General features: G+C 60.3%; 61 protein-coding genes and 6 pseudogenes (1 of these 67 only partly in view). 28 read left to right on the top strand and 39 right to left on the bottom strand.

The features are described from left to right. Positions 1-75: the beginning of a chromate resistance protein ChrB domain-containing protein gene (locus NKI24_RS22665; RefSeq protein ID WP_352748396.1), read on the bottom strand. It extends 825 nt beyond the left edge of the window; only the first 75 of its 900 coding nucleotides appear in the window; it begins with the start codon at positions 73-75; its stop codon lies off the left edge, out of view. A 203-nt stretch (positions 76-278) separates the two neighbouring features. On the opposite strand from NKI24_RS22665, the gene NKI24_RS22660 reads away from it, so the two are divergent. From NKI24_RS22660 to NKI24_RS22635, 6 genes are all read left to right on the top strand, one after another. Then, entirely contained in the window at positions 279-749 is a 471-nt protein-coding gene (locus tag NKI24_RS22660; protein ID WP_352452041.1) for a chromate resistance protein ChrB domain-containing protein, read from the top strand. Between the two features lie 39 nt (positions 750-788). After that, positions 789-1,685, top strand: a complete 897-nt coding sequence (locus tag NKI24_RS22655) for a DUF1259 domain-containing protein (RefSeq protein WP_352452040.1) — start codon at positions 789-791, stop codon at positions 1,683-1,685. Between the two features lie 62 nt (positions 1,686-1,747). Further along, positions 1,748-2,491 (top strand): ABC transporter ATP-binding protein, encoded by a 744-nt coding sequence (locus NKI24_RS22650; protein ID WP_352748392.1) that lies wholly within the window; start codon positions 1,748-1,750, stop codon positions 2,489-2,491. Next, positions 2,478-3,875 (top strand): ABC transporter permease subunit, encoded by a 1,398-nt coding sequence (locus NKI24_RS22645; protein WP_352452038.1) that lies wholly within the window; start codon positions 2,478-2,480, stop codon positions 3,873-3,875. The genes NKI24_RS22650 and NKI24_RS22645 overlap by 14 nt, the downstream gene beginning before the upstream one ends. Further along, positions 3,859-4,581: a LamG domain-containing protein gene (locus tag NKI24_RS22640; protein ID WP_352452037.1), complete on the top strand. Its 723-nt coding sequence runs from the start codon at positions 3,859-3,861 to the stop codon at positions 4,579-4,581. The genes NKI24_RS22645 and NKI24_RS22640 overlap by 17 nt, the downstream gene beginning before the upstream one ends. A gap of 188 nt (positions 4,582-4,769) precedes the next feature. Continuing rightward, on the top strand, positions 4,770-5,543 hold the full coding sequence (locus NKI24_RS22635; RefSeq protein ID WP_352452036.1) for a sulfite exporter TauE/SafE family protein: 774 nt from the start codon (positions 4,770-4,772) through the stop codon (positions 5,541-5,543). Positions 5,544-5,742: 199 nt separating this feature from the next. Here NKI24_RS22635 and NKI24_RS22630 read toward each other — a convergent pair. From NKI24_RS22630 to NKI24_RS22585, 10 genes and pseudogenes are all read right to left on the bottom strand, one after another. Further along, positions 5,743-5,859: pseudogene (locus NKI24_RS22630) on the bottom strand (YqaA family protein); the annotation flags it as partial. 35 nt (positions 5,860-5,894) lie between these two features. Beyond that, positions 5,895-6,878: an oligopeptide/dipeptide ABC transporter ATP-binding protein gene (locus NKI24_RS22625; protein ID WP_352452035.1), complete on the bottom strand. Its 984-nt coding sequence runs from the start codon at positions 6,876-6,878 to the stop codon at positions 5,895-5,897. After that, positions 6,871-7,884, bottom strand: coding sequence for an ABC transporter ATP-binding protein (locus NKI24_RS22620; RefSeq protein ID WP_352452034.1), 1,014 nt, complete (start codon positions 7,882-7,884; stop codon positions 6,871-6,873). Before NKI24_RS22620 ends, NKI24_RS22625 begins: the two co-directional genes overlap by 8 nt. Further along, complete coding sequence (locus tag NKI24_RS22615) at positions 7,881-8,792, bottom strand: ABC transporter permease (RefSeq protein WP_352452033.1); 912 nt, start codon at positions 8,790-8,792, stop codon at positions 7,881-7,883. Before NKI24_RS22615 ends, NKI24_RS22620 begins: the two co-directional genes overlap by 4 nt. A 4-nt stretch (positions 8,793-8,796) precedes the next feature. Continuing rightward, positions 8,797-9,738: an ABC transporter permease gene (locus tag NKI24_RS22610; protein WP_352452032.1), complete on the bottom strand. Its 942-nt coding sequence runs from the start codon at positions 9,736-9,738 to the stop codon at positions 8,797-8,799. A gap of 28 nt (positions 9,739-9,766) precedes the next feature. Next, the gene (locus tag NKI24_RS22605) at positions 9,767-11,329 is read right to left on the bottom strand and encodes an ABC transporter substrate-binding protein (protein WP_352748383.1); all 1,563 of its coding nucleotides are present in this window, start codon (positions 11,327-11,329) and stop codon (positions 9,767-9,769) included. Positions 11,330-11,491: 162 nt separating this feature from the next. Further along, entirely contained in the window at positions 11,492-11,932 is a 441-nt protein-coding gene (locus NKI24_RS22600) for a YqaA family protein (protein WP_352452030.1), read from the bottom strand. Between the two features lie 9 nt (positions 11,933-11,941). Then, positions 11,942-13,264: an MFS transporter gene (locus NKI24_RS22595; RefSeq protein WP_352452029.1), complete on the bottom strand. Its 1,323-nt coding sequence runs from the start codon at positions 13,262-13,264 to the stop codon at positions 11,942-11,944. Positions 13,265-13,324: 60 nt separating this feature from the next. Further along, complete coding sequence (locus NKI24_RS22590; RefSeq protein WP_352748378.1) at positions 13,325-14,662, bottom strand: cation diffusion facilitator family transporter; 1,338 nt, start codon at positions 14,660-14,662, stop codon at positions 13,325-13,327. An 8-nt stretch (positions 14,663-14,670) separates the two neighbouring features. Continuing rightward, entirely contained in the window at positions 14,671-14,952 is a 282-nt protein-coding gene (locus NKI24_RS22585; RefSeq protein ID WP_352748375.1) for a metal-sensing transcriptional repressor, read from the bottom strand. 111 nt (positions 14,953-15,063) lie between these two features. Between NKI24_RS22585 and NKI24_RS22580 the strand changes: the two genes are divergently transcribed. Genes NKI24_RS22580 through NKI24_RS22570 form a run of 3 tightly spaced genes read left to right on the top strand, consistent with a single transcriptional unit; the run spans position 15,064 to position 17,034 of the window. After that, on the top strand, positions 15,064-15,447 hold the full coding sequence (locus tag NKI24_RS22580) for a hypothetical protein (RefSeq protein ID WP_352748372.1): 384 nt from the start codon (positions 15,064-15,066) through the stop codon (positions 15,445-15,447). 48 nt (positions 15,448-15,495) lie between these two features. After that, positions 15,496-16,233 (top strand): HupE/UreJ family protein, encoded by a 738-nt coding sequence (locus NKI24_RS22575; RefSeq protein WP_352748369.1) that lies wholly within the window; start codon positions 15,496-15,498, stop codon positions 16,231-16,233. A gap of 12 nt (positions 16,234-16,245) precedes the next feature. After that, on the top strand, positions 16,246-17,034 hold the full coding sequence (locus tag NKI24_RS22570; protein ID WP_352748366.1) for a hypothetical protein: 789 nt from the start codon (positions 16,246-16,248) through the stop codon (positions 17,032-17,034). A gap of 164 nt (positions 17,035-17,198) precedes the next feature. On the opposite strand, the gene NKI24_RS22565 is transcribed toward NKI24_RS22570, so the two are convergent. Together NKI24_RS22565 and NKI24_RS22560 are read right to left on the bottom strand one after the other, a co-directional pair. Then, on the bottom strand, positions 17,199-17,912 hold the full coding sequence (locus NKI24_RS22565) for a HoxN/HupN/NixA family nickel/cobalt transporter (protein WP_352452073.1): 714 nt from the start codon (positions 17,910-17,912) through the stop codon (positions 17,199-17,201). A 21-nt stretch (positions 17,913-17,933) separates the two neighbouring features. After that, on the bottom strand, positions 17,934-18,578 hold the full coding sequence (locus tag NKI24_RS22560; RefSeq protein WP_502898301.1) for a DUF1007 family protein: 645 nt from the start codon (positions 18,576-18,578) through the stop codon (positions 17,934-17,936). Between the two features lie 399 nt (positions 18,579-18,977). On the opposite strand from NKI24_RS22560, the gene NKI24_RS22555 reads away from it, so the two are divergent. Continuing rightward, entirely contained in the window at positions 18,978-19,118 is a 141-nt protein-coding gene (locus tag NKI24_RS22555; RefSeq protein WP_352452023.1) for a hypothetical protein, read from the top strand. A gap of 781 nt (positions 19,119-19,899) precedes the next feature. Here the strand turns inward: NKI24_RS22555 and copD are convergent. The 11 genes from copD to NKI24_RS22500 form a co-directional block, all read right to left on the bottom strand. Then, entirely contained in the window at positions 19,900-20,757 is an 858-nt protein-coding gene (gene copD, locus NKI24_RS22550) for a copper homeostasis membrane protein CopD (protein ID WP_352452022.1), read from the bottom strand. Positions 20,758-20,759: 2 nt separating this feature from the next. Further along, complete coding sequence (gene copC / locus NKI24_RS22545) at positions 20,760-21,101, bottom strand: copper homeostasis periplasmic binding protein CopC (RefSeq protein WP_352590747.1); 342 nt, start codon at positions 21,099-21,101, stop codon at positions 20,760-20,762. 277 nt (positions 21,102-21,378) lie between these two features. Beyond that, positions 21,379-21,954: a hypothetical protein gene (locus NKI24_RS22540; protein WP_352508359.1), complete on the bottom strand. Its 576-nt coding sequence runs from the start codon at positions 21,952-21,954 to the stop codon at positions 21,379-21,381. A 244-nt stretch (positions 21,955-22,198) separates the two neighbouring features. Continuing rightward, entirely contained in the window at positions 22,199-23,206 is a 1,008-nt protein-coding gene (locus NKI24_RS22535; RefSeq protein ID WP_352515811.1) for an AI-2E family transporter, read from the bottom strand. Positions 23,207-23,539: 333 nt separating this feature from the next. Next, positions 23,540-24,604, bottom strand: a complete 1,065-nt coding sequence (locus NKI24_RS22530; protein WP_352466307.1) for an ABC transporter ATP-binding protein — start codon at positions 24,602-24,604, stop codon at positions 23,540-23,542. Then, positions 24,597-26,267 (bottom strand): ABC transporter permease, encoded by a 1,671-nt coding sequence (locus NKI24_RS22525; protein ID WP_352452017.1) that lies wholly within the window; start codon positions 26,265-26,267, stop codon positions 24,597-24,599. Before NKI24_RS22525 ends, NKI24_RS22530 begins: the two co-directional genes overlap by 8 nt. A 120-nt stretch (positions 26,268-26,387) precedes the next feature. Further along, positions 26,388-27,491, bottom strand: a complete 1,104-nt coding sequence (locus tag NKI24_RS22520) for an ABC transporter substrate-binding protein (RefSeq protein ID WP_352452016.1) — start codon at positions 27,489-27,491, stop codon at positions 26,388-26,390. Positions 27,492-27,699: 208 nt separating this feature from the next. Continuing rightward, positions 27,700-28,803: an ABC transporter substrate-binding protein gene (locus tag NKI24_RS22515; protein WP_352452015.1), complete on the bottom strand. Its 1,104-nt coding sequence runs from the start codon at positions 28,801-28,803 to the stop codon at positions 27,700-27,702. Further along, positions 28,800-30,206, bottom strand: coding sequence for a sensor histidine kinase (locus tag NKI24_RS22510; protein WP_352466306.1), 1,407 nt, complete (start codon positions 30,204-30,206; stop codon positions 28,800-28,802). The genes NKI24_RS22515 and NKI24_RS22510 overlap by 4 nt, the downstream gene beginning before the upstream one ends. After that, complete coding sequence (locus NKI24_RS22505) at positions 30,193-30,867, bottom strand: response regulator transcription factor (RefSeq protein ID WP_023722098.1); 675 nt, start codon at positions 30,865-30,867, stop codon at positions 30,193-30,195. Before NKI24_RS22505 ends, NKI24_RS22510 begins: the two co-directional genes overlap by 14 nt. Positions 30,868-31,035: 168 nt before the next feature. After that, a complete protein-coding gene (locus NKI24_RS22500) occupies positions 31,036-31,239 on the bottom strand; it encodes a hypothetical protein (protein ID WP_352452013.1) in 204 nt (67 codons plus the stop codon). A gap of 44 nt (positions 31,240-31,283) precedes the next feature. Here NKI24_RS22500 and NKI24_RS22495 point away from each other — a divergent pair, with 44 nt between their 5' ends. The 3 genes from NKI24_RS22495 to NKI24_RS22485 all read left to right on the top strand — a co-directional run bounded on the left by NKI24_RS22495 (position 31,284) and on the right by NKI24_RS22485 (position 33,666). After that, positions 31,284-32,630, top strand: a complete 1,347-nt coding sequence (locus NKI24_RS22495) for a hemolysin family protein (RefSeq protein ID WP_352452012.1) — start codon at positions 31,284-31,286, stop codon at positions 32,628-32,630. Between the two features lie 319 nt (positions 32,631-32,949). Then, positions 32,950-33,186 carry a hypothetical protein gene (locus NKI24_RS22490; RefSeq protein ID WP_352748355.1) on the top strand — a complete coding sequence of 79 codons (237 nt, stop codon included), beginning with the start codon at positions 32,950-32,952 and terminating at the stop codon, positions 33,184-33,186. A 48-nt stretch (positions 33,187-33,234) separates the two neighbouring features. After that, the gene (locus NKI24_RS22485; protein ID WP_352452010.1) at positions 33,235-33,666 is read left to right on the top strand and encodes a hypothetical protein; all 432 of its coding nucleotides are present in this window, start codon (positions 33,235-33,237) and stop codon (positions 33,664-33,666) included. On the opposite strand, the gene NKI24_RS22480 is transcribed toward NKI24_RS22485, so the two are convergent. After that, on the bottom strand, positions 33,604-33,906 hold the full coding sequence (locus tag NKI24_RS22480; RefSeq protein ID WP_352452009.1) for a tetratricopeptide repeat protein: 303 nt from the start codon (positions 33,904-33,906) through the stop codon (positions 33,604-33,606). The genes NKI24_RS22485 and NKI24_RS22480 overlap by 63 nt on opposite strands. Here NKI24_RS22480 and NKI24_RS22475 point away from each other — a divergent pair. Then, the gene (locus NKI24_RS22475) at positions 33,880-34,155 is read left to right on the top strand and encodes a hypothetical protein (RefSeq protein WP_352452076.1); all 276 of its coding nucleotides are present in this window, start codon (positions 33,880-33,882) and stop codon (positions 34,153-34,155) included. The genes NKI24_RS22480 and NKI24_RS22475 overlap by 27 nt on opposite strands. 77 nt (positions 34,156-34,232) lie before the next feature. Here the strand turns inward: NKI24_RS22475 and NKI24_RS22470 are convergent, their stop codons facing one another. The 3 genes and pseudogenes from NKI24_RS22470 to NKI24_RS22460 all read right to left on the bottom strand — a co-directional run. Further along, positions 34,233-34,499 (bottom strand): hypothetical protein, encoded by a 267-nt coding sequence (locus NKI24_RS22470; RefSeq protein ID WP_352452008.1) that lies wholly within the window; start codon positions 34,497-34,499, stop codon positions 34,233-34,235. A 187-nt stretch (positions 34,500-34,686) separates the two neighbouring features. Further along, on the bottom strand, positions 34,687-35,220 hold the full coding sequence (locus NKI24_RS22465) for an IclR family transcriptional regulator (RefSeq protein WP_352452075.1): 534 nt from the start codon (positions 35,218-35,220) through the stop codon (positions 34,687-34,689). A 12-nt stretch (positions 35,221-35,232) separates the two neighbouring features. Then, a pseudogene (locus tag NKI24_RS22460) lies at positions 35,233-35,415 on the bottom strand (helix-turn-helix domain-containing protein); the annotation flags it as partial. Between the two features lie 468 nt (positions 35,416-35,883). Here NKI24_RS22460 and NKI24_RS22455 point away from each other — a divergent pair. After that, positions 35,884-36,714, top strand: a complete 831-nt coding sequence (locus tag NKI24_RS22455) for a universal stress protein (RefSeq protein ID WP_352452007.1) — start codon at positions 35,884-35,886, stop codon at positions 36,712-36,714. 241 nt (positions 36,715-36,955) lie between these two features. On the opposite strand, the gene NKI24_RS22450 is transcribed toward NKI24_RS22455, so the two are convergent. Continuing rightward, the gene (locus tag NKI24_RS22450; protein WP_352452006.1) at positions 36,956-37,483 is read right to left on the bottom strand and encodes a DedA family protein; all 528 of its coding nucleotides are present in this window, start codon (positions 37,481-37,483) and stop codon (positions 36,956-36,958) included. Positions 37,484-37,713: 230 nt separating this feature from the next. Between NKI24_RS22450 and NKI24_RS22445 the strand changes: the two genes are divergently transcribed. Continuing rightward, positions 37,714-38,334: a transglutaminase-like cysteine peptidase gene (locus NKI24_RS22445; RefSeq protein WP_352452005.1), complete on the top strand. Its 621-nt coding sequence runs from the start codon at positions 37,714-37,716 to the stop codon at positions 38,332-38,334. 80 nt (positions 38,335-38,414) lie between these two features. On the opposite strand, the gene NKI24_RS22440 is transcribed toward NKI24_RS22445, so the two are convergent. Both NKI24_RS22440 and NKI24_RS22435 read right to left on the bottom strand, forming a co-directional pair. Next, entirely contained in the window at positions 38,415-38,708 is a 294-nt protein-coding gene (locus tag NKI24_RS22440; RefSeq protein WP_352748348.1) for a hypothetical protein, read from the bottom strand. Between the two features lie 307 nt (positions 38,709-39,015). After that, positions 39,016-40,371 (bottom strand): multicopper oxidase family protein, encoded by a 1,356-nt coding sequence (locus tag NKI24_RS22435; RefSeq protein WP_352536450.1) that lies wholly within the window; start codon positions 40,369-40,371, stop codon positions 39,016-39,018. Between the two features lie 498 nt (positions 40,372-40,869). Here NKI24_RS22435 and NKI24_RS22430 point away from each other — a divergent pair, with 498 nt between their 5' ends. Next, on the top strand, positions 40,870-41,511 hold the full coding sequence (locus tag NKI24_RS22430) for an inorganic diphosphatase (protein WP_352452002.1): 642 nt from the start codon (positions 40,870-40,872) through the stop codon (positions 41,509-41,511). A 124-nt stretch (positions 41,512-41,635) separates the two neighbouring features. Here the strand turns inward: NKI24_RS22430 and NKI24_RS22425 are convergent, their stop codons facing one another. Together NKI24_RS22425 and NKI24_RS22420 are read right to left on the bottom strand one after the other, a co-directional pair. Continuing rightward, positions 41,636-41,953: a hypothetical protein gene (locus NKI24_RS22425; RefSeq protein WP_352709626.1), complete on the bottom strand. Its 318-nt coding sequence runs from the start codon at positions 41,951-41,953 to the stop codon at positions 41,636-41,638. A 282-nt stretch (positions 41,954-42,235) separates the two neighbouring features. After that, positions 42,236-42,802 carry a hypothetical protein gene (locus NKI24_RS22420; RefSeq protein ID WP_352452000.1) on the bottom strand — a complete coding sequence of 189 codons (567 nt, stop codon included), beginning with the start codon at positions 42,800-42,802 and terminating at the stop codon, positions 42,236-42,238. 226 nt (positions 42,803-43,028) lie between these two features. Here NKI24_RS22420 and tatB point away from each other — a divergent pair, with 226 nt between their 5' ends. From tatB to NKI24_RS22405, 3 genes and pseudogenes are all read left to right on the top strand, one after another. Then, the gene (tatB, locus tag NKI24_RS22415) at positions 43,029-43,397 is read left to right on the top strand and encodes a Sec-independent protein translocase protein TatB (protein WP_023680209.1); all 369 of its coding nucleotides are present in this window, start codon (positions 43,029-43,031) and stop codon (positions 43,395-43,397) included. Then, complete coding sequence (locus NKI24_RS22410; protein WP_352451999.1) at positions 43,372-44,304, top strand: CDP-diacylglycerol diphosphatase; 933 nt, start codon at positions 43,372-43,374, stop codon at positions 44,302-44,304. Before tatB ends, NKI24_RS22410 begins: the two co-directional genes overlap by 26 nt. A gap of 265 nt (positions 44,305-44,569) precedes the next feature. Further along, positions 44,570-45,396 (top strand): annotated as a pseudogene (locus NKI24_RS22405) (undecaprenyl-diphosphate phosphatase). 2 nt (positions 45,397-45,398) lie between these two features. On the opposite strand, the gene NKI24_RS22400 reads toward NKI24_RS22405, so the two are convergent. The 3 genes from NKI24_RS22400 to NKI24_RS22390 are packed head-to-tail and all read right to left on the bottom strand — an operon-like array spanning position 45,399 to position 46,027. Continuing rightward, complete coding sequence (locus tag NKI24_RS22400) at positions 45,399-45,572, bottom strand: transglutaminase-like cysteine peptidase (RefSeq protein WP_352748341.1); 174 nt, start codon at positions 45,570-45,572, stop codon at positions 45,399-45,401. Then, complete coding sequence (locus NKI24_RS22395) at positions 45,544-45,732, bottom strand: transglutaminase-like cysteine peptidase (protein ID WP_352452070.1); 189 nt, start codon at positions 45,730-45,732, stop codon at positions 45,544-45,546. The genes NKI24_RS22400 and NKI24_RS22395 overlap by 29 nt, the downstream gene beginning before the upstream one ends. Beyond that, on the bottom strand, positions 45,716-46,027 hold the full coding sequence (locus NKI24_RS22390; protein ID WP_352451997.1) for a transglutaminase-like cysteine peptidase: 312 nt from the start codon (positions 46,025-46,027) through the stop codon (positions 45,716-45,718). The genes NKI24_RS22395 and NKI24_RS22390 overlap by 17 nt, the downstream gene beginning before the upstream one ends. On the opposite strand from NKI24_RS22390, the pseudogene NKI24_RS22385 reads away from it, so the two are divergent. From NKI24_RS22385 to NKI24_RS22350, 8 genes and pseudogenes are all read left to right on the top strand, one after another. Then, a pseudogene (locus NKI24_RS22385) lies at positions 46,019-46,356 on the top strand (transglutaminase-like cysteine peptidase). The gene NKI24_RS22390 and the pseudogene NKI24_RS22385 sit on opposite strands and share 9 nt — an antisense overlap. Positions 46,357-46,546: 190 nt before the next feature. Further along, a complete protein-coding gene (locus tag NKI24_RS22380; RefSeq protein ID WP_502896191.1) occupies positions 46,547-47,497 on the top strand; it encodes a DUF1402 family protein in 951 nt (316 codons plus the stop codon). Between the two features lie 340 nt (positions 47,498-47,837). Next, positions 47,838-48,962 (top strand): DUF2333 family protein, encoded by a 1,125-nt coding sequence (locus NKI24_RS22375; RefSeq protein WP_352451995.1) that lies wholly within the window; start codon positions 47,838-47,840, stop codon positions 48,960-48,962. A gap of 135 nt (positions 48,963-49,097) precedes the next feature. Continuing rightward, the gene (locus NKI24_RS22370) at positions 49,098-49,256 is read left to right on the top strand and encodes a hypothetical protein (protein ID WP_352451994.1); all 159 of its coding nucleotides are present in this window, start codon (positions 49,098-49,100) and stop codon (positions 49,254-49,256) included. Positions 49,257-49,412: 156 nt separating this feature from the next. Next, a pseudogene (locus tag NKI24_RS22365) lies at positions 49,413-50,561 on the top strand (Tn3 family transposase). Beyond that, the gene (locus tag NKI24_RS22360) at positions 50,483-50,671 is read left to right on the top strand and encodes a Tn3 family transposase (RefSeq protein ID WP_352452069.1); all 189 of its coding nucleotides are present in this window, start codon (positions 50,483-50,485) and stop codon (positions 50,669-50,671) included. Before NKI24_RS22365 ends, NKI24_RS22360 begins: the two are co-directional and overlap by 79 nt. 58 nt (positions 50,672-50,729) lie before the next feature. Then, positions 50,730-51,020 (top strand): annotated as a pseudogene (locus tag NKI24_RS22355) (ABC transporter permease subunit); the annotation flags it as partial. A gap of 281 nt (positions 51,021-51,301) precedes the next feature. Then, a complete protein-coding gene (locus NKI24_RS22350; RefSeq protein ID WP_352493448.1) occupies positions 51,302-53,128 on the top strand; it encodes a heavy metal translocating P-type ATPase in 1,827 nt (608 codons plus the stop codon). A gap of 166 nt (positions 53,129-53,294) precedes the next feature. Here the strand turns inward: NKI24_RS22350 and NKI24_RS22345 are convergent, their stop codons facing one another. The 3 genes from NKI24_RS22345 to NKI24_RS22330 form a co-directional block, all read right to left on the bottom strand. After that, complete coding sequence (locus NKI24_RS22345; RefSeq protein WP_352466294.1) at positions 53,295-53,897, bottom strand: sulfotransferase family protein; 603 nt, start codon at positions 53,895-53,897, stop codon at positions 53,295-53,297. 177 nt (positions 53,898-54,074) lie between these two features. Next, a complete protein-coding gene (locus tag NKI24_RS22340) occupies positions 54,075-54,221 on the bottom strand; it encodes a hypothetical protein (protein ID WP_352453916.1) in 147 nt (48 codons plus the stop codon). A gap of 296 nt (positions 54,222-54,517) precedes the next feature. Then, positions 54,518-55,284: sulfate/molybdate ABC transporter ATP-binding protein (locus NKI24_RS22330; protein ID WP_352748333.1), on the bottom strand; the 767-nt coding region annotated here is incomplete at its 5' end.

Raw genomic sequence — 55,284 nt, 5'->3', positions numbered from 1 at the left:
ATTGGCCGGCAGTGCATAGACGGTGCTTTTTACCGCGACCGCGCCGATGCCTTGCAGCCGCCGCCAGATCTTCACCCGGAAATAGGCCGGCTTGCTCGGCAGCCGATGGATAAGGAGCAGCCAGCGCTGTTCCGTCGTTTCCCCCTCACTCATAAGTGAACCGTATCACGTGCACAAATAAATGCAACACTTGTATCATTTCACATTCGGGCGTAGCGTTGACCTCCTTATGGCAGTGGGCCTTGTGGGCTTGTTGCCGAATCAAGGGAGACAAGGTCATGAAATGGGTTACCCGCGAACGTCCGGTCATCGACCGTATTGCTTGTCCCTGGCTGATCGCCCGCTTCATCGACAAGGAGCCAGAATTCCTGTTCGTGCCGCCGGATCGGGTGATCCCGGTTGCCCAGGAGACGGGCGCTACACCGTATGACGTGCCCGGTGTCGAGTTCACGCATGTGGGTGACGGCTGCAGTTTCGATACCTTCGTCTCGAAATACGGCCTCGAGCGCGATCCGGCGATCGTGACGATCGCCTCGATCGTGCGCGGCGCCGACACCGATCGGCACGATTTGACGCCACAGTCTGCGGGGCTGCTTGCGATCTCGATGGGGCTCAGGGACGTGACGCCCGACGACCAGGAAGTGCTGAAGCACGGCTTCGTCATCTACGACGCGCTCTATGCCTGGGCTTCGCGCCGCAAGGCGGAGACGCACAGCTGGCCACCTGCCATGAAACCAGCTGTGGCTTGACCGGTGGGCGATTGGGGGCAGATCACAAGGAGAACTCCCATGCAAGCAAAACTCATGAGCGGCGCAATGCTGATTGCGGTCTCGGCGCTGCTCGAACCGGCATCGGCTGCACCCAATTGGCAAATAGTCGCGCAGACACTCGGCAAATCCGGAACGGAAATGCCTGGCGGCGTTTACAGGGTGGGCTTGCCACGAACCGACCTGAAAGTATCCCTCGATGGGATATCCCTGAAGCCAGGATTTGCGCTCGGAGGCTGGATCGCGTTCGAGCCAATGGTGAACCAGGCGATGGTCATGGGCGACATCGTTCTGACGCAGGACGAGGTGAACCCGGTCATGAAGAAGCTACAAGAAGGTGGGATCGAGATCACTGCAGTGCACAACCACCTGCTGCGCGCGGAGCCGATGACGCTCTACATGCACGTGTTCGGCCAGGGTGATCCCGTCACGCTCGCCACTGCGCTTCATGCCGGATTGGCGTTGACAAAGACCCCGATGGAGAATGCCGCGTCCGGTGCCTCGCAATCGGAAGCATCCACCCAGCCGATCGACACGGCGGCCGTCGACAAGGCCATTGGCTACAAAGGTAAGGTCAATGGCGGCGTCTACCAGTTCAGTATCCCGCGCGCCGAACCGGTCAAGGAAAATGGTATGGACGTGCCGGCCGCCCTGGGCTCGGCCTTAGCGATCAACTTCCAGTCGACGGGCGGTGGCAAAGCAGCGATCACGGGTGATTTTGTGCTGACCGCCAAGGAGGTCAATCCGGTTCTCAAGGCAATGCAGGATAACGGCATCGAGATTACCGCGCTGCATAGCCACATGCTCGATGAAGAGCCGCGGCTCTTCTTCATGCATTTCTGGGCGAATGACGACGCGCAGAAGCTGGCAAAAGGCCTGCGCGCGGCCCTCGATAAAGTCGCCGTCAAGAAGAGCTAGATATTGGGCCTCCGCGCGATCGCACGCCGGGAGGGAATCAGCCGATGTTGATGCGAAGCCGGATGTCTGACAAGGCGCAAATCGCTACACGGCAAGAGGGAGGATATGCCCTTCAGGTCGGTGCGTTGACCAAGCGCTATGGCGAGCAAACCGCGTTGGCGGATGTTGCCTTCAACGTGGAGGCCGGCGAAGTTCTCGGTCTTATCGGGCCGAACGGCGCCGGCAAGACTACGCTGTTGGAAGCGATCGCCGGCCTTCTTCCGGCCGACTCGGGAACGATTCTCCGGCACGGCGCCTCTCTGCCGCCTGCATCGCGCCGCAGGTCGATCTTCTTCCTTCCCGACGGCCTGCGGCCCTGGCGCGACCAGTACGTCGAACATGTTCTTGCGTTCTTCGCTGATGTCTACCGGACATCGCACCTCGACGTCGCGGAGACAGTCGGGGCCGTCGGACTTGCACCGGTGTTAATCAAGCGCGTGTCTGAATTGTCCAAGGGGTATGCCCGTCGACTGATGCTGGCGCTTGCCCTGATCACGCCGCATCCCTTGCTGCTGATGGACGAGCCCTTTGACGGCTTCGACTTACGACAGACCCGCGAGATCATGAGCGTGCTTCGCAAGGTCGCGGCGCAGGGGCGCAGCCTCGTCCTCGCGATACACCAACTGCTCGATGCCGAGCGCCTATGCGACCGTTTCGTCTTGCTCGCGGACGGCCGCGTACGCGGCATCGGATCCCTGAGCGACCTGCGGGCGCGTGCGGGAATTTCGTCCGGTGGGTTGGAGGAGGTTTTCCTTGCGCTCACCTGAGGCAGCCGTACCGCTCGGCGCTCCCTTCGGCCCCTTGCTGGCCAAGGAGCTGCGGGAAATGGCGAGCGGCCGGCCGCTCTGGATAATGCTGCTGATACTCTGCCCTCTCATCGGCTTCAGCTTCTTTCAGGCCGTATCGCTCTACAGCAACGCGAGCGCCACGGCGCTCGACGCGTCGGGGCTCGCGAGCGCGCTATCACCGCTTGACGGCGTGTTGGTCCCGACGTTCGGCGGCTTCTACGTCGCCGTCACACTGCTGTTTCCCTTTGTTGCCATACGCGTGCTCGGCAACGAAAAGGAGTCCGGCGCCTTGCGGCTCCTGATCCAACTGCCCTATCGAACGCCGACCTTGATTGGCGCGAAGCTGGTTGCCGTCTTCGCGGCCTGGCTCATTGCCGCGGTGCCTGCGATCTCTGCGCTCGCGATTTGGGCATTCATGGGCGGACATCTGTTCGTCGCCGAGACCTTGAATCTTGTTCTCGGACATCTGCTCTACGGGGTGCTGGTCGGCGCCATCGCTTTGTTCGCCGCTGCGCTTGCCGAGAGCGCGGCAACCGCCGCGATCGTCACGCTCGGTTTCACGATTGGATCGTGGGTCATCGACTTCGCGGCGGCCAGCCAACCCGACCTCCTTGGCTGGTCGTCGCGGCTGTCGCTCACGCAAACGCTGCACACGTTTGAGCTCGGATTGCTCTCGATCAGTCTTGTCGTCGGGGTGCCCGCTGCGATTCTTGGTTTTGCTGCGCTCGCTACCATTTGGCTCCCGACGGGCGTTGCCCTGCGCACCAAGGTTGCACGTTCGGTCGTCTGCATCGCCGCGACCTGCATTGTGCTGGCCGCTGCAGCCCAGATCAGATGGTCGGTGGATTCGACCGAGGACCGGCGGAACTCTTTCTCGCTAGCCGACGAGCAGGCGCTGGCGCAGCTCAGCAAGCAGCTGACCATCACCGTTCACTTGGTACCTGAAGACCCCCGGTATGCGGATTTGCAGACCAGCATCCTGTCGAAGCTCGAGCGGATCATTCCCCGGATTGTCATCCGTCCTGCAGGCGACCAGCAGAGCGCTGTCGGCAGCGCAAGCGACGAGTCGTATGGTGAAGTGGAGTACAGCTACGGCGGCCGGTCGGCTGTCAGCCGATCGACGGGCACCGAGGAAATTCTGCCGCTCCTCTACGGGCTCGCAAACGTACCCCTGCTCGCACCGGTCACAGGAACCGACGACTATCCAGGTTATCCGCTCGTCGCCGCGCCCTGGATCGCGCTTCCCTGGTTCCTTGGCGGCCTGCCGCTGCTCATCGGGGTCGCCTGGTGGCGGTGCCGCCGGGTACCGACCATCGAATACGCTTCAAGCCAGAAGGAGATCAGCCGTGAAAATCTCACATAGCCTCGTGACAGTCGCCGTAGCTGCCGGCCTGGTGGCCTTGCTGCTGCCAGCTTCTGCCGGCCAGCGCAGCATCGTGAACTTTTCGGACGAGGAAGTTGGCGCAGATTCGAAGGCTATGCCCGGCGTGGTGGGCATTTGGCGGATTGAAACTGAAGGCGACAACAAGGTGTTGGCCGTCGATGGCCGCCAATGGAAGGAGGGGCAGACCTCCGCCGGCCTCGCCGACAAGGCACGGGCGCTCTATGGCGAGCGGTATGCCGAGTTTCTCGACCGCGTCCAGGCTTATGCATACTTCCCCTACGCAGTCTTTGAACGCACGCCAGATTTCCGCGATGGAGAGATCAGCGTCCGCTTCGAAGGCATCAGCGGCCGCATCGACCAGGGTGCAGGGATATTGTTCAACCTTAAGCCCAATGGCGACTATCTCACGATTCGCGCCAACCCTCTGGAGAACAATCTTGTCTTGTGGAGGTTCGAAAAGGGGAAACGCTCGTCGGTGACCTGGGTCAAGAACACCCCAACCTCAACCCATGAATGGCACGACCTGAAGGTGCGCATCGCCGGCACCAAGGTCGAAGGCTATGTCGACGGCAAGCTCTACCTGCAGGACACGCTGCCTGAGCCCGTGACCGGGCGTGTTGGCTTGTGGTCGAAGGCCGACAGTCACGTGTATTTTGATGACTTCACCGTAACTCCGGCTGGTTAGGCGGTACGCTTTCAACCAGCTTTCAAAGCTATCGGCGGTGCGGTGCGCCGGAGTCCGGTCTTCCGGGCGCCCGCGTTTGGCCCGGTAACGGGTGATTATTTCCATCGCAGACGAGACTCAAAAGGCGGGCCGGGCTTTTGCGAACCGACGCGTTCGGAACGATCAAAGGTCCGCTTCGTTCTGATCGGATGGACTGGATTAGACTAGGCCTCCTGGCGTTGGCGGGGTTCCTCACCTGGACACTGAACACCCTCTCGGCCGGAGGCGGAGGTCTATTGCTGATCCCCGCCGTGACTTTCATCACAGGGAGCGCGGCGGTTGCGCCGGTCATCACCTTGACCGAGCTCATCGGCAATCCCATCCGCGCCCTGGCCTTCCGGCGCGACATCGATTGGAGCCTGGTCCGTTGGTACCTGCCCGGCGCCATCGCCGGTGCCGCTGCGGGCTCCTGGCTCTTCGCCAACAGTCGGGCGGAATGGCTCCAGATACTCATAGGGATCTATCTGATCAGTGCAGTCTGGGAATTTCGCGGCGGCGCGCGCGAGCGGAGCTACCGAGCCCGCCGCTGGTGGTTCCTCCCGGCCGGCCTGATCGTCGCGCTGTTGTCGGCGCTGATGGGCACGGTGGGACCCGTCTTGAATTCGCTCTATCTGAACTACGGTTCGGAGAAGGAGACGTTGGTCGCCACGAAATCGGTGAACTCGTTTGTGACCGATGTCGTCAAGATCGCGGTATTCACCGGACTCGGCGCGCTCGGTGGTCAGGCGGCCATGTACGGCGCAGCCGCGGGTTTGGGCGCTGCGCTTGCCAATCTGCTGGCCAAGCGCTGGCTCGAACGCCTGAGTGGACGACAATTCCGCGGCCTTGTGGTCGCGCTCATGGCTGTGAGTGGAGCGCTGATGATCTGGAACCAGCACAGCTTCGTTATGCAGGCCTGGCGCGCGGCCACGGGAATGTCTTAACAATGTCGCTGTTGGCTGGAGCGCTGCGCCGTAGCTTGGTTGGCCGGTCGCGCGATGCGCAGAAGCTGGCGAAAGGCCTGCGCGCAGCCCTCGACAAGGTCGCCGTCAAAAAGAGCTAGCGCTTCCCGTCCGCGCGCATCATACAGGGCTCTTCGAACCAGCCGACCTAACCAGCTCAGCTTCGAGAAGCTTCGTGAGATTAGATCACGCTCAGGGTCACGGCGGCAAGAACCAGATAGCGGCCGACCTTGGCGGCAGTGACCAGCAAAAGGAAAACCCGAAAAGGCTCGCGCAGGACGCCCGCGACGACGGTTAGCTTCGCGAATCGTTCAGGCGCAGAAACGACATCTTTCAGATAATCGGGCGGCGGCCGCTATCGGCCAGATGACAGGCTGCAACGCCGCCATGCGGCACCGATCGCAGCATCGGTTCCTCGACCCGGCAGACATCGATCGCCACCGGACAGCGCGTGTTGAACCGGCACCCCGGAGGCGGCGCGCTGGGACTTGGCGGATCGCCGGCGAGAATGATCCGGCGGCGCCCGGCTTCGATGCGAGGATCGGGAGAAGGAACAGCCGACAGCAGCGCCTGGCTGTAGGGATGGGCCGGCTCGCGAAACAGCGGGCGGGTCAGGCCGGCTTCCGAGATGCGGCCGAGATACATCACCGTCACGTTCGAGCAGACCTCGCGCACGATCGCCAGATCATGCGCGACAATGACAATGGTCAGGCCAAGCTGTTTCTGCAGCGACGTGAACAGGTTGACGATCTGCGCCCGGATCGAAACGTCGAGCGCGCTAAGTGGCTCATCGCAGACCAGTATGGACGGCTTCAGCGCGAGCGCGCGCGCAATCGAAACGCGCTGCCGCTGGCCACCGGAGAGCGACCTTGGCAAACGGTCGAGCACCGTCTCAGGCAGCGCAACCAGATCCAGAAGCTCGGCGATGCGGCGCCGGCGCTCGACTGATGAACCGAAGCGATGGATCTGCAGCGGCTCCTCCAGTGTCTGGTAGACGGACTGGCGGCGGCTCATCGACCCCAACGGATCCTGGAAGACGAACTGGACTTCGCGGCTGAACGACTTCCTGTCCGATTTCAGCCATTCGGTGCGATCCCTTCCCCCAATCAGGACAGTGCCTTCGCTCTCCTTCTGCAAACCGACGATGGTGCGCGCCAGCGTGGTCTTGCCGCAGCCGGACTCGCCGACGATGCCGTGGAACGCGCCGCGCGCGACCGTCAGGTCTATGCCATCGACCGCCCGCACCGCGCCGGTGCCCGAACGGTTGGCAAAATGCACCTTCAATCCCTTGACCTCGATCGCCGCGGCATCAGACATGGAGGGCGATCCCCTCTCGTTTCAGCACGACCGGGCAAGCCACACGGTGCGGGCTTGTCGACGCGGATATCGTCTGCAACGGCGGCCGGTGCTGCCGGCAACCGGCTTCGACCAATTCGCAGCGCTCGGCAAACCGGCAACCCGGTTCCAGCCGGATCTGGTTTGGCGGCAGGCCCGGTATCTCGCGGGTCGCCGCGCGTTCGTCGGCGCGAAAATCCGGCACCGATGCGAGCAGTCCGCGCGTATAGGGATGGACCGGCCGGGTCAGCACATCCATCGCCGTCCCCTCCTCCGCCACCTGGCCGGCGTAAAGCACGATGACGCGGTCGGCGACGGAAGCGACCACGCCGATATCGTGCGTGATCAGCACGACCGCGATGCCATCCTCCCGCTGGATCTGACGGATGAGCTCCAGGATTTGCGCCTGGACCGTGGCGTCCAGCGCCGTGGTCGGCTCGTCTGCGATCAGCACGCGCGGCCGGGCCGCCAGCGCCAGCGCGATCATCGCGCGTTGCAGCATGCCGCCCGACATTTCGTGCGGATAGCGGTTGTAGCGATCCTCGGGGTCCGGAATGCCGGAGCGTGCCAGAAGCGAGACCGCTTCCTTGCGCGCGGCCTCATGCGATAGGCCGGCGAAGCGGCGCGCCTGGCGGGCCAGCTGCGGGCCGATTTTCAGCATCGGGTTCAACGCGCTCATCGGGTCCTGGAAAATCACGCCGAAATAGCGCCCGCGCAGGTCCGACAATTGCCGTGAACCGATGCTGAGCAGTTCGCTTCCGTCGGCTCGCGCCGATCCCTTCATGTCCACGGTCACGCCCTCGGGCAGCAGGCCGAGCGGACCGAGCGTCATTACGGTCTTTCCCGAACCGCTTTCGCCGACGACCGCGACCGTTTCTCCGGGATGGACGTTGAACGACACCCCGTCCACCGCCCGCACCGAAACGGTGGTGGCGTAGAGGTCGATGACCAAATCTTCGATCGAATAGATCGGCTGAGCGTCGCTCATGCTGAAGTCGTTCCCGTTTCGACGGCGTTACGCTCGGCTTCTTCGCGAGCGCGCGCCTTTCGGCGTCTGCGCAAGGTCGCGCCGCGAACCGGCCGCGGCACCTTTTGCAATGCGAAGGCTTCGCCCAGAAGGTTAAAGCTGACCACGACCAGCGTCAGCGCCAGACCGGGCAGCACGACGAGGCGCGGCACCTCCTCGATGTAGCTCATCCCGTCGACCAGCATCTGACCCCATTCCGGTGTCGGCGGTGCGACGCCAAGTCCGAGAAAGCTGAGCGTGGCGATGGCCAGCACAAGCGCGCCGGCGTCGGCGCTTGCATAGACGACGACGAGGGCAAGCACATGCGGCAGGATATGGCGGCCAAATATCCACAGATGGCCGGCGCCCATCACGCGGGCCGCCTCGATATAGGGCTGCTGCAGCTCGGCGGTGACGACGGCGCGGCTCATGCGGGCATAGTTCGCCCACCACGCCAGGGTGAGCGCCGTTATCATCGACCAGTAGCCGGTGCCCAGAATGCCGATCAACGCCAGCGCGATCACCAGGCTGGGAAGTGCCAGCGCAATATCGATGATGCTGATAAGGACGAGCTCGACACGGCCGCCGACATAGCCGGCGAAGGAGCCGATCGTGACCCCGATCGCCAGCGCGGCGACAAGCACGATCACCATCGCCACCAGGGAAATGCGGGCGCCACCGACGATGCGGCTGAAGACGTCTCGGCCGAGATAGTCGGTGCCGAGCCAGTGGTTCCAGCTCATGCCCTCCAGTGTCGCCGAATAGTCCTGCCCACTTGGATTGTAAGGCATGATAGCAGGAGCGAAGATGCCGATCAGCACAAAGCCGATTACGGGGAGCAGCACCGGCCACGGCCAGTCCTTGATGTCCCTGATAGCGGAAATGTTCATCGCCTCATGCTCCCCGCGCCCGGCGCATTCGCGGATCCGCGACGATGCAAATCATGTCGACGATGAAATTGACCATGACGAAGAAGACGACAAACAGCAGCAGCACCGACTGCATGCCGATGAAGTCGCGGAAGCGGATCGCCTCGATGAAAAAGGCACCGACGCCGCGCAATGCAAATACCGTCTCGACGACGATCGACCCGATGATCATCAGCGTGAATTGCGCGCCGAATGTCGTCAGGAACGGAATGGCGATGTTGGGCAGCGCCTCGCGCAGCAGCACCTGCGTTCTGGTATAGCCCTTGGCGAAGCCGGTTGTCGCAAACGGCCGCGACATCGCTTCCTGGAGGTTGACCCGAACGACGCGGCTGAGAACGGAGGCCGGGAACAGCGCGATCGTCACCCACGGCAGAAGCCATGAGGTGAAGCCGCTGGTCCCGAAGGTGGGTACCCAGCCGAGCATCACCGAAAACACGATGACCAGCAGCGCCGCCACGAAGAAGTTCGGGGTCGACGCGCCGATCAGCGAAAATGCATGGAGGAACCTGTCCATGAAGCCGCCATTGCTGACGGCGCCGGCAATGCCGAGCGTGATCGAGAGAATGAAGGCGAGAATGCCGCCGCCGGCAAGCAGAGCCGCCGTCATCGGGATGCGGGCGGCAAACTCCGACGAGATCGGCTTTCCCGTTCGCAGTGAGATGCCGAAATCGCCGGCCAACGCGCCGGAAAGCCAGCGTCCGTAGCGGATCGGCAACGGGTCGTAGAGACCGAGCTCGTTGCCGATCTTGGCGATCATTTGCGCGTCAGCGCCGGGACCTGCCGCACGCTCGGCAATGAGCGCCGCAACATTGCCCGGAGCCGCCGCAACCAGGGCGAATGTCAGCGCGGATGCCGCCAGGATCAAAAGGCAGGCAAGCAGCATCCGTCGCAGGATCGTGCTTTTCATCGTCAGGCCTCGCTTGGGCTCGAAGTCTTCAGGCCTTCAGCGTTATCGCCTTGAACGGCAGGTCATAGTCGGTCGCCGGAAGCGAGAAATTCTCCGCGCGCGGATTGTGGGCCCACAGCCGCTGGCTGACGACGAGCGGACAGATGGCGGTGTTGTCGTAGAGCCAGTCGTAGAGGGCCTGCATCTTCAGGTCGCGTTCGGCGCCGCTCGCCTCGAGCGCAGCCTTGACCACGCCGTCGAGCGCGTCCGAGACATAGATCTTGCCGTCAGGCCCGCTGTCCGCCGTCGAGACGAAAGCATTGCCAAGGGTCCCGTGAGGGTCATAGGGAGCGCCATAGGTGGTGAAGAAAGCGAGATCATAGTCGAAGGCGGGGCGTCGTTCATGCATGGTGGCGTTGTCGACAGAAGACACCTGGACCTGGAAACCGACCTCGGACAACTGGCCTTGAATCATTTCGGCGATGCGCCGCGATCCCGGTAGGGACTCTTCGGAAACCAGAAAGTCGATGGTCAGAGGAGAGCCAGCCTTGGTCCAGGCACCGCCGCTGTCGACCCAGCCGCCATCGGCGAGGATCTTCTTGGCCGCCGCCACATCACGCACCGGCACGTCATGCCGCTTGCCCGACGAGGGCACATTCGCTGGGAACAGATCGGCGGCCGGGTCGGCAAAGCCCTCGAACAGGACCTTGGCGATCGCCGCCCGGTCGACCGATGCGTAGACGGCATCGCGAACGGCCTTGTCGGCGATGATCTTCGACTTCGGCGAATAGCCGAGCAGCATCGTCGCGGTGCCCGGCTCGGCAACAACCTTCATGCCGTCGCTTTCCAGCGCGCGAGCGCGGCGCGGCGACAGCGTCGCCACCCAGTCGCCGCCGATGACATCGAGGTCGCCTGAACGAAGGCCATTGGCGCGGGCGAGTTCATCTGGAACCACCTTCAATTCCATGCGGCTGAAGAGCGGCTTTTCGCCCCAGTATTTGTCGTTGCGAACGAGGCTGGTGCCGCTCGAATCATATTTTTCGACGATCCACGGACCGGTTCCGATCGGCGCCGTCTGCTTGCCATCCTTGTCGACTGCCTTGGGCGACAGGAAACGAACTGGGCGGACGATGGTGAGTTCAAGCAATGCGGCCGGCACCGGCCGCTTCAGCTTGACCGTCAGTTTGTTCGGCCCATCGGTGACGATGCTGTCGTACGCATCGGAGACGCCAATCCAGGAGAAGTCGCTCACCCCCATCCATCGCTTGAGGTTCCATTCGGCTGCGGTGGAATCGAACGGCGTGCCGTCGCTGAAGGTCACGCCTTCACGCAGATCGAAGGCGATCGAAAGCTGATCGTCGGCAATGGTCCATTTGGTAGCAAGTCCCGGCTCAAGCGCGCCGTTCTGGCCGTAGTGGATCAGCGCATCGAAGACGATGGTGTAGGTGCTCAGCGTTGAAACATTCTGCAGCAGCTCGAGATCACCGGTCTCCGCGGCGATGGCAATCTTCAGCGTGTCGTTGGTTTCGGAAAAGGCGCTGCGCGGAAAGGCGGCAACGAAGGCAAGGCCAGCGGTGGAGGCCAGAAAATTGCGGCGGTCGAGAGTGATCATTTCAGTTCCCCTTTTTTGATTGTTGGTAGCGATTGTACACATGCATTCCCATTTGTATAGACATATGCGACGCAAATCCAAGTTGGCGCGCAGCGTTGCGGCCGGCAAAGGAAAGCGCCGTCTCGCGTAATGTCGCCGTGCCGGCGCGGGTCTCGACAAGCGCTAAATCCAGCTCAGCGTCATCGCCGCCAGCGCGAGGTAGCGGCCGACCTTCGCGATCGTGACGATCGCAAGGAAGCTCCAGAATGGCTCCCGCAGCGCTCCCGCCACAACCGTCAGCGGATCGCCGACGAGAGGCAACCAGCTCAACAGCAGCGACCATCGTCCATAGCGCTGATACCATCGCATCGCGCGCGTCAACGCGGAGGGCTTTACCGGGAACCATTTGCGGTCGCGAAAGCGATCGATCCCCCGGCCGAGCCACCAGTTGACGATCGAGCCGAGCACATTGCCTGCGCTTGCGGAGGCGATGAGCAGAGCCGGAGCATAGCTTTCCGTCAGAAGCAGTCCCGCAAGGGCTGCTTCCGATTGCATCGGCAGAATGGTCGCCGCGGCAAACGCGGTCAGGAAAAGACCGCCATAGATGGCGAGCTCGCCAGGCATTTCGAGCTCTCAGCTTGCCCTGGGCCATTTCGGGTGGCGATCATCGACGACATAGCCATGCGAATGCTCATAGCCCGCTTCCGACCATACTGCGTCGCCGATATGCCGGTCGTCCTCAGGCAGATCGACATGCGTATGTACAAGCACGTCGGGATCGTGTTTCGGCCAGAGCCAGATCGCGGCAAGCAGGGCTGCGGCGCCAATGATGCCGAGCAGAATGAAGGTGAAGGGCAATCCCATCGCCGCACCGACGCGGCCGGCAATGGGATAGGTGATCAACCAGCAGGCATGCGAAAGCGCGAATTGGGCAGCAAACAGAGCGGGCCGGTCGACGGCATCGGCGGAACGCCTGATCAATCGGCCCGAAGGCGTCTGCGCTAGCGAATAGCCGAGCCCCAGCACGAACCAGAGCGGCAGCAGCAGATAGTAGCTGCCGGCGAGCGGTCCCACCAGCACGCCCGCGACCAGGATCGCGGCGCCCGAGAGCATCGCAACCCGGTCCGGGACGTTCTCCAGCAGCCGCGGCAGGGCAAGGGCTGCAATCATCGATCCGCCGCCGAAGGCTGCGAGCGCCAGCGCCGTGTCGCTTTGCGAGAGGCCGAACTGCGCCTGCACCAGGACGACCGTGTTGACGATCACCATCGCGCTTGCCGCCGCGACGGCAACGTTAAGGGCCAGCAGCCCGCGCAATCGCGGCGTCGCCAGATAGATGCGGATTCCGCGCGTCGTGCGCTCATAAATGCCGCGCGGCTCCGAGGCTTGCGGGCTGGGCAGCACCACGGAGACGACCAGCGCCGCGGACGCCAGGAAGCCGACAACCGTACCGGCGAACAGGCCGTGGAAGCTGATGACGGAAAGCAGCGCCGCCGCCAGCATGGGACTGACGACGCTTTCCAGGTCGTAGGCCAGTCGCGACAGCGACAGGGCCCGCGTGTAGTCCTTCTCCTCGGGCAGCACGTCAGGGATCGAGGCCTGGAAGGCCGGAGTGAAGCCTGCCGACGCCGACTGCAGGACGAAGATGAGAAGATATACCTGCCAGACTTCGGTAACGAAGGGCAGGAACACCGCGACCGCAGCCCGGATGAGGTCGAGCGAAACCAGCATGGTGCGGCGTGGCAGCCGCTCGGCGAACGCAGCGGCGACAGGCGCCACGCCGACATAGGCGATCATCTTGATGGCGAGCGCCGTGCCGAGCACCGCGCCGGCATCGGCGCCGGCAAGATCATAGGCCAGCAGCCCGAGCGCCACGGTGGCAAGGCCGGTGCCGATCAGGGCGATGACCTGGGCCAGGAAGAGATGACGGTATGTGCGATTGGCCAGGACCTGAAGCATATTTGTCTTCTTGCAGCGGATGACGGTTCGTCGAGAACTGGCGCGAACGGCCTGCCTGTCTCAGTGATGGTGACCTTCCGGCTCGACCATCTTGAACGGCAGCACCTGCTCGCGACCTTTCGCGGCCAGGACCAACCTCGCCTGGAACTCATGCGGCTCGGCAGGGGCGACGGTGCTCTCAAGCCGATGATGGTTGTCGGCGGCGGGCTCGAGGCGAAGCGTCTCTGGCCCTTCGGGTCGATCGATGATCACCGTCGCCGTCAGATCGTCAGCGTGCCGATCGATAGTCAGCCGCATCCGCTCGCCGGCCGGCGTGTCGACGATTTCCAATGTCCCTTCAGCCAGATCGCAGGCGACCTTGAAGGGCTCCGGCGCATGATGGTGAGCATGAAATGTTTCTGCGCCAGTGACGGCCGGCCCGGCCGGGCTCACCAGGCGGACATTGGCTTCCGCCAACGCCGGCAAGTGGGCGAACAGCTCCTGCTTGAGGGCTTCGGTTACGCCCAGTACGTCCTTGGCCGTCGCCGTCTCCGGTACACTGACGGCGACATCGGCATGCAGACGATGTCCGATCCAGCGCGCCTGCACGCTTTCAACGCGCCCAATGCCGGACACGTGTTCGGCGGCATGATGGATTTCATCGATGATGCCGGGCTCGACACCATCGAGCATGCGGGTCAACACGGCTTTCGACGACTGCCAGACGATGGCGAAGATCGCCACGGTGATCAGCAGCCCGACGATCGGATCGGCAAGCGGAAAGCCCAGCCAGACGCCGATAGCGCCCAGGACAACCGCCAGGCTGGTAAAGCCATCGGTGCGTGCATGGTAGCCGTCCGCGATCAGCGCCGCGCTGTTGATCTCGCGGCCGACGCGGATACGAAATACGGCGACCGCTTCATTGCCGATGAAGCCTATGAGGCCGGCGATGGCGACCCAGCCAAGAAACGTGATGGGACGCGGATTGATCAGCCTGTCGATCGCCTCATAGCCAGCGACGATGGCACTGAACAGGATGATGAGAACGATGACGATCCCAGCCAGATCCTCGACCCGGCCCAAGCCGTAGGTGAACGTCTTGCTCGGTTTGCGGCGGACCAGCATGAAGGCGATCCACAGCGGGATGGCAGTGACCGCGTCGCCGACATTGTGGATCGTGTCGGCCAGCAGCGCCACGCTGCCGGAGAGGAACACGACCACGAGCTGAAGCGCTGCCGTGATGGCCAGAACGACGAACGACCATTTGATCGCCCAGATGCCGCGCGTCGTCGTGGCGATCGTCGGATCGATGACGCCGTGTGTGTGGCCATGGCCACTATCACCGTGATCATGTCCGTGGCCCCCCATGCCATGCGTCATCGGGCCAAACCCGAACCAATCGCGAACTTTGTCCATCATGGCGCTGCTCACAGGTACTTGGTGATGTCCTTGAACTCGTCGATCGAGCGGCGCTGCTCGCGCGCCAGCGGCCCGACAACGTCTTCAAGGCAATGGTTGAGATGATCCTGGATCAGGGTCTTCTTGGCTTGCGAAATGGCCTTCTCGACAGCATGAAGCTGCTGGGCGAGGTCGAGGCAGGGCCGGCCCGCTTCGATCATTTCGATGACGCCCTTGAGATGTCCATCGGCCCTTTTCAGGCGCTTGACGATATCGGGATGGGTTTCGTGGATGTGGGGCTGACCGCTCATATCCAGATACTATCCTCCTGGAGGGGATATGCAAGCCTCAAAGAGGCCTCGATTCTGATGTAGCAAAAACCATTTGTTAGGATTTTAGAGAATAATCGCTAATCGCCGTTCATGCCGAATCGGATCCACCGCACAGTTTTTTGTCTGGTCATCGCTTTAGCGGTGATGTTCGGTGTGCTGCGTCCTTTCGGCTATTCGACCTCACACGATCCGATCGCGATTGCCACCGCGGTTGAACGTCACGGCGGAGCCGCCGCGCAGATCGAAGATCATGGCCACGCACACGATGATGGCGTTTCGGGCGAGCAGAGCTCTGACCATTTTCACGGGCACAATGCGGCAGACCACTCGCACGAGACGGCGAGTACGCCCTCCGACTTCGCACCGACGGTTCCACAGGTCGAGCGCGGCTGGCTGAATTATCCGCCGATTTTCGTCGATCCGGGCACGACATTTCCGCTGGAGCGACCGCCCAGACCATTCCTCGCCGCATGATCGCGGCCGCTCGCGCGGCCACCCTCAACGATGAAGATTGGAAATTCTATGCAAGGACCCTTCGACCGGGGTCGGTCACGTTCGCGCCACGCGCGTCGGCGGCCCGCCCTGCCCCTGCTTATCGCTCTGCTGACCCTGCCGCTGCTGACCGGAGCAGCGTTTGCCCATGCCGTCGCTGCCGGCGACAAGGGCTACATCCAGGAAATCTCGGGCATCAACGTGCTGCCCTTCATCTATCTCGGCGCCAAGCACATGGTGACCGGATACGACCACATCCTGTTCCTGTTCGGCGTGATCTTCTTCCTCTACCGGATGAAGCATATCGGCATCTATGTCAGCCTGTTTGCGCTCGGCCACTCCACGACCATGCTGCTTGGCGTCTACTTCAACGTCGGCATCAACAGCTACATCATCGACGCCATCATCGGCCTGTCCGTGGTTTACAAGGCGCTCGACAATATGGGCGCTTTCCAAAGATGGCTCGGCTTCCAGCCGAACACCAAGGTCGCGACGCTGGTCTTCGGCTTCTTCCACGGTTTTGGCCTGTCGACGAAGATCATCGAATACAACATCTCGCCTGACGGCCTTGTGCCGAACCTGCTGGCCTTCAATGTCGGTGTCGAGATCGGCCAACTCATGGCCCTCGGCGCCATCCTGATCGTGATGGGCTACTGGCGCCGGACACGAAGCTTCTGGCGCAATGCCTATACCGCAAACGTCATCATGATGACGGCTGGTTTCCTGCTGATCGGATATCAGCTCACCGGCCTGTTTGTCGCAGGATAAGGAATCGAAATTATGTACAACACCGACCTTCCCAGCCGCGCCGATTTGCCGACGTCAGCGCAGCTGAAGCGCTCCACCATGATTGCCGCGCTGACGGCGCTCGCCTTGCTCGTCACGGTCGTCATGCCGTCCGAGTATGCGATCGATCCGACTGGAGCAGGCAGATTGCTCGGCCTCACCAGAATGGGTGAAATCAAGACACAGCTGGCAGCTGAGGCGGCAGCGGACGAAATGGCCAGCGCGAAGGCTTCGGCCGAGCGGATGACGCAAATGGTCCCTCCAGCCGAGTTGATGGCGCGCATGGAGCGAATTGAAAACCTCCTCGTCGCCCTTACCGCCGAACAACCCGCGTCGCAGCCATCCCCAACTGGGGAGGCCGTTGCCCAAGACAATGTGACAGTTGGAGAGATCGCTCCTGCCGAGGCTCCGGCCATTGCTACAGCGCCTGCCACCGAAGCAACCTCGGAAGGCCCGATCCAGCCAGATGGAAGGCAAGACGAGCTATCCTTCACGTTGGCGCCAGGCCAGGGTGCCGAAGTCAAGCTCGTGATGCGGCAGGGCGCCAAGGCAAACTTTTCCTGGACAGCTGACGGTGGCGTGGTGAATTTCGAGACGCACGGCGATGGCGGCGGTCAGTCCATAAGCTACGAAAAGGGTCGCAGCGTTCCAGCTGACGAAGGTGCCATTGAAGCCGCCTTCGATGGAAATCACGGTTGGTTCTGGCGCAACCGCGGTGGCAGCGACGTGACCCTGACGATCCAGACTGAAGGCGACTACATCGACATCAAGCGTATGATCTAGCGCATACAGGGTCGCCCGGCGCCACTTCGAGCGTCGGGCGTCACCTATCCGTCTGTTCCACCGACGAGCGCAGATGCACGTCGAAGGTTTGCGCCGCGACGAAGACACGGCTGACCTTCAGGTAAACGGGTCTTGATCCACCGCTCGATCTGGTTCACGGCATTTCAGCCCGACGTGATCTGCCAAACGGCTACGCCGGCAAGAGCCAAGCCGGCAGCGCCCTCAATGGCTCGGGAAATGGCATCGAACAGGCGTGGCCGGCTATCGAAAAAATGCACCAGACGTTCACGAAACAGGATCGACAGCACCGCAACGCAAGACAGCGTCAGCGCCACGCCAGCCATCATGGTGATTGCGAAAAGAATGCCGGCGACCGGAACGCCTCTGGATATCGCAAAGGTCATCACGAAAAGCGTCAGCGGGCATGGGATCAGGCCGGCCATGACGCCGACGGCCTCGCCCTCATGCTTGTGGTGATGGCCGTGGCTCAATGCGCGCCAGAGCATCCAAATGCCGATCAGGCCAAGCAGGCCCCGACTGACGTCTTCCAGCAGCGGGGCGCGGCCAACACTGCCCAGGGCAATCGATACCAACGGCAACGAGAGCGCCGCGATCAGCACGGCAATCGTTACATGCGTGAAGGAAAGTGTCAGCGACACCAGAAGCCCACGCCGGACGCTGGCATCCGATCCGGCGAGATAAGTGGCCAGCACGGCTTTGCTATGGCCCGGCGTCAGCGCATGCGCCGCGCCAAACAGAATGCCCATGGGCAGAAAGGCCGTGAAGGCCAGCCAACCGCCGCCGGCCGCAAGCAGTTTGATCTGCTCGGCCAGTGCCAAGTAGATCGTGCGTTGGAACTCGACCAGCGTCTGGAACATGGCCATCGAACCGGCTCCGGGTCAGCCGCACGTCAATTCGAGGCGCGTCGCGAAAATCTTGCCGAGATCGGTCCCCGTCGGATCACTGAAGAACGCGTCTGTCAGGCTCTTCTGGTTCTGCGCGATGGCCGTGTCCGGATCTGGACGGACGACGGAACGTGAGCAGCCTTGCGGCAGACCGGCCACCGCAAGCTTGTCGTCGTCGGTAAAATCGATTGCCGTGTAGAAGGTCGGATCGTAGACACCGATACTGACTTTTCCAGCAAGGGCCAACGGGTCCTTCGGCTGCGTTTCGAACTGGACGACGAGTTGATCGTTTTCATAGCTGACGCTGAACTTCGGCGGTGGCGCCATCGTCACGTCCTTGCCGTTCAAGGTCACCATCTGAAAGTAGTTGTACTCGGCCAACGACGCATGGACGGTGAGAGCGACTTCATCGAGTTCCTTCGCATCAAGGACAAGGTCGGAATTCTTGTCGAATTCCATCAGCACAGTGCTGGAAAAGAGGTCGTCGAAACGCCAGAGATGCCGAAGCGACTTGACCGTCCTGTCTGGACCGACGGTGAGGTCCAGCTTCGCTTCGGCAAAGACATGCGGATGGGCGTTCGCTGCCGCGGTGGAAGCGAGCAACAGCGCCGCGCCGGATACCATGCCTGTCAGTTGCATTTTTCGCTCACATTTCCCTCGTCGATTCCGAATCAGGCAGGACACCTGCCATTGCAAGCAGGCCGAAATGGGACGGGCCAAAGCCCATACCACCTTGATCGATCAGGGCTGTGTTGTTTCACTTAAGGAGGCAGCTACCCAAGGTCGCCCTTCAGCCAATGTTTGAGCATGATCACCGCGATACCAGCAAGGATTGCCAGCACTATCATCCAGATGATCTTTTGCCGATCGCTCAATTTCCCGCTCCTGATCGATTCAGAGCATTCCTATCGCGAGTTCCTTGCAAACGCAAAAAGCCCCGCGTCCCGTGCAGATAACACCAGCTGATCCGCCCTAGTCGTCGGCGATCGAGCTTGCAATGACCGTGTTCGATGTGATCCGGGACCTCGGGAACGTCAAATGGACAAGCTGCTTGCGATTGCCGGCTGTCAATATGTAGAGTTTGGAAACTTGCATTCCGTTTCTGTCCTCGCCGATTGTTTCGGCATCCGTCCGGGCGAAGAAACGCTCCTCGAATGGCGCGCGCTCGACATCGAATAGCTTTATGGAGCAAGTTTGCACGGACTTGCCATTCAAGTGGCTTTTGTCACCGCGATCATGGTTTTGGCCGGGAGGTCGTCACCGGTCGCCTCCCAGCCCTGGAAGGCGTCTACGTCACCGACGGGGGCAAGTGCTGCGTCGCCGGACAACGGAGTTCATCCGCGTCTCCTGGCCGCAGCGACGGTTCGTTCGAAGTCAGGTCCATGGGCAAGACAAATACCGTGAAAAGCTTCCAACGCCAGATCGACACTATCGGCACGCACCAGCGGCGATCTCAGGCATATAGCAGCGAACGCCGGGATAAAGAGGGGCTTCGACATCAGCACACCGCAGGGTCAAAAAATGGACCCTCTGGCACGTTAGTCAAGAGTGCCATTTAGCGGGCCCAGCGGCTGCGACGAGATCGACCTGCATCCGACTGTCGGCGGCTGCGCCGTCGCCCCGTAGTATCATTCGCCAGTTATTCTCCGACGCGGTCCGCATTGAAGACCCGCGATAGCCGTCGAACTTGTATGTCCATTCCCTCGGCCCTCGGGAGGCTTCTCCACCAGGGTGGGGATCAAAGGAGCGATGAACGCTAGCCGGCTGGGGCTGGCAGTTACTCGTTTACGCATGGAATCGTGTCTAGGTCGCAGGCATATATCCGCGCTCCACACGTCCTAACGTTGGTTGAGATCGGCAGCCAGACCGGCCAGCCACTCTGTGCGCCAAGCGGATAGAGGTGAGTGTCGATCGCGAATTGCAGAAACGGTTGCCAGCCGATAATTGCAAAGTCAGCGCGTCACGCGTACGGATCCATAAGCCCCAGCGCGCTTACATCCATAAGCACCCCAAACCCAATGATCTGCTCCAGCGCAACGTTGCGAGACAATGTTCCCAAACTTTTGGCCGGTTCGGACTTCATGCGGCTGACCAGGGCGTATCGATTGTAGACCGCCAAACCGACCATCGCGACGAATAGGCTGATCTTGAACAGGAGAATTCGACCGTAGCTGTTGCGCGGATCGGGGAACGAGCCAAGCATTAGCCAAGTGGTCATAGCGCCCGTAAAAAAAATGAGCGCAACCGCCACCATACCAAAGCGGGAGAAGCGCCACAGGACGGTTTCCACGCCTGCGACTTCGGATGGATGCCGCTGCGCTGCCGCGATTAGCAGGCCGAGGGGCAGGAGGCCACCTATCCACGCCCCGGCACTTGCAACATGGAGAGCTTGAGTCAGTGAGGCTAGAAGGCCCAACGCCGCCGCGTGGCCCTGCCAACCCTCACAGGTCAGTAGCAAGAAAGCCGGCCCGACGACCAATTCGGGCCGCCCCGAGAAGCTGATCACCAGGAGCAGGAGAACGAGCGAAAGGCGAACAAACCAAACAGTTCCGAAGTCGCTTTCCATGAGAACGCCGTGCAAGGTGTCAACCATACCCTCGCGTCCGGAGAGCCCGGCCGTAAAGCACAGCAGCCAAATTGCCGCGAAGATTGCGGCCGCAAGTGCGAGGGCAGGATTGATGTTACGGGGTAGAGGCGCAAGCGCGGGAGCCGCGGTTCTGTCTAGCGCATAGAAAGGGAAGAGTGCCGACCCGAATAGAATCATCACTGAGAGGAAGTAGACCCACCGGGCGAAGGCCAGAGTGCCATCAACGTCCATTTCTACGGTCTGACTTCAAATTTGAAATTGCCCTTCACCTTGTGCCCGTCTGCTGACAGCACGTGCCAATCAACTTGATAAACACCCGGCGCAAGGGACCTTGATACAGGTGCCACCATGTCCTTATCCTGCACCGCGATCTCCGTGGTGATCTTCGCACCATCCGGCCCCGACAGATCGATGCCCGAGAATCGAGCCTCAATGGGTTCGCTAAAGCGCAGTCGAATCTCAGTGGGCGGAGCGGCAATGGTGCTATTGATCTCTGGAGTAGCCTCGACCAATCGAGCATGCGCAAGCGCCTGGCCGGATAATGGCACGCTCCACAGCGCAACTGTGGCGATCATTCGGATAGTTCGGTTCAAGGCGAACTCCTCCCGCGACGACGGTCATCAAAGACTATGCACTTTCTGACGAGTATACGAATTTGTTCGTGTTGCAGGGCCGCCACCGTTCGAGCTGTCACGAAATTTTCCGTTTGCCGGAAAAGTGATGGGAGATCAGGCCAACACGTTACCGACCGCCGAGACTCTCGATTGAAGGTCACGGACGCCGCAAGCGTTTGTAATTATCAGGACAAGCGCGGGCCAAACAAGCGTTTGCGCCCGCGTGACTCCGTTTCAGCTACTTAACCGGGATCATGAGATGTGCGTATGGAGTGCCCGGCCACATCACATAGGGCTTGGATGTGTCAGGCTTGGGGTCCGTCGGATAGCCCTGCATCATGTCCATTGCGTTGACGATCATCACATGCGGGCCGGTCTCTATCCAATTGTTGCCTTCCTCGGGCTTCGTCGCATAGGGATCGGTGTTGCTGCCATCGGTACCGCCGGACAGCATGTACATGAAGCCGACCTTGCCCTTGGGCGGTTCCTTCTTTTCCATCCATGCCATCGCCCATTCCATCGCGTTGGCATCGCCGCACATTGGGTCCGGGCCGGGCGTGGACGGGCTGTCTGGCATGCACCAGAAGCCGTTCTTGCCCTCGCGCAGGGTGCGCATGGCGCCCTTTTCATCCGCGGCGTAGACCGCAGCGCCGCTTGCCACGGCAGGGGGTGCAGCAGATTCAGCGCTCTTGATCATCGCAGCGTCGTCGGCGGCTGCGCCTTGCATCGTAACCAAACTGCCTGCCGCCAAAAGGGCAGCGACCGTCAGAAGCCGTTTCATGGCCGTTCTCCGGTTTGAGTTGATCTTGTGCATGACGTCCGACGCACGGCTTTCCAGAGCCGTTTGTCGGTGATCAAACAGTAGCAGATTACATGCCTCCGGACAATTTACGTTTTAGCGCTGTCTAATGTCTTTGCAGGGGGCGTGCTATTAAACCTTCAAATCGGTCACGAAACTCCTGAGGGTTCACTAACCAAGATGGTGCTGTTCAGCGGCCAAATTTGCGCGGTTTCCCAGCAACCTTGCTTGCGTCGTCAAATCGCCACCTGCCCTAACCCTAGATTAGCCCGCGCATCGTCAGTTCAGCCTTCAGATAGGCATAATAGATCGGCGCGGCGACAAGACCCGGCATACCGAACCAGGCTTCCATGAAAACCATCGCCAGAAGAAGCTCCCAGGCACGCGCATTGATCCGCGAACCGATGATCTTGGCGTTTACGAAGTATTCGAGCTTGTGAATGATGATGAGAAAAGCAAGCGAGCCGAGCGCTGCAAGGAAGGAGATGCTGAGGCTGACAACCACGATCACCGTGTTGGAGATCAGATTGCCGATGACCGGCAGAAGGCCGGCGACGAAAGTCAGCGCTATCATTGTCCTGATGAATGGCAGATCGATGCCGAAGGACGGCAGAACAGCGACGAGATAGACCGCCGTCAGAAACGTATTCAACGCCGAAATCCGGATTTGCGAGAACACGATGTTGCGAAAGGCCTTGCTCAGAATGTTGACACGATCCGCCAGCGCGACCGCCAGTGGGCCGGGCTCGCGCGATGGCGCCGCCGAGCTCACCGCGATCAAGCCGCCGATCACCATGCCGACGACAATGTGGACCACCAGGACGCCAACATCCCGCCCAACGAGTTGAAGCTGGCCGGCATGTTCGCGGAGCCACCGGGCCGCGAAGACTTCCAGTTCCTCGATGTTTGATGGAAAATAGGCCATCGCCCAGGTCGGGAGATGGACGCGCGCGGTATCGATGATCTCGGCCATCTTCTTGAGGAGCGTCACGACGTTCTCCGAACCGCCAGTCAATTGCGACATGCCGCTAAAGATAGCGGCGGCTATCAGGAGCGTGAAGATCAATGCCACCAAGGTCAGCGCAAGGCTTTTCGTCAGGCTGTTGGAGACGCCGATTCGATGGAGCATCGGTGCGGCGAAATGAACGATGTTGAACACGAGAAGGCCCGAAAGCAGTGCCGGAAGCAGTCCGAGTTCGAGAACGGCGACGAGCGCTATAAGCGCAAGCAGGCACGACGCGAGATAGAACCATGAGAAAGTCAGCACTTTTCACCTGCAGAAGCAGCCAAGTCCTCTCCGGGTTTCATTAGCTTTGATACCCGGTGATGCGCAAGCGAACACGCGTTCAACACGTGTGTAAGGCTAACCGCCTCGCAGATCCCATGCTTGCGCGCCAGGTCGCCCGTTTTTGCCCCGCCTCATGCTCACGCAGGACCGCGATGATCAGCTCTTCCGTAAACCGCATTCTCTTCATCAGTCCGCCCTTCAATCGAGGCCGGACTTTAATCTCAGATGGAGGAAATTGCCCGTGGCAGGTCAGCCGCTCGAGGATGTTTATGCCGTTGGCAAGAATGATCCTCTTCGTGGTGAAGCCGAAGTTCATTCCGCCGCGAAGACCATCAGATCCTCGAAGGGGAACTCGACATAGTATTGGCCGGACGGAAGGGCGTCCCGGGAATAGGTCCGGATGGTCAGGTCATTGCTTTCGAAAATGACTTCATGCCGATCGCCAAGGAAAAGGCTCTCGACGCAGGTCATGGCGATACGTCCAGGGCCGTCCTCCCCGGACCACGTCACCCGCTCAAGCCGGACGAGTGCGGTGACTTTGGCGCCGACGGTCAGCTCCTGCTGGGCGCTGCCCACAAGATGGATGCCGTTGGCGACAATTTCCGCACGGTTGCCGTTGATGGCGGTGACCACGCCGTCAAGGCGATTGCTGGCACCCATGAACTCTGCTGCAAACAGGCTCTCCGGCTTGTTGTAGATTTGCTTGGGTGTTCCGTCCTGTTCGATCTGGCCGCCGTTGAGCAGCAGGATGCGGTCGGCGAGCGCCATCGCTTCCACCTGATCATGGGTGACGCACAGCGCCGATAGCCCGAGATTGGTGATGAGGCGGCGCAGCCAGATCCGCGCTTCTTCGCGTAGCTTGGCGTCCAGATTTGAGAGCGGCTCATCGAGCAGAATCACGTTCGGCTCGTAGACCAGCGCACGGGCCAACGCCACGCGCTGCTGCTGTCCGCCGGAGAGCTGATGCGGATAGCGCTCGCCCAGTTTGCCGAGGCCGATGCTGTCCAAAGCCTTCTGGACGCGGCTCGCAACATCTGCCTGGGATACTTTGCGCAGCTTCAGGGGATAACCCACATTCTCGGACACCGTCCGATGCGGCCACAGCGCATAGGACTGGAATACCAGCCCGAGACCGCGCGTTTCCGGCGCCAGATTGATGTTCTGCCCGGCATCGAAAAGCGGCTTGTCACCGAGCAGTATCTTGCCGCTGTTGGGTGTCTCCAGACCGGCGACCGCTCGCAAGAGCGTCGTCTTGCCGGACCCGGACGCGCCGAGCAAGGCGACGATCTGACCCGGTTCGACCGAGAAGGACACACCTTTCAGGATTTCAAGGTTGCCGTAACTGAGGCGCAGGCCGTCTATGACGATGTCAGTCATTGAGGCGGACTCCAAAGCGCATCGCGAGGGCAAGACCGGTCACGATGATGACGGTGTTGATGACGGCGAGAGCCGAGACCAGATCGATCGCGCCGGTGCCCCAAAGGGAAACCATGAGCGAGCCGATCACTTCGGTTCCCGGTCCGAGCAGATAGACGCCCGTCGAATATTCACGGGCGAAGATCAGGAAGATCAACAGCCAGGCCGAGAACATGCCGCCGCGGATGAGCGGCAGGGTGATGTCCCTGGCAACCTGGCCCTCGCTGGCACCAACTGACCGGCCGGCTTCCTCGAGCTCCTTGCCGATCTGCAGGAGCGTTCCGGAAATCAGCCGCATGCCATAGGCGAACCAGACAATGGTATAGGCGAGCCATACCGAGATCATCGTGGCGCGCAGGGGTGCGATCGGCTTGAAGAACAGAAATATCCACAGCATGGCGAGGCCAGCCACAATGCCCGGCATCGCCCGCGGTATCATGGCCACGTAGTCGACGACTTTGGTCAGGGGTGCGCTCGAGCGATGACCGGCGAGTGCCACGGCAGTATAGGCCGCGATCGAAGCCGCGCCGCCGACCACCGCGACGCCGACCGTGTTGACAATGGCGCTGACGACATTCGGATAGTCAGCGAGATCGCGATAGTGATCCAACGTCAGCACCTGGAAGATATTCACCCCGACGCCCCAGCTTGTCACCAGTGAACGAATTGCGACGCCGCCCACCGGTATGATCACGGTGGCCGCGAACCAGGCCACCACAAGCGCGAAGGCCGGCCAGCGAAGAGCGCCCAGCCGGATGGGGTTGTGCCGACTGCCCTTGCCTTTGACGGACACATAGCGGCTGGCGTTGCGCAGCATGTAGCGCTGCAGCACCACCAGCGGCAGCGCGATCATGATGATCGCCACCACCACTACGGCCATCAACTGATAGGAAGGAACACCGAGCTTGTTGGTGAGCTTGTAGAGATAGGTGGCGAGAACCAGCACGCCTTCCGGATCGCCAAGCACCAGCGGCAGGCCGAAAAGTTCGAAACCGAGGAAGAACACCAGAACCGCCGCATAGAGCACCACCGGCATCACCATGGGCAGCGACACACTGGCGGCGACGCGCCAAGGGCCAGCGCCGGCGGTGCGTGCCGCCTCTTCGAGGTCGGCGCCAACGTTGCGGAGCGCCGCCGATGCATAGAGATAGACATGTGGGACATGGGTGAGCCCGGCAATGATCGCGATCGATGTCACCGAATAGACATTCCAGGGCACGTAGCCGATCATCGACTTGACCGCCAGCGAGACGAAGCCGACTGGTCCCAGTGTCATCACATAGCCGAAGGCCAGCACCACCGCCGACATGAAAACCGGGATCAGGATGATCGGCTCCAGCCAGCGCTTGCCCGGCACGTCGGTGCGCACGATGATGAACGCCAGCAGGATTCCCACCGGAACTGCGATCACCGTCATGCCCACCGCGAGCTTGAGCGAAGTCGTCAGCGCTAGCCAGAAATCCGCGTCCGCGAGGATGAAGCTGTAGGCGTTCAGCGACAGATGCGCGGTTTTCTGGAAGAAAGGCGCGGACAGAAAACTCTGATAAATGATCAGGGTGACCGGTGCCAGCACCACCAGGATGGCGAGGAGGTTGGTGCTGACACGAAAGACACGGAAGGGCATGATCGCCTCGAACAAAGCCGGGGGCCGTCCGCTAGCAAGAGCGCAAGCGCGCCGTTCCGATGGTTCTCAATAGCAAGAAGGGTGAGAGAGCCGACTGTGGAGGCACTCCCGATCAAGCGATTACTCGCCCTTCATGGCTTTCTGCCACTCGTTGAGGAACGCCAGCCGTGTCGTCTCGTCGAGACCTTCGAGCAGCTCGTCGTCGAGCGCGATCGGGTGAACGTTTTCACCGGCGGCGGCCTTTATGGACGCCAGCGTGGTTGCCCCTTCAACGTCATCACGAACGGCATAGAGCTTGATGTCGTCGGCGATCAGCTTCTGCGCGCGCGCCGACAGCAGATAGTCTACGAATAGCTTCGCAGCATTGGGATCCTGGGCTTCCGCCGGAATGACGGTGGCGCGGGTGGTCACCAGGACATAGTCCTTCGGGATTATCACACCGAGGTTCTCGTCCTTGGCCTGCTTGGCGAGGCCATATGAGCCGAAGATGCCATAGGCGATGGAATGTTCGCCAGACGTGACCTTCTCGATCATCGAGCCGGCGGAGCTGTAGAGCTTGATATGGGCCTTGCCAAAAGCCTTGTTAAGCGCCCAGGAATCGGTCCAGTTCTTGGCGTCCTGGTTGTAGAAATAGAAGCCGACACCGGATTTTTCCGGATCGTAGGACGCGATCTTGCCATCATATTCTGCGGTTTTCCCGGTCATCAGCTTGAGAAGATCGGCGTGGGTTGCGGGAACATCGCCTTCAGGCACGAGACGCTTGTTGTAGACGAAAGTCACCGGGTCGGCGGTGGTACCATAGACCATGTCCTTGTAGGACGCCCAGGCCGGAAGGTGGGCCGCCTCCACGGATTTGTATTCCTGCGCATAGCCGTCTGAGGCAAGTTTGATCTGCAGATCCGGAGCCGAAGACCATGCGACATCTGCCGTGCCTTGGCCCGAAGCGGTTTCGGCAATGACGCGATTGTAGAGTTCGGTGGAATTGAGGTCGGAATATTCGACGGCGATGCCGGGGAACGCTGCTTCGAAGTCCTTGAGCAAGGGCTGGACCAGCGCCGCATCGGTCGTTGAATAGATGCTTAGGTGTCCTTCCGCGGTGGCGGCGGCCACCAGATCCTTGTAGTCGTCCGGATACCCGGCGGGGATCTCGGCAGCGGCGGCAAGCGTCGCGAAAGCGGCTGACAGCGAAAACGCGGCCATCATCGTCGCAAGACGATTTTTCATTAGGGTCTCCTCCAAGTTCGCCTAAATCGTACTCCTCCAGGCACAAAGGCGAGTATCATCCTGACCTGTCACCAACCTGTCACGGCGATGTCGAGGTTTGCTCAGCCGACTAGGCCCGATGGGTCGTGATCAGATTGTCGACGACAGCCGGATCGGCCACATCGACGTATTGCCGAATTTTTGAAATCTTGGGACGGCATCCTACGCGTCACGGTCGCTGGCCCTGCGCATCGATCATGGACTTGCTCCAATCCTCGATGAAGCGGCGGCGCAACGCCTCGTCCTGTACGGCAAGTAACGCAGGGCCGATGCGTATGGCGCGCGCGATACCAGACTCCCCAAGTTTTTCCGGGCCGTCCGCTCCCTCAGGCAATTGCCCGTTCTCGGCAAAGAAGAAGGCGCTATCCCTGGCAACCTTCTGTCCTCGGGCTGACAGAAGGTAGTCGAGAAATCGTTTGGCAACGCCCATATTCGGCGCCGTCTTCGGAATGAGCGCGCCACGACTGAGTATCAGCGCATAGTCCCGCGGGACAACGACCCTCAAATCGGAATTGCCCCTGGCCGCGGCGTAGGCATATGACCCGATCATATTGTAGCCTATATACAGGCTCCCGTTTGCAACGTCCTGAAGGGTCTCCGCGGTGCAACAACGCACCACAGTTTCCGCTCGGCTCATGCTTTCCAGAAGCCGACCGTAGACCGCCGTCGTCTGCCGCGCATCACTGAACGCCAATAGGTAGCCGATGCCCGAAAGTCGGATGTCGAACGTTCCGACCCGTCCGCGATAAAAATCGATCCGCCGCCTGAGAAGATCGGCGAGTTCGATGTGGGTGCGCGGTACGTCGCCGGACGGCACGAGGCGGGCATTATAGACGAAGACGGCCGGTTCGTAGGTAAAGCCGAATACCTCGTCGCGCCAGTTTGCCCAATTGGCGACATGCGCGGTTTCGGCCGACACGTGCGGCGCCGCGCAGCCGTCATTGGCGAGCTTCACGAGTTGGTCGACCGACGGAGACAACAAGATGTCGCCCAGCACCGCGTCCGTCCGACAGGCTTCACTGGCACTCCTTTGCAAGTCGTTGGTGACATATTCAACATACTCGACGGCCACGTTGGGGAAAACGGACTGAAAATCCCGGATCAGTGGTTCCATAGCCGCCAGATCGGTCGCGGCGTGGATCGACAGTCGGTCCTTCTCCGGCTGAGACGAAGGGAAAAATGCGCTGCTTCCTTCAGCAGCTCTTGCCGCGTGACCGATGCATAGGAGGACGGCAGCCATCAAACCGAATGTCGGCAATGTTCCCGTTATCATCCGGTCTTCTCCGTGGCGATGGGCAACGTCAAGGTGACGGTGAACCCTTGCGTGCCCTTCCCGCCATCCTTGCTTGTCTCGCGAAAGGTCAGCGCGCCACCGTGAGCCGCCGCAACCTCCGACGCGATGGCGAAACCAAGACCTGCGCTGCCGTCATGAGATTTGGACGTTTCGAAGCGCTGCGTGACCCGCTCCCACTCGCCCGGCGGAATGCCCGGTCCGTCATCTTCGACCTCGAGATGGGCACGCGTACCGTCCCTGCGTACTCTGACCTCAAGGCGCGACACCACTCCATGACGCAAGGCATTGTCGATGATATTGACGATCGCTTCGCGAAGGCTGACGGCGTCCGCAAGCACGACCGGCTCGTCGTCAGGCGCCTCGAAGGAGACGATAATGTCCGGATCGATAGTTATCGGAACCGCCGCACGGAAAGCGCGCCGTGCGACATCTGCCAGACCGTGCGGCTGAAGCTGCACGGAATCGGCACGATGGATGACCATGGCGTGGCTGAGCAACTGGTTGGTCAGGCGCGCAAGTTCGCTGGCGCGCTGCTGTACGCGATCGAGATGCTGGCGGCTCGACTTGTCCAGCTTGGCTTGACTCAACAGATCGAGCTGCGCCGTTAGCGCTGTCAGCGGCGTTCTGATCTGGTGCGCCGCGTCGGCGATGAAGCGCTGCAGGAGTTTCACGCGCTCGTCGAGCCGACTCATGAAATAATTGATGGAAGTAACGAAGGGCCGCAATTCTCTCGGTACGACGACCGTTACCGGCGTCAGGTCTTGTGGATCGCGACGGCGGAGCGTCGCTCCGAGATGCTTGACCGGTTGCAGAGAATAGCGAATAGCAATCATCGCTCCAGCCAATGCCAATATGCTCATGACCGCCAGGAGGACGGTCGCCCTGAGAGTCAATTCACCCGCGAGCGCGCGGCGGGCTTCCGTGGTCTGCCCAACGATGACATGCGCCCAACCGGATACGGCTGGATCGGACAGTGCGCGCGCCACCACCGCAATCCGAACCGGTTCGCCGCGATAATGCGCCGATTCCAATACCGGGACATCGTGTATTGCGGCCAGATCAACTTCTGTTTGCAGATCGGCATAACCTGTCAGCGTCGCGCCGGAAGGGCCGATCACGCGATAGAAGATGCGATCGCGGCTGGCGAGGCCCAGAAGTTCAAAAGCTGATACCGGCAGGTTGATGATGAGCGAACCGGATTCAACCGTAAGGCTGTCTGCCATCTGGATGGCCGCACCAAGCAGAAGCCGGTCATAGGCGTCATCGGCGGCGGTACGTGCGTAGTACGACGCCGCACTCACCAGAAGAGCCGCACCCAGGCCCAGCACCAGCGAGATGCGGACCGCCAGGCGCGTGAAAAGGGAAGGCTCAGCCGGTATCATCGGAAGCCAGCTGATATCCCACGCCCCGCACGGTAACGATCTGCGCCTTGGCGCCTTCCAGCTTCTTGCGCAGCCGCCCGACATAAAGTTCGATCGCGTTCTGATTGGCCGGCTCGTCAAACCCGAAAAGCTGATCGATAAGTTCATCTTTGCTGAAGACGCGGCCTGGCCGCGACGCCAGTATCTCAAGCAACGTCATCTCGCGTCGTTTCAATTGCACCTCGCGCCTGCCTACTCGCACTGAGCGGCTGCCGCGGTCGAGCACGACATCGCCACACTGTACGATGTTGGTCGCCTCGCCGCTTTTCCGCCGGAGCAGAACACGGGCGCGCGCTTCCAATTCCCGGAAATCGAACGGTTTGACCAGATAGTCGTCGGCGCCGAGATCAAGCGCGCCAACGCGGTCCTCTATCTCGGAACGGGCCGTCAACATCAGAACCGGGGTCGTATTCCTTGCCTGCCGGAGCCGTCGAACGATTTCGAACCCGTCGAGGCTGGGCAGCATGACGTCGAGGATGACGAGATCGTAGCAGGTGAAATCGAGGATCTCTGCGGCAGCACGGCCGTCCGTCTCCCAATCGACTGCGTGGCCGATCGTTTCGAAGCGGCGGCTGATAGCCTCGCCAACGTCGCGCGTGTCTTCGACGAGGAGAATTCGCATGCCGGAGCATTTGCACGGAAGCAGCCGCCTATCAAGCGTCACCTCTTTGCGGAGAGGCGCTTGACATCATCTGCAGATCACGCGTTGGCTTCAGCCCTGTTACCGTCAGCAGTTCAAGCTATCCAATCATTTGAGCTTTATCGACGGGCTGCGTGATGGCGTCTGCCTTCATGTGATCTGCGCATCCACGCCAAGAACGCGGCGCGTCGGTACATGACCCGCGCTGCAAGCCACGGCTGGACCACGCACTTTGCCGCATTCAACGTATTCGACCGCACCGTGATCAGTCGCTAGTAGATGCACCACCATCGCCATCAGGGGATTATGCTTCTGGCGATCGTGATGCTGATAGCGATTGCGCAATGCCATCATTTGCGCTTCAGAGACGTATCCAATTGCGTCATTAAGAGGATATCATGCCGACAGGCGATGGCAGTTTGAGCGACATTCTTGGTATCTTATCGGTTCTCCTACTCGTGGCCGCAAACGGCTTCTTTGTCGCCGCCGAGTTTTCCCTGGTCGCCGTGCGCCGAAGCCGAGTTGCCGAACTCGCTGCGGCTGGGCGGCTGAACGCGGCAGCGCTCCAGCGGGCCGTCGACAATCTCGATGCCAATCTGGCGGCGACCCAGCTCGGCATCACCATTTCATCGCTCGCGCTCGGCTGGATCGGCGAACCTGCTCTCGCGCATCTCGTCGAGCCTCTCTTGATCGGGCTGCTCGGGTCGTTGGCGACTGCGGGCTCACACACTGTCGCCGTCGCGATCGCTTTCATCATCATCACCGCGCTTCACATCGTGCTTGGCGAGCTCGCACCAAAGAGTCTGGCGCTCCAGCGCAGCGAAGACACTGCGCTCTGGGTCGTGCGTCCGCTCGGTCTGTTCCTCTTTCTGCTCAGGCCGGCGATTCTAATGCTGAATGGTCTCGGCAACCTCGTTCTGCGACTCTGCGGCCTGCGCCCGGGAACCGGTGAGGATTCATTGCACTCGCCAGACGAGCTGAAGCTTCTGATCTCGGCCAGTCAGGAAGGCGGGCTGTTGCAGCAGGCGCAGCGGGAGATGGTCGAGCGGGTCTTCAATATCGGCGAGCGCCGCATCAGTGACATCATGACGCCTCGGCCGGATATCGACTGGATCGACGTGAATGATGACCGAACCGAGATTCTTCGTACGATCCGCGATTGCCGCCATGAGCAGCTCCTTGTCGGCAAGGGCGGTATCGATGAACTGCTCGGCATGGTTCTGAAGAAGGACATGCTCGACCAGGTTCTTGACGGGCAGGTTCTCGATCCGATGGCGATCATCCGTGAGCCGCTCGTCGTTCATGAATCAACGCCGATTTTCAAAGTGCTGGAGCAGTTCAGGAAGGCGCCCGTCCGCATAGCAATGGTCCTCGACGAGTACGGAAGTCTGGAAGGAATTGTTACCCAGACCGATTTGCTCGAAGCCATCGCCGGCGACCTGCCCAACATCGAAGGCGAAGAGCCGGATATCGTCGAGCGTGAAGACGGCTCCCTTCTCGTGGATGGTATGATGTCGGCCCAGGACGCGTTCGATCGCCTTGGTTTTCGAGCACGGCCAACTGAAGGCGACTTCCATACGATCGCAGGATTTGCCCTGTTTCGACTAGGGCATCTGCCTGAGATCGGGGAACATTTTGATTATGGCGGCTGGCACTTCGAGATCGTGGACATGGATGGCCGGCGGATCGACAAACTGCTCGCACGAAGGAACTCTCCCACGGGGCGGCAAGAAACATCGGAGTAAGAATGCCCGGATTCCTGCAAGACAGGCGTCGTCATTTTCATTTTTGCGTGGTTGCTCGGCGGGGCCCTTCCTTTATCCCGCAAACCCGGCAGTCGTGGTGGTGATTCTGCCGTTAGTCATGATGACGCGACAGTTGGTTGCCTGCGTGGCTCCCTTCCCTGATGGCCTTTGGAACGGCTTGGGCTACCGGACGGATGGGTTTCGCCTGTATTAAAAAAACTCGCCAACTTGTCCAAAGTGTCAACGGAGCATTGCCCTTGCCTTATCGCCGCTTGGAGTGTGATCGGCAATCGTGGTATCGCAATGCCGGGAGGCGACGATGCGTGTCATTTTCCGATGTGATCCAATGTTGGTCGAGCATTTGCCACGCCCGATCCTCGCGCGCGGCGCGTTGCCGGATTGGCTGCGCACAATGCCCGCTACTTCCTTTTCGGCGATCCACGGCCGCGACATTCGCACGCTCAAGCAGTGCCCGCCCGTTATCGATGCGATGACCTATGGCTTCATGATCCTCCTGCCGTGCGACGTCATCGCCGACAAAGGGACCTTTTCCTAGGACTGGCAGATTCCGGACCCGGTCACCGGGAACCACCCCCGAGCGCCTTTGAGCTTCCACACGCCGGGGCAACTCGCAGGCAGCCCGTTTGCCACTCCCGGTCAAGCCGCCCTCAAATTCAACAGCTTCTGGACCATACAGGTCGAGGACGGCTGGTCGCTGTTCGCGACGCATCCGGTCAATCGCGACGATCTGCCCTTCAGGCTGGTGACGGGCCTGGTGGATTCCGACCGGTTCAACGATGGAGGCATTAATTTCCCGGCGGTCTGGACTGAGCCCGAGTTTTCTGGCTTGCTCAGGAAAGGAACCCCGGTCGCGCAGTGCTTTGCGGTTCCACGGGTTGAGCCGCAGCTGGAATACGAGGTGTTCGATGAAAAGCGGCAGGCATCGTATGCGCAGACGGTCGCCGATGTCCTGTCAACGCCCGGTGTGTACCGCAAGCGGTTTCGCGCCAGGCGGGGACGCTCCACCAGCGAGTGAGCGACGCAGCGCTTCCTCATCAAGCCATAGCCGGCCGCTGGACGCCGATGTGAGTGCCATGGCGATGACGCCGAACGTGGATGGGCGCAGACTGTAGGCAATCGAATACGCAGCCATGGCCCCGTCGAGGTCGCCGACTTCCTGCAGGACGACACCCAGATTGACGGCAGCTTCCGGGGCGTCCGGGCTCATCTTCAGCACCCGCCGATAGGCTTGAGCGGCGCTGCCGAACTTGCGCATGTCCTGACGCACCAGCCCGAGGTCAAACCACGCAGCCGGATGCCCACCGCCGGCGACAGCGCGTTCGAGGAAGCCCTCCGCTTCGGCAGGCGCACCGCGTTGCCAGGCAAGGCGCCCGAGGCGCGCCGCTGCCTCCTAGGATTTCGGATCCCGCTGCAAGACAAGTGTCCAGCATTCGCGCGCGGCCGGGGCGTCGCCTGCCTGATCAAGGGTACGTGCTCGCTCGATGAGGATTTCCGCCTGCAATGATAGCTTGGCTGCGCGATCCAGCTGTTGCAACGCCGCTTCAAACCTGCCTTCGGCCCGGGCAATCCTGCATGCCAGAATCAAGGCAGGCACATTGTCCGGGCGAACGGCAAGGCTCGCTTCGATGCGCGCGCACGAGCCCCCGGCATGTCTGCCCTTGCGAACAGGAACGCCGCCAGAAGATGGCAAAGCGCTGGATCGCCCGGGTGCTGCCCCAGGCCCAATGCGCACAGATGCATCGCTTGGTCGTGATTACCGGAATTGAAAGCAGCCACCGCCCGGCGGATCAGATCGCCACTATCGCTTTGATTGTGCGCGTTGTTGCTCGGACGCTCACTGGCAGTCATGTCCTCAAGCGCCCGATGTCGATTCCAATCATGTTTGGCGGGGCCGCTTGCCATGAATCGAGCAGAGTAGCCGATTTGGAGCCTCGCTTGTCATCACGCTTAACCGCTTCCAAAGGCAAGAAGGCCACAATCCGCCCCAACTGCTGCTCCCGTGCCCTTGGGCACACACGCTCTAGTGACGACCATTCTATGAGCGCGCTTGTAAATATTGGCTACTCGCAAGGGATGTCCATAGGCGTTCGTCAAATTCCAGCAAAAGCGGTCTCATGTTGACCAGCTTTTCCGGTGTAAATCTGGTCAGCGGTCCAGAAACAGCCAGCGCTCCGGCCAAGCCCTCGCTGCCTGAAAAAACCGGTACGGCCATCGTCGCTGTTTCAGAATCTCCCTCCCCGAGCGATACAAACGGAATCTTCGCCATAAGAGCTATTCGCATTCTAGGCTTAGCGAGACTAAACCGAGCAAGCACTTGGCCAGCTGCATGATGGTCAAGCGAAAGCACATCGCCCTCTCGGATTTGATCCCGGATCAAATGGCGACAGTCTGCACGAAACAGGCAAATGCTGCGATTTCCCTCCTTTCGAAAAAACGATGCGCTTTCATTCGCCCGTTCAACAAGGCTCAAAAGGAGAGGCCGAACGAAGGCCTCCATCTTAAAACGACGACGGTAGAATGAGCCCAATATCATCGGCGTAGGGCCGGCAGCAAAGCGCTTGTCCGCCATGCGAACAATGTAGCCACTCCGGACAAGGGATTCCGTTAACCGAAGGATCGTGCTTTTGTAGAGGCCTGGTCTAGAAGAAATCTCGGCCAAGCTTAAACCTTCGTCGCGCTCTGTGAAGCACCCGAGGATCGAAAGCGCGCGATCGACAGCTTCAACCCCTCCCGCTCTTGTGTCTGCTTGGAGCCTGCCGGACATAATGTAGGGAGCACAACACTGGCGCGTCGGTTGCGGCAGGCTGCGTTACAGCTTCGCTAGGCATCCAGGTTTGGCCGGTATCCGGATTCAGGAAGGATGATCGCAGAACGCGGATCTCCAGATGTCAAACCCCGATGGTCCCCGGCGCGGATCGTGAACAGCGGAGTTTCCGCCACATCCTCGGCTGCCGCTACTGTCAAAACAATGCTTGCGGGCGCCACTGCGCTCATGGCAACAAACGGGCTAATCTTTGTTGACATTTCTCGTCATCGATGCCTGCCATTATAGCCACGACCGTTCAGGACGGAATCGATGCGGCGCAAGATCGCCTTGGAATATCGAGGTAGGCGATAGCGAACCTCGGTCGTCTGAGTATTTTGGCGGGCTGAACTAGGAGGCTTGAGGTGTGTAACACGCGTTGGGCCATTGGTCGCTCGACAGCGGCCGAAATCATGGAGCTGAGGTTTGATGAATAAGATTGCCTTACTTCCTCTGGTGACGTATCCGGAAGCGAATTCCACCAAAATCGCCTTAAACGCAATCGCGGTGGTCAAGCACATTGGCGCGGCGCTTCACGCATTAACGATCAATGTCGATATCCCGGGTATTTCCAACCCGGTGTCGAGATACTTGATCAACCTTCCCGAAATGATCCGGGAGACAGAAGCGACCAGCCGCAAGCACGGGCTCGATTTGCTGGAGGCATTGAAAGCTGAAGCGGCACGTGTCGGATCGTCCCTGACAACCGAGGAGATTGCTGTTCAGCCGGCATCTGTCAGCGATGTTGCGGCAGTGAAGTCACGCTATTTCGATTTTGCTTTGATTGGGTTGGAGCCAAATAACCAGACTGCGCGCATGACCGTTGACGCGGTTCTGTTTGGTTCGGGCCGACCGACCATAATTCTGCCGGAAAGCGCAAATGTTGGTGCAATCGATCATGTTATCATCGCTTGGGATGGGAGTCGCGTTGCGGCCCGGGCCGTTGCCGACGCGTATGAGTTTCTGCAATGTGCGGCAAAGATAACCGTACTGACGGTGACAATCGAAAAGCCGCTGCGCGATATTGGCGAAAGCCTTGCTTTAAGCCTGAGAATGCGTGGCCTTCCCGCTGAGGGAGTCTCAATCGATACGGAAGATCGCCCCATTGGCGTTACGCTTCAGGAGCGCGCTGTCGGCATGGGCGCCGATCTGCTTGTCATGGGTGCGTACGGCCATTCCCGGATGAGAGATTTTGTCGTGGGTGGCGCAACCAAGGGCGTTCTGGGCGATCTGCGCCTGCCTGTCCTTTTGTCGCACTAGAAATCTGCAAATCTGGCCTCGAGTAGCGGCGGCAAGTTGGCTCCTACGGTTGCGCCAGCGGCATCAAAGGAACCAGCTACGAGTTCAAGACGAAACCGTGCCTAATTCTCTTGAGTTGCGGATTGTTTCGCCTTCGAAATTCGAACTCGAACTGAACTGGGGAGCATACCCGTTCGCGCCGCCTACGATTGATTCCTGCCCTTGCCAGAGGCAGACAATGACGGTCCGCCTTTGGTGCCCATCAAATCCACGCCTGCAGCCATTTGAGGCCGAAGGCGCCGGGAGCCAGAATACCTGTGGCCCAGACGAAGGCTGAGGTGATGTTGGCAATCTGAAACGTCAAGGCGGGCATCTTACAGATGCCCGCCGCCAATGGCACGGATGCGCGCAAAGGACCGAAGAAGCGCCCAAAGAACACCCCGGCCACCCCCCATCGCTCGAAGAACAGGTGACCGCGCGGAATGAGGTTTGGATAACGTGACAGGGGCCAATAGTGCGAAACCCCGTTTCCCAACCGCGTGCCGATCCAGAAGGACAGCCAGTCCCCCAATGCCGCCCCAATGGCGGCGGCAAGCCACAGGGGCCAGAATGCGATACCGCTTTCGCCGATGAGAAAACCGACACCGATCAGGATCACGGTTGCAGGCAACAACAGAGAGATGAACGCCAGCGATTCCCCAAAGGCCAGCACGAGCACCAGCGGAACACCCCATGCTTCATGCGTCCGGATAAACGCGATCGTCGCTTGCGTGACCTCATCGAGGCTCATTCATCACTTTCCAATTCGCACCAAGCGTGACCGACGGTTGACATCTCACCATATCGGTCCCTCTGGCAAAGACCTGCCGCGCAGGAAACCGAAATCGTGCAGACGTGTAGCGGCCGAGCAACGCACACGGCGCAAGTAACCATTCAGAAGGATCTTCCTCCCGCTCTGATTGACAGAACCCACGGGATCGACCTTAACTCATTCTTAACAAAGGTGGTTGGGCGGGTCGGATGAGTTCCTCACGAGTGCGGTTGTGCGCACGGTTGGGCGGCGGTGCGGTCGTTGCAATCATTGCGATAATGTCCACGTGGTCGGCGGCGACGGCTTCACAGTCGATGCCGATCGGTGGCTTTACCTCGCAGCCGATCGGTCACTACGATTTCTGCAAATCCCATCGGGCCGAATGTGAGATCCGCTCACGCGACAATGGTCCGGAGCACATGACCGGAAAACTCTGGCGGCAGATTACGAGCGTTAACCTGACGGTCAACAACAACGTCAAGCCGATGAGCGATCTCGACCAGTACGGACAGGACGAATTCTGGGCTTATCCGGACAGTGGTTTCGGCGATTGCGAAGACTATGCGCTGGAAAAGCGTCGCCGTCTGATAAACCGCGGCATTCCTGTGTCGGATCTGCTGATGACGGTTGTTCGCAAGCCCGACGGCGAGGGTCATGCAGTGCTGACTGTTCGTACCGACACGGGCGACTTCATCCTCGACAACCTCACCGACACGGTGCGCCGCTGGGACCAGACCGGCTACCGCTTCCTGAAGAGGCAAACCGGCACCGACACGGGGCGCTGGGTCTCCCTCGATGGCGACAACCCGCTGGTCAGCGCAATCAAGTGACGGTAGTGTAACAGTTCACCCCAAAGTTGACGCCTTGCCGAAAGAGATCTCTGTGGCTGATGCGCAGCCTGCTCTTCGTCTTAGGTCGGAGTGTTCGTCGTTGTTAAGGCTTTGTGTCCGGCTTCGCCTGATTGCTGCTCGCCCCCTTCGACGAGCACACTCAATGGTGCTGTCGCCTCCGGGCAGCCGCTCTGAATTTTTTTCCATGACGAAATGTTGAGAACCATGTCGCATTGCGCGAGTTCCGGTCCAGACGGCAATTGCAGACAGGCGAATTCACTTGTGATGGAACGTCCGGCCGTTGGCGAGGCACTGACATTCTGCCCGCGCGGGCGTTGCAACAAGCGCCACGAAAACCAGGATGCAAGAGGCATGGAACGTCCTCATGCGAAATCATAGCACGATCCGGAGCGGGCGCCAGATCGCCCAGCATGAGCTACAGCGCCGTGATGATGACCAACGCAATCGCGACCGCGGTGGCATGGGAACCGGCGTTGGCGAGCGAGCCCGGGAGGCCACTCAGCAGAGGCTCGATCAGATGCACAGATCAGCACCCGTCGCCGGCCGCTCCGGCGCCCGTGAGCAGTAGCGCCATTAGTGCGGCGAGAACTCGGACGCTCCGCCTCGCCCAATTTCGACCCTCTCACGCCCTCGGCAACGCAACCCTGGATGAGGACCGGGTCATTCCACACGCAAATAACCGGTCAGGCCGCTCTTCTGATGTTCAATGACGTGGCAATGGAATGCCCAATTACCCGGATTGTCAGCGACCAACGCCACTTCCATCACTTCTTGCGATTTAAGAAGGGCCGTATCTGTTACAAGCGACGCAATTTTGCGCTTGTCGGAGCGTAGCAGACGGAAAGACATACCGTGCAAATGGATCGGATGATCGTTCGGCGTTTCGTTGCGAAGGCGCAGAACATAGCTTTTGCCTCGTTTTAGAGCCGCGAGCGGATCAACTGGCCCCGGCGCGTCCCCTCGCCAGGCGACGCGGTTGATCGACCAGAAGGTGTAGCCGAGCGTGCCGCAAACACCCGGCGCCGGCGCATCACCATTGGGCGACCAGCCAAAGACGAAGTCCATTGTCTCGGGATCGGCAAGATCCGGCTCCGGTACGCGATTCGGCCGCAGCGGCTTGAGTTCGCCAAGCGTCCGCCCCGCGCTGGCGCCGATAGGCCGGAATCGGACGAGAACGCGAGGTCCCTTGGCTGTTCTGAGATTCAGGCTGACGATCTCGTCTTCGCCATCAGGCACGCGGAGGGCGACATCGGCGCGCTGGCCGGGCGCGATGACAATGCCCCGAGGCGCAACAGGCTGCGGCAGCGGGTTGGCATCAAGAGCGATCACTTTGGCCGTTCCGCCATCGAGGTCATAAGTGCCGATACGGGTGACATCCGTGACTGCCAAACGCAGGCGCACAAGGCTGCCCGCTGGCAGATCGTAAATCGGGGTGACTTCCCAATTTACCGTCGAGACCGTACCCAGCGTGCCGCCGCGCGCAGCGTTGCGTGCCTTGAACAATTCGATGAACTGGCCGTCTTCGCCGAGACGGAAGTCGCGTATATTGAGCGGCAAATCCTGGTCGAAACCGGCATCTTCGTCATCTTCGACAACAAGCATGCCTGTCAGACCGCGGGCCATCTGATCGAGCGTGTTGCAATGCGGATGATACCAATAGGTGCCGGCATCCGGCGGTGTCAGAGTGTAACGGAAGCTTTCGCCCGCCGCGATGGGACGCTGGGTGAGATAAGGCACGCCGTCCATGGCATTGGCGATGCGCAATCCATGCCAGTGCACACTCGTCGCTTCATCGAGATCATTGACCACGTCTATGGAAAACGGCCTACCTCGCAATAAACGCAGAGTGGGCGGCGGCCCGCCCGCACCGAAACTCATCATCCCTTTGGTGACGGTGCCGGGCAAAATCGACCGACTGATCGCTGAAACCCGCAAGGTCAGATCGGCTGCTACGGCCCTGCCGGCAATCAGCCCGCCTGCAGCGCCGACAGCTACTGCTGCCGTGCCGCCCAGCAAGAATCCCCTGCGCGACATTCCCGACATGAAGCAGCCCTTTCAGTGGAGTATAGCGGACGTGGTGTTGTTGTCTCTTCGTTCACGAATTTCGAACCCTGGCAATGATTCAAGGTCAAGGTGGCGTAGTCTCCGAAGGACTTCAACTGAAGTTGGAGTTTCACTTGCTTTTTGATGATTGCCACACAACGTCGCACTGAGCCGCGAGGCGTCTACGTGGCAGCTCTCGCCGAACGGCGTGTTGTGGGTGTAGCGTGCCCGATTGGCAGGAGTTACGACGCAAGCTATCCCCTTGCCGGAAATGGGCTCGCCTGAAATAGCACATTTGAAGCGGCCACCGTCTCTTAAACGCCCATAAACGCAAACGCCCATAGACGCTCATCACTCGTCAGCGCTCTATCTCGGCCCATTTCTGCTCGCCGCAGGATCGGTGCAAATACGGTCATCCAATTTCAATAACGGAACCCTGTAATGCTGCCGTCACATACGGTGGCTAGGCGGATGCAGGGCGCCCTGCCCGTCCAACCTCTGGAGACAACCATGCGCGCTTTGCCGACTGTCATGGCGCTTGCGGCCCTGCTGGGCACGCAGCCCGCTTTCGCCGAATTCGTCACAGCTTTCGATTTTCCGCAGCCGAAAGACACCAGCGAATTTTACACGGTTATCGAGATTCCGGCGGGAAGCATCACCAAATATGAGATCGATGCCGAGACAGGCCATGTCGTCGTCGATCGATATCAGTCCATGCCGGTCGTCTATCCGGCCAACTATGGTTCCGTTACCAGTTCGTTGGGCGGCGACGGCGACCCGTTGGATGCGCTTGTCTTCACCCGGGAACCCGTTGTGCCCGGTGCTCTGATCAAAGTCCGCGCCATCGGCGTGCTCAACATGGTCGACGGCGGCGAAGCGGATGACAAGATCATCGCTGTGCCGGCTACGGATATCGATCCGCAATATGACGGGGTCAAGACCATCGATGATCTTCCGGCCATCGAACGACAGCGCATCGAGGCATTCTTTCGAGTTTACAAGCAGCTACCTGAAGGCCGCAAGGCCGTTGAGCTGAACGGCTTTGGTGGCGCCAACGTCGCCATCGACATGGTTGGCAAAGCCATTGAAAGCTACCGGAACAAGAAGGACTGACAGGAAAGCAGAATCTCAACAGGAAGCTCATCCATAGGGCTGGTTCCTAGCGGTGTTGGAACACCGCTAGGGTATGCGTTGGGCTTGCGTCGCACTGTTGGATGCGCGCAAACTGCGCTTCGCTTTAGCTCCGGGCGTTTGCTGTTGATAAAGCCAAATCGTTGGCTTTATCTCCGCCTTCGCCTGGTTTCTGCTCGTCCCCTTTGACAGGCAAGCCAAACGGCGCCGTCGCCTCGGGGCATCCATCCTGAATTTTTTTCCATGACGAAATGTTGAGAACCATGTCGCACTGCGCGAGTTCAGGACCTGACGGCAATTGCAGACAAGCGATTTCGCCGTGATGGAAAATGTGGCCGTTGGCGAGGCACTGGCATTCGGCCCGCGCGGGCGTTGCAGCGAGCGCCGCGAAAACCAGAATGTAAGAGGCCGGGATCGTCCTCATGCGCAAGATCATAGCACGATCCGGAACTGTCGCTAGTGTGAACGCTTCACAAGTAACTCGGCGGAGAACTCGTACCGCGGGCGCTCACGATCCTCAATCGTCGTTCGCGTCGGGTTTTGCCCTGTTGTCCGTATTTTGTGGCCCGAATCAAAGGCACGGCCAAGCGACCAAAATGACCAGCAAATCCATCGGCATGCCGCGCCCAACGACACCTGCCAAACTGCCGGCATGCATGACGAGCAGCGTTGTTCGAACCGACGGCCGCGATGATGCGCGACACGTTCAGGTTGAGGGAATGCGCGGGTCCTGAACGAGATAGAGCCGCGCAGTCGGCGTGAAATCAGTCACCAGGAATGAGAACGAAACCGTGCTCAGCGGATCGACCTCGCCTTTCCGGAACAGAAGATGGTCATAAGGTTCGAATTCACGACTGAATTCGGCGAAACTATCGGACCGAATTGCATCCGTTTCGCGGCGCGCCTGGTCGAACGAAAGCCCGTCGCTGGAATCGCTTGGCTGGTTGAGAATCTCCTGCAACTCGAACTCGAATTCGACCCAGGCGTGACCGCTGTTGTTGAGGGCAACGATCCTTAGGGAAATGAACCCGGTGGCATAGTTGCCGGAGGCACCGAATGGCTGAACCGGCCGGATGGCGCGTATGGTGAGGGTTACCGGGCTTGCCGACTCGAGTTCCTCGGTGATCACGACGGGATCGGCCCTTGTTCCGGCTCCCGAAGCGGCAATGATCCGGAATCCGCCGAGTTCGTCGGAAAAGGAGTAGGCGCCTGCTTCAAATATTCTGGGCCTTGTGCCATCGGCTCCAGCGAGGAGTCCGCTTGCTGCGAGCACGGTTGCGAATATCCCTACCAGACGTGCGCCTGATATTCGGGTTGACGAGTGGTGCCACATGGCTCGAAGTATGAACGACATTCCCGCGGCCGCATACTGGAATGGCTCAGGCGAGAGGCTATGATGGTTGGATTTGGCGCCGTAGGTCGAGGCATTCAACCGGATCGGTCGCCACAAACCAGCGGAGAGGTTGTCGCTGCCGGCGATTGCGCGAGAGGACGTACCGATGTTCGGACTTGGCATGACCCACCTGTTGGTTATCTTCGTGGTGGCGCTGGTTGTTTTCGGCCCGGAGGAGCTTCCAAAAGTCATGCGATCGGCGGGGGCAATGATGAAGACATTCAATCGGATTGCGGGCGATTTTCGAAAGCAGTTTGACGACGCCGTACGTCAAGCCGAGAAGGAACTCGACCTGCAGGAAACCCGCTCGATGCTTCAGAATGCGATGGAGGACGTGCCGCGAAGCGCTGACAAGGCCATAGTAGGGAAGGACAGCAATCTCGATCCGGCCGCTGAGCGGGGCGCAGAATCTGAACTGACATCGGTCACGGCCAAGGATGCGAGGTTTAATGCCGAAACGTCATCAAACCAGTGATCGGGCAGAAGAGCAGTCGCCCATCGGAACCATCGCGAGGCTCCCAGCCGCTCCACCTTCACCGTTTCGGTTTCGCCGACTGCGCGCCGGGACTCAAAACCTCATCTCGGGCATTCCCCTCGCTGTAAAATCCCTTCACAGGTTACCATTGTTCCACCACTGCCGTGCTGCAGCCGTGCTCTGTTTGACAATCGCGTTGCTGACTGCGGCGGTCACCGACGTCGGCTCCGCTTCAGCGCATCGCAACGCGCTCTGGCAGGTTGTGCAGACCTGCGCTCTTGCCGCAGCGCATCTTGGCAGCGCTTTCCCCTGCGAGGAAGTGATCCTGCCCAGGCAGGGCGTGCCTGGATCAGCTCTCATTAAATCACCCCGATACCGGACCGAGTTTCTGTTGACGCCACTTACGGCTGTTGCCGGCCTTGAAAGCCCGTCTGTCCGTTGGCAGGGCAGTTCCCAACTCTGGAATCGGGCATGGAAAGCACGAAGCAAGGTCTCGGCGAGCCTCGGACGTCACCTTCCACGAACGGCCATCGCCATGGCTGTGAATTCCAGGACTGAGCGATCCCAGGATCAGTTCCACATCCATATCGATTGCGTTGCGGTGTCGGTGGAAAAGAAACTTGTCCTGAAGGGGCCGAAGGTGGAAGGTCCGTGGCAGCTTCTCCCTTTGGCTCTGATGGGGAAACGCTATTGGATCAAGGCAGTCGACAAGCCGGATTTGGAAACGACCAACGTAGTCGGCATCATCGCTTCCGGCCTGCCGCAGGCCCGGGGCGCCATGCATCACGTAAATGTCGTCGTCGTTGGCGCCGAACTCGCCGGCGCAAGACCGGGATTTTACATCCTGACCAATTGGGAAAGCTCAGCGGCCGAGCGCCTTTTGGATCACGACTGCACCTCGCGTTGAGCGCCCACGAGGCAACGGGCGAAGCAATGGCCGCACCCGGACACTCGACGGAAGTCTCAAAGCAGTCTTCGCGGAATGGTATCCGGGCATGGCAAACGACAATCCAAGACCCGATCAGCGCAGCAAAGCTGCGTGACCGCCCCACAGTTCCTCATGCTCTCCTATCTGCAGGCCCGCACCGGCTAACGTCGGCTCTTCGACGATCCGATGAAGCGACAGCCCGAGACGAGCTGCGCACCACGCAAAGGAAGTGCAATTGGCTGAAATCGGGTGGAGCGAGGCGGCGATCCTAGGAGTGGTTCAAGGACTGACGGAATTTCTTCCGATCTCCTCAAGCGCGCATTTGCGGATCGTTGGTGAATTCCTGCCACCGGCCGGCGATCCCGGCGCCGCATTTACCGCCATTACGCAGATCGGGACCGAGATCGCGGCCCTGATCTATTTCCGCCATGACATCATCTGCATCATCGCCACATGGCTGCGTTCCCTGGCCGGCCGCCGTGAACGGCTGGACCCGGATGCCCGCATGGGATGGCTGGTGATCATAGGGACCCTGCCGATCGGCATCCTAGGACTATTGCTGAAGAACCTGATCGAAGGTCCGGCCCGCAACCTCTATCTCACGGCAACCATGTTGATCGTCTTCGCGCTGGTTCTCGCGGCCGCCGACCGGCTGGGCGCCAAGCGCAAGGCTTTGCGCGATCTGGGCTGGCGGGACGGCCTTCTGTTCGGCGCCGCCCAGGCGATGGCCCTCATCCCGGGCGTTTCGCGATCGGGAGACACTATAAGCGCCGGACTGCTGATGGCTTACACGCGAGAGGCCGCCGCCAGGTATTCGTTCCTGCTGGCGATACTTGCCGTGCTCGCCTCAGGCTTCTTCCAGCTCTATGCGAGTTGGGGGCAGACAGTCCGGTCGGCGCCGGTCCGACCGCGCTGGCCACCCTGCTGTCCTTCGCGGTCGGCTATGTCGCGATCGTGGGTTTTCTGAAGCTAGTCTCGACGCGCAGCTACATACCCTTCGTCTATTATCGGATCGGGCTCGGCGCCTCGATATTTCTGCTTCTTGGCGCCGGTCTCCTGTCAGCGTCCTGAGATTATTTCGTGCCGCTGACGAGAATGTTCTGTTGGGATTCGATCGCTTCCCAATGGCCGGAGTTGGATCGCGACTGGCGCTTCAGGTAGGGATATCCGGTGTCCGACCACAGCAGGACCTTCGGCTCCAGATTGTCGAGAATGAAGTCACCGGCGGTCGTGTTGACGCTCAGCATCGCGTGCCCCTCGCCGCTCGACTGCCTGACCACCGTTATCCAAAAGGTTTTGCGGGGGCACGCCCTGTCTCATCAGTTCGCGACGTTTTTCCAGCACGATGTCGTCGCAGTCGCCAAATCCCTTATAGGGATACTCCCATTTCTCATCGACACCGGGTATCTATGTCCGTCATGGCCATGATCGTCGTGTTGGCCCTGTTGTTGATTTCGATCAGCGTCTCACACAAGGAGCGGGTCAGTTCGACGGGCTTCGGGTCGCGCGTGACGATCGAGCAATCATCGCGATAGTTCCGACAGTATTCGTAATGACCGATCGCTGCGTTGTCCGTCCGTTTGTTCGCATGAATGTGAGCTGCCCTGCATTCGCCGAGCATGACCGATGACTTTTGCGATCGCTCGTAGGCGTCAACGTATCCGTAAACCACCGCGTCAAGCCAGTGAGCGACATGGAACACAATGGAGTTCCAGAATATTGGTCCTATCCTGACGATAATCTGGGTGATTGCGAGGATTATGCACTGGAAAATCGGCGAACGCTGATGCGAAAGGCCTTCGCGTCTCCAGTCTGCTCTTGACGGCAGTGCGCAAGTCCGATGGCGAAGGGCACGCTGTATTGGCGGTTCGAACCGACAAGGGCGATTTCATTCTCGATAATCTGACCAATAGGGTTCGTCCCTGGTACGAGACGAACTATCACTACCTGAAGCGCCAAGCGGAATACAACACGAGACGGTGGGTTTCCATCTTAAGCGAAGACAATCTTCTCGTCGGCGCGCTTAGGTAACGCGATGCCGAACATTTTTTCCAGCGTCCTTGCATCCGAACACCTTGCCGGCTCGCAAAACCTCCGCCTCTCTGTTATAGGCTCGAAAGCACACTGCCATGACCATATGACGGCACACCCTGCATCCCTTCACGGAGCCGGAGGCTGCCAACGGAGCCTCATGCCAACAGCCAAGCTGCAGCCCTTTTTGATGACGGTGACGATCGTTGCACCTTGTGTCGGAACGGCCCCAGCCGTGGCGCAGACTGTCACAGTCGTCCCGACGGGCAATCGTCTTGCCGAGCAACCGGTGATCCCAAGAGCGTCCGCGCTTCGTTCCAAGGCATTCAACACGACGTACGAGGAGAAGTATCGGGCCATAACCGCCTTGATACGGGACGACCGCAAGCTCGTCGGCAAGATCAGGAAGGCGGCGCTCGCCTATGGCATCGATCCGATCCACATCGTCGCGGCTCTCGTCGGAGAGCACACCTACAATATCAGCGTGGTCGACTCGGTTCAGACCTATTACGTCAAGGCGCTCGCCTATGCCGATCTGAAGTTCTCCTTCAGCTACAGGGGCACTCCGGTCCAGTCATTCGTCCAGCGGCCCGAATTCGCATCCTGCGCTTCTCTCGAAAGCAGCGCGCTGATTTGGAGCTGCCGTGACCAGGTCTGGGAAGAGACATTCCGGGGTCGCAAGGTCGATGGCGTCGACTACGAACCCATCACGTTCCAGCGGGCCTTCTTCCAACCCTTCTATGCGGGGCAGACCTTCGGCCTGGGACAGATAAGCCCGCTTGCAGCCCTGCAGGTCACAGACATGGTCAGCCGGGTCAGCAAGCTTCCCCGATTGTCGCCCGATCGCCCGCAGGCGATCTATCGCGACGTCATGGATCCTGATCGCAGTCTTGTTTACATCGCCGCGATCATCCGGGATTCGATCGATGCCTATCGGGAACAGGGGTTCGATATATCCGGTAATCCCGGAATCACCGCCACGCTCTACAATGTTGGCCAGCCGCGCAGACGTGCACGTGAGTTGAGGCAAGCCGTGACCGACAAGACCGGCCGCACCCTGCCCGTCGAGAACTATTACGGCTGGCTCATCAACGACAGGCTCGAAGAACTCAAGGCGCTTCTCACCGATGGCACGAAATGATCGTGGTTGGTGGCCGGACACTCGCGAACCTGCGTCGGATGGCAGGACAGATTTATGCCGGAAAAGCTGGCTGTCATGAGACCAATTCCGCTTGCATTTGGCGAACATCTATCGACATCAGATGGAAGCAAACAGTGCACTCAAGCGAACTCATAAAGCGCGCCGGAATTGCCGGTCGCGTGCAAGATGGCCAAGCGAGGTATCGTGTGTCGATTACCATGCGGCTCCAAACTGAGAATGGCTTACCCAGCGCGACGTTCTGAAAATCACATATTTGAAAGACAAGGTGGCGTTTGGCATGCGCCTCTACGGCTTGACTGACTGAGGGGGTGACATCGCCATGCTTGATCCGATCGTGAATTTCTTCACCCGGATTTTCCAGTGGATCGGCCGCGGCATCGGCTTAGCCATCGGCGTCATCCTGTGGCCGTTCGTGTGGGCCGGGCGTTGGTATACGCAGCGCGGCTGGATCCTGAAGGCAGTGGTCGGCCTGGCGCTGCTGATGCTGATCGGCCTCTACGCCAATTTCTTCTACGCCACCCAGTGGTGGAACAATTTCAACCCGAACTATCCCGACACCTATATATTCGAGAAGCGCAACCTGTCGGCCGGCGAGCAGGTCGCCGCCGGTGCCAGCACCGACGCCGCCAGGACCTGTGGCAATTCGGCGATCGCCCAGTTGGCGGCCGACCTGACCGACTTCAACGTCAACCAGAATGCCTGGGTGTCGTCGATGATCCTCTACAAGCTCGGCCTGTTCGGCATCGACTGGGACCACACGCCGTTCATGGACAACAAGGCGTCGTTCCAGCGCGGCATCAACCAGGCGGTGCGGCGCACGGCGACCGAGCTTGCCGACAATCTCGGCCGCGTGCGCACCACCTCGCAGATCGACGCCGACCTGCAGGACGCGCGCGGCAATCTGCAGTTCGATGAGGAAACCTGGTATTTCGGCCTGAACCCGTTCGGGCCGAAGACGCCGACGCCGAGCTACTATCGCGACGCGGTGCGCAAGCTGCGCGCCTTCAACGCCCGGCTGGAAACCTGCCAGACGGTGTTCGATGCCCGCGCTGACAATCTCAAGCAGTATATCGACCGCATCTCGTCCGACATCGGTTCGACCTCGGCGATCCTCAAGGAGCGCGCTGAGCACTACAACAATGGCTGGTTCGATTTCCGCGCCGACGATCGCTTCTGGTTCGCCTATGGCCAGCTCTATGCCTATTACGGGCTGATGAAAGGCGCCGAGGCCGATTTCGAGGACGTGATCAACGAAAAGCACCTGCAGAGCCTGTGGGACACGATGGACTCGCAGTTCGTCTCGGCGCTGCGCATCCAGCCCTTCATCATCGCCAATGGCCGCGAGGATGGCTGGCTGTTGCCGAATCACCTAACGACAATTGGCTTCTACATGTTGCGCGTGCGCTCGAACCTGGTCGAGATCAGCAACGTTCTTGCGCAGTAACTCGGTGGATGAAGCGCTCGAGGGCATCGAGGCATTGGGACCGGTAACTTCTCTGGGGTGAGCGCGGCCACGATTTGTTAGCGCCGACTGGGCCATCACCGTTACTTTGTTTAAGGCGGCGGCGATGGCGGTGGAATGGACGATCACGATCGAGAGCAGGAACGAATTCGGCGATGTCGAAACGAGGTCCGGATCGACAAAAGCGATGAGCGTCCGCGTGGCGGAGACCTTGACCTGTCGATCAAAGATGGCAAGAAGATCATGGCCGCCCTGCAAACAGTGGTCGCGACCTAGGAGGCGAAAACCTACACCCTGTTTCGACGGGTCTGTCCGGATTGCCACAATTTTCGGCCGGTCAAGGACTATACGACGCGTCGAATTCAAACGGTGTTCGGCACAGTGGAGGTTCGCAATCCCCGCTGGGTGTTGTGCCGGGATTGCCATCCAGGGATGGACGCCGCATCCAATGGTATCGAGGTTCCCGACCTGTTGAGGGAAGTGCATGAATGGACCGGCTTTGCGGATAGCTTCACGCATGTTCGCACCGGCGACGTCCCAAGAGATGTCTCGGCCATGCTGGCCGGCGTACTGGCGGATGCGACCAACCTTGGTCCGAAACGGATGGCCAGCGCGTCCAAAGGCATCAGCGCTCACCAGATCAGTTGGATGAGAACCTTCCATGCACGGTCGGAGACCTACCGCGCGGCGCAGGCCTGCGTGACGGACGCCCACACCCGCCATCCGCATTCTCGCCTTTGGGGCAATGGCACGACGTCATCATCTGACGGCCAATTCTTCCGCGCGAGCGACCGAGCCGCAAAGCGCGGCGACATCAATCTGCATTACGGCAGCGAACCCGGCTCAAAGTTCTACAGCCACCTTTCCGATCAGTACGGCTACTTTAGCATTCTGCCCATCAGTCCGACCGAAAGTGAGGCTGCTTATGTGCTCGATGGGCTATTCGATCAGGACACGGTCCTCGACATCCAGGAACACTTTACCGATAGGGGTGGCGCGAGTGATCACATCTTCGGTCTGTTCGCCCTCATAGGCAAACGCTTCGCGCCGCGACTGCGCAACCTCAAGGACCGGAAGTTCCACACGTTCGAGAAAGGCGATGCATACCCGGCGCTGTCGAACCACATCGGGGCGCCGATCAACACCACCCTGATCCTCGAGCACTGGGATGATCTCCTCCATCTGGCGGCGTCGATCACCACGCGATCCGTAGTGCCGGCCACGATCCTGAAGAAACTATCCGCATCTCCGAAGGAAAGCCAACTCGCACGAGCGCTACGGGACTCGGCCGGGTCGAGCGATCGCTGTTCATGATCGAATGGTACTCAAGTTCGGCGGCGTTGCCAGGCCGGCCTCAACAAGGGTGAGGCTGCGCATAAGCTGAAGCGCGCCGTTTTCTTCCACGAGCGTGGTGAAATCCGTGACCGGTCCTTCGAAAGCCAGGCGTTCCGCGCCTCCGGCCTCAACCTCGTCGTCAGTGCGATCGTAGGAATGCGGTCTATATCGAACGGGCCCTTACCTACTTACGCAAAACGCATCGCGAGATTCCGGATCATCTGCTCAAGCACGTATCGCGGCTGAGTTGGGAGCACATCAACCTGACCGGCATCTACACCTGGGATGCAGAACATCAGATGCCTGAAGGATTCCGTTCGCTCAGACTTCCGGCTCGGTTACGCCACGCCGCATGACGTTCATGCTCCGTTCGACGTTAGCGTGTCGCTGGGAACGGTTCTTGTTCCGACCCCCTACTCGCTGGGTTACACAAGCAGCCAACTGTTCCGACGGGTCCTATTTCCCCAGGTGGCCCTCACGGCAATTCCCGAGCTGACCACCTCGATGATGGTCATCATGAAGGCGCTTTCACTCGGATTCGCCATCGAGGTCGTCGATATCTTCGCGCAGTCCCAACTGATCGCCGCGCTGAACTTCTACTACCTCGAAGCCTTTGTGATTGCCGTCGTGATCTACATGGTGATCGCCTATGTCGTCATACAGATCGCCGACAGGCTGGAGCAATCCCTCCGGGTGTGGACGTGAGGCATGCATGTGGGACAGGATCGCCAAGCTTCGGGATTACTCTCGTCACGGTAGGGGCCGCCGACCGTCGCGCGCGCTGGGCGCGCTATTTCTCATCGCCGTTGGCCTCTATGTCGGATACCATGGCTGGACAGGACTATCCGCCGCGGGGGCCTGATGCGCTCATGCTTCAACTCAAGACCGCAATCCGAGATAGCGAGCCAATCATGAAATCCGAGACAGCAGCCACCGAAAGCGTTGAGCCGGCGCCTAAGACGGTTCCATCGGGTTGGCGAGTGTTGATGACGCGCGAACGCTGGACCGAAGTCGCGCGCATCATTTTTACCGGCTTGATGGCGTTGCTGTATTGGCAGCAGCTCATTCCAATACAAGCCTTGTGGGTGGCGGTTGCCATCGGCTTGTATCCGCTTGTCAAAACCGGCGCCGTTGATCTCGTAAAAGAGCGCAAGATCGGTACCGAAATATTCGTCACCATTGCCACGGTGGTGGCGCTGAGCGGAGGCGAGACCGTCGCCGGCGCGGTCCTCATGGTGATCATTTTGATCGCGGAGTTCATCGCCGATCTGAATATGGAACGAGCGCGAGCCTCGATCAAAGACCTGATCGGCTCAGTGCCGCAGGTGGCGCTTGTGCGGGACGCAGGTGGCGAACGCATGGTCCCGATCGAGAATTTGCGCGCGGGCGACGTTGTCTTGGTGCGGGCCGGCGAGAAGATCCCGGTCGACGGCACCGTCGTCGGTGGAGCGGCTTCGGTCAACGAAGCATCGATCACAGGAGAGAGCATTCCCAAGGACAAGAGCGATGGCGCCGATGTCTTTGCCGGAACCATCGTCGAATCCGGCGCCCTCGACATCGAGACCGAGAAGGTTGGTGCCGACACCACCTTTGCCCGCATCATCAGTCTGGTCGAGAATGCCGAAGCGGAAAAGGCACCCGTCCAGAAACTGGCGGATAAGGTCGCGTCATGGCTGATCCCGGTCGTGCTGATCTTCCTCGTTGCGGTTTATCTTTATACCCGCGACGTTCGGATGATCGTCACTCTGCTGATTTTCACATCACCTGCCGAACTCGGATTGGCGACTCCTCTGGTGATTATCGCAGCCATTGCGCGAGCCGCACGCAGTGGAATTCTGGTCAAGGGGGGCGTCTATCTGGAGTCTTTGGCCAAGGTCGACGTCCTGGTGTTCGACAAGACAGGCACCCTGACGGCGAACAAGCCCGAGGTTGTCGGCGTGGAGATGCAGGACGGCACGCTTTCGGAAGCTGATCTGATCAGCCTTGCCGCCGCCGCCGATCGGCGCTCCGCTCACCCCTTGGCGAAAGCGGTCGTCAACTATGCCGCCCGGATGAAAATCGATGTCCCGGAACCGGAGCAGTACGAGCAGTTGCAGGCGCGCGGTGTGAAGGCGACGGTCTCCGGACGCACCGTGCTGGTCGGGAATGCATTGTTGTTGCGCGAGGCCGGCGTGCCGCTTTCCGATGCGATCGAAAAGGGCGGACAGACGCCGGTTCACGTCGCGGTCGATGGGAAATTCGCTGGCGTGATTTTTATTGCCGACACATTGCGACCAGGTGCGCGCGAAGCGCTGGCAAAGCTCCGTGCAACCGGGGTCAAGCGCATGGTGATGGTGACGGGTGACAATGAGGCCACAGCGCGGACCATCGCCAACGAGCTCGGCGTGGATGAAGTGCGTGCCAATCTGATGCCGCAGGACAAGGTCGCCGCCATCGCCGAATTGCAAAAGCAGGGCCATCGCGTGGCGATGGTCGGCGACGGGATCAACGACGCGCCGGCGCTGGCACGCGCCGATGTCGGCATTGCGATGGGGGGCGGCGGCACGCAGGCAGCGCTGGAAGCCGCCGACATCGCATTGATGAAGGATGACCTGGCAAGAATTGTCAGCGCCCGCGCGATTGCGCGACGCGCTTACCGGACAATTCAGGAGAATATCTTCGTCGGCGTTGGTGTTGTGCATGTTTTGGGCATTACCGCAGCGCTGATGGGCTGGATCGGTCCTATCCAGGCAGCGATTTTGCACTTGGGGCCAGATGTCCTGGTGTTCCTGAATTCGGCAAAACTGCTGCGCGTTCGAATCCAAGATGTTTAAGCGCATCTCTTTGAAGCCTAAGGCTTCGAACCGAACTAGCCAAAGCGGTCATTCGATTCGTCCGATCGGATGACTGCTACTGGCGCATGTGGTCGGTTGGCGCGTTCATAGATCAGATTGCCTGATGAGGCTCGGGAAGGTCCGGCCGGGGGTGGAAAACCGCCGTTCAGCGCCCTATGCGAGCACGAAATTCGGCAGTCGAATTGGTGCGTGGAAACGGTTCGGAAGGCAACTGTACATCGAGAAAGGCACAAAGCGGCTCCCATCCTTCGGAGACTTGATACGTGAGAAGGCGTTCAGGCGGCAGCGTTGATTTCACGGAAGCGTTATGTGCTTCATAGACAGCGATTGCGTGATCACGGTTATCAAATCGACCGCCAAAGACAGCGTTTCCAACCACCGCCACACCAAAGGACTGTGGATCATTGGTAGCAGCATCCATCGTGAGCCCTATTGTTTGCGCCATGCTGTCATACCAGGCTTCCGGGTCACGAACTGTCAGGATAACCTTTGCATGAGGGTAGTGGTCACTCACTTGGCGCCAAAAATGCGCCGTTGGCCAATCGACCGCGGAAAGATAGCCGGCATATGCCGCATCCCAGGTCGGGAGTTGTCCCTGGCCGGCGGCGCGCCACAGCGCCTTCTGCTCGGGATTGGCGTGGACATCTGCCATGTGATGACACGGCCCGAACCCAAGATGCTCCAACGCGAGCTTCAGCGAATATGTGCCAGTGCGACCCATGCCTGCACCAATGACATCTAGAGCCATGAGCACCCCAAGGAGATTTCAATCGGTCAAAATACCGCTGTTTTCTTTAATTCGCTATATCTTTGAAGGTCAGCTCCGAATCGCGTCAAGCCGTAGCGCGCGAAGGTCAGTATTGGAGAAGCGCCGGGAATGGTGGCTCCTGGCGCCGCTGTGGCGAAGACGCGTGGATCGACACCACTATCCGCTGACGCAGCGCTTGCTCCGGTCGATGACGTGGATGCCCATCAAAGGATGGGAGACAACCGACAGCGAGTTTCCGCCGGGAACGTGATCGCGGTCCACCAAAGCCATCTTGAACGGCAAGGCCGTGCAGACCTGCTCCATCAGGCTGCTCGACGTATACCGCGCGACATTCGAGCAGCGTGGACACAAGCTGGCAAGGCACGGGTTAGGCGCCGCGCTGTTGCAAGACACCGTTCTGCGCACGCGTTACGCCGCGACGACCTCGGGATTCGCGGCCTTCTTGTTCATGCCATATCGGACGAAGCGAAAGCCTTCTACGAGCACTACGGCTTTGCGGCTTCCCCGAAAAATCCGATGACCCTTGCGCTCTCGCTAAGGCGCGTTGAAAGAGCGGGCCGAAACGTCTTGTTGTGCACAAGTTGGTAATCGCCTCGTAATCAACCAGCCGGAAAAAGCTTCCAGCGCCGCGGCCTAAAAGCCACTCGAGTTTTCTGCGCCGCCGGATGGTCGACGGGCAATTCGATCTCGACCCGCTGGCGTTCGCCGCCGATTTCGAGCTCGACCCGCCTGGTGCCGGCGACGCGGCGGCTGGCGGCGACCGTGCCGGCGATGCAGCCGTTGCATTCGTCCACCAGTTCGACATCGTGCGGGCGAAAGAACAATGTCGCTTCGCCTTGCGGTGCGTGCGGCGCGGAGAGCCCGATCGGGCGGTCGGCGATCCAGACCTGGCCGTCCTCGACCTTGACCGGGATCGAGCTCGATTCGCCGATAAAGCCATAAACGAAGGGCGAGTTCGGAGTGTCGTAGATTTCGTCGGCGGTGCCGACCTGCTCGATGCGGCCCTGGCTTATCACCACGACGCGATCGGCAAGCTCCAGCGCCTCTTCCTGGTCATGGGTGACAAAGACCGTGGTATGGCCGGTGGCGTCGTGGATGTCGCGCAGCCAGCGGCGCAGTTCGCGGCGCACCTGGGCATCGAGCGCGCCGAACGGCTCGTCGAGCAAAAGCACGGCCGGTTCGATCGCCATGGCGCGGGCCAGCGCCACGCGCTGGCGCTGGCCGCCCGAAAGCTGCGCCGGATAGCGTTTTTCCAGACCGGAAAGCTGGACGAGGTTGAGAAGTTCCGAGGCGCGGCGGCGGATTTCCTTCGCCGACGGGCGTGACGGCCCGTGCCGGACCTTGAGTCCGAAGCCGATATTGTCGG

It is taken from the genome of Mesorhizobium sp. M0701 (assembly GCF_040320365.1).
GTDB lineage: Bacteria > Pseudomonadota > Alphaproteobacteria > Rhizobiales > Rhizobiaceae > Mesorhizobium.
Note: the sequence above shows the minus strand (reverse complement) of the source record. Positions and strands in the feature narration are given on the sequence as shown.

Coding starts and splice junctions, on each gene's coding strand:
- NKI24_RS22615 (WP_352452033.1), bottom strand. CDS start 8,792: ATGAACATTTCCGCTATCAGGGACATCAAGGACTGGCCGTGGCCGGTG.
- NKI24_RS22650 (WP_352748392.1), top strand. CDS start 1,748: ATGTCTGACAAGGCGCAAATCGCTACACGGCAAGAGGGAGGATATGCC.
- NKI24_RS22575 (WP_352748369.1), top strand. CDS start 15,496: ATGCAAGGACCCTTCGACCGGGGTCGGTCACGTTCGCGCCACGCGCGT.
- NKI24_RS22370 (WP_352451994.1), top strand. CDS start 49,098: ATGGACGATCACGATCGAGAGCAGGAACGAATTCGGCGATGTCGAAAC.
- NKI24_RS22635 (WP_352452036.1), top strand. CDS start 4,770: ATGGACTGGATTAGACTAGGCCTCCTGGCGTTGGCGGGGTTCCTCACC.
- NKI24_RS22440 (WP_352748348.1), bottom strand. CDS start 38,708: ATGCCTCTTGCATCCTGGTTTTCGTGGCGCTTGTTGCAACGCCCGCGC.
- NKI24_RS22380 (WP_502896191.1), top strand. CDS start 46,547: ATGACGGTGACGATCGTTGCACCTTGTGTCGGAACGGCCCCAGCCGTG.
- NKI24_RS22345 (WP_352466294.1), bottom strand. CDS start 53,897: ATGGCTCTAGATGTCATTGGTGCAGGCATGGGTCGCACTGGCACATAT.
- NKI24_RS22520 (WP_352452016.1), bottom strand. CDS start 27,491: ATGAAAAATCGTCTTGCGACGATGATGGCCGCGTTTTCGCTGTCAGCC.
- NKI24_RS22605 (WP_352748383.1), bottom strand. CDS start 11,329: ATGATCACTCTCGACCGCCGCAATTTTCTGGCCTCCACCGCTGGCCTT.
- NKI24_RS22350 (WP_352493448.1), top strand. CDS start 51,302: ATGACGCGCGAACGCTGGACCGAAGTCGCGCGCATCATTTTTACCGGC.
- NKI24_RS22465 (WP_352452075.1), bottom strand. CDS start 35,220: ATGGCGGACAAGCGCTTTGCTGCCGGCCCTACGCCGATGATATTGGGC.
- NKI24_RS22455 (WP_352452007.1), top strand. CDS start 35,884: ATGAATAAGATTGCCTTACTTCCTCTGGTGACGTATCCGGAAGCGAAT.
- NKI24_RS22495 (WP_352452012.1), top strand. CDS start 31,284: ATGCCGACAGGCGATGGCAGTTTGAGCGACATTCTTGGTATCTTATCG.
- NKI24_RS22555 (WP_352452023.1), top strand. CDS start 18,978: ATGGACAAGCTGCTTGCGATTGCCGGCTGTCAATATGTAGAGTTTGGA.
- NKI24_RS22540 (WP_352508359.1), bottom strand. CDS start 21,954: ATGCACAAGATCAACTCAAACCGGAGAACGGCCATGAAACGGCTTCTG.
- NKI24_RS22515 (WP_352452015.1), bottom strand. CDS start 28,803: ATGATAACGGGAACATTGCCGACATTCGGTTTGATGGCTGCCGTCCTC.
- NKI24_RS22580 (WP_352748372.1), top strand. CDS start 15,064: ATGCCGAATCGGATCCACCGCACAGTTTTTTGTCTGGTCATCGCTTTA.
- NKI24_RS22625 (WP_352452035.1), bottom strand. CDS start 6,878: ATGTCTGATGCCGCGGCGATCGAGGTCAAGGGATTGAAGGTGCATTTT.
- NKI24_RS22480 (WP_352452009.1), bottom strand. CDS start 33,906: ATGCGCAAGTTCGGCAGCGCCGCTCAAGCCTATCGGCGGGTGCTGAAG.
- copC (WP_352590747.1), bottom strand. CDS start 21,101: ATGATCGCCACAGTTGCGCTGTGGAGCGTGCCATTATCCGGCCAGGCG.
- NKI24_RS22340 (WP_352453916.1), bottom strand. CDS start 54,221: ATGGAGCAGGTCTGCACGGCCTTGCCGTTCAAGATGGCTTTGGTGGAC.
- NKI24_RS22470 (WP_352452008.1), bottom strand. CDS start 34,499: ATGACTGCCAGTGAGCGTCCGAGCAACAACGCGCACAATCAAAGCGAT.
- NKI24_RS22610 (WP_352452032.1), bottom strand. CDS start 9,738: ATGAAAAGCACGATCCTGCGACGGATGCTGCTTGCCTGCCTTTTGATC.
- NKI24_RS22510 (WP_352466306.1), bottom strand. CDS start 30,206: ATGATACCGGCTGAGCCTTCCCTTTTCACGCGCCTGGCGGTCCGCATC.
- NKI24_RS22400 (WP_352748341.1), bottom strand. CDS start 45,572: ATGCTGAGCGTCAACACGACCGCCGGTGACTTCATTCTCGACAATCTG.
- NKI24_RS22445 (WP_352452005.1), top strand. CDS start 37,714: ATGAGTTCCTCACGAGTGCGGTTGTGCGCACGGTTGGGCGGCGGTGCG.
- copD (WP_352452022.1), bottom strand. CDS start 20,757: ATGGACGTTGATGGCACTCTGGCCTTCGCCCGGTGGGTCTACTTCCTC.
- tatB (WP_023680209.1), top strand. CDS start 43,029: ATGTTCGGACTTGGCATGACCCACCTGTTGGTTATCTTCGTGGTGGCG.
- NKI24_RS22490 (WP_352748355.1), top strand. CDS start 32,950: ATGCGTGTCATTTTCCGATGTGATCCAATGTTGGTCGAGCATTTGCCA.
- NKI24_RS22450 (WP_352452006.1), bottom strand. CDS start 37,483: ATGAGCCTCGATGAGGTCACGCAAGCGACGATCGCGTTTATCCGGACG.
- NKI24_RS22500 (WP_352452013.1), bottom strand. CDS start 31,239: ATGATGGCATTGCGCAATCGCTATCAGCATCACGATCGCCAGAAGCAT.
- NKI24_RS22565 (WP_352452073.1), bottom strand. CDS start 17,912: ATGTTCCAGACGCTGGTCGAGTTCCAACGCACGATCTACTTGGCACTG.
- NKI24_RS22530 (WP_352466307.1), bottom strand. CDS start 24,604: ATGACTGACATCGTCATAGACGGCCTGCGCCTCAGTTACGGCAACCTT.
- NKI24_RS22585 (WP_352748375.1), bottom strand. CDS start 14,952: ATGAGCGGTCAGCCCCACATCCACGAAACCCATCCCGATATCGTCAAG.
- NKI24_RS22620 (WP_352452034.1), bottom strand. CDS start 7,884: ATGAGCGACGCTCAGCCGATCTATTCGATCGAAGATTTGGTCATCGAC.
- NKI24_RS22660 (WP_352452041.1), top strand. CDS start 279: ATGAAATGGGTTACCCGCGAACGTCCGGTCATCGACCGTATTGCTTGT.
- NKI24_RS22570 (WP_352748366.1), top strand. CDS start 16,246: ATGTACAACACCGACCTTCCCAGCCGCGCCGATTTGCCGACGTCAGCG.
- NKI24_RS22655 (WP_352452040.1), top strand. CDS start 789: ATGCAAGCAAAACTCATGAGCGGCGCAATGCTGATTGCGGTCTCGGCG.
- NKI24_RS22590 (WP_352748378.1), bottom strand. CDS start 14,662: ATGATGGACAAAGTTCGCGATTGGTTCGGGTTTGGCCCGATGACGCAT.
- NKI24_RS22375 (WP_352451995.1), top strand. CDS start 47,838: ATGCTTGATCCGATCGTGAATTTCTTCACCCGGATTTTCCAGTGGATC.
- NKI24_RS22560 (WP_502898301.1), bottom strand. CDS start 18,578: ATGCAACTGACAGGCATGGTATCCGGCGCGGCGCTGTTGCTCGCTTCC.
- NKI24_RS22600 (WP_352452030.1), bottom strand. CDS start 11,932: ATGCCTGGCGAGCTCGCCATCTATGGCGGTCTTTTCCTGACCGCGTTT.
- NKI24_RS22505 (WP_023722098.1), bottom strand. CDS start 30,867: ATGCGAATTCTCCTCGTCGAAGACACGCGCGACGTTGGCGAGGCTATC.
- NKI24_RS22410 (WP_352451999.1), top strand. CDS start 43,372: ATGCCGAAACGTCATCAAACCAGTGATCGGGCAGAAGAGCAGTCGCCC.
- NKI24_RS22595 (WP_352452029.1), bottom strand. CDS start 13,264: ATGCTTCAGGTCCTGGCCAATCGCACATACCGTCATCTCTTCCTGGCC.
- NKI24_RS22525 (WP_352452017.1), bottom strand. CDS start 26,267: ATGCCCTTCCGTGTCTTTCGTGTCAGCACCAACCTCCTCGCCATCCTG.
- NKI24_RS22425 (WP_352709626.1), bottom strand. CDS start 41,953: ATGAGGACGATCCCGGCCTCTTACATTCTGGTTTTCGCGGCGCTCGCT.
- NKI24_RS22430 (WP_352452002.1), top strand. CDS start 40,870: ATGCAGGGCGCCCTGCCCGTCCAACCTCTGGAGACAACCATGCGCGCT.